A 57671-nucleotide genomic window follows, 5' to 3' on the forward strand; every position below is an offset into this window, starting at 1 on the left:
ATTACATCAAGCATCGCAGTCTGTTTTTGGACATCAGCATCGTTTTTAAAACACTGAGCACCATTATCTTCTTCAGGGGGCAATAACTATTTAGGAAGTACCAGGAACAGGTAGAGATAGCGATACCCCAATGCCAGAAATAGGGGAATTAATGAAAGCGCAAATTCCTGCACGCCGGTTAGCCAATGGATGATCATCAATACTCCCATCAAAAGTAAGAACGCGATGTATCTACGACACCAGCGAGGTGGTTGCATCTTGGTAAGCGGCCAGAGGGCGATCAGGGACAATGGAGAGGCCCAAAGCAGATTGTAGTTGTTGGCTGTGGTAGAATGTTCGGTGGCAAACCACAACAGCATCAATATGACCCCAACAATGCCAGTGAGTCCCATGATCGATATATCCAGCCATCGACTACGGCGTCCATTGGAGGTGTCCTTCCAAGTCACCCATATGATCAACCCCCCAATCAGAATGAAGAGCAACAACGGACTCAGTAAAAAGTTAGCACCGTCCTCAACAGGTTCATTCTCGAAAAGCATCCTGGAGGCACCGGCCAAGGGAACTTCTCGTCCATCCACAGTCATTTGGGCACCTGCCACGGCTTGTGAAACATATTCGGGCAGAAATTGATACTCCCAGGCAGTGGCTACTCTATCTGTTACTGCACCTATACCCAGGTCCATTCCCATACTACCCCAGGTATTCCAATGTACATTTTGCTGAATCAATTGCCGGAATGTAAGACCATCCGAAGCATAGGACTCATCGATGGTCACCAAGCTTTCTCGGCCTTTAAAGATCACATCCCGCGGTTTGGTAGCGCAGTTGTCGTAAAAGAAGTCATAGCGATACCGGGAATTCTCAGGTTTGATGTTCTCCCTCAGGAAATCCATCATTTTCGATTTCTCCTCAGGTGAGAGCAGAAGTACCTGTTCCTTAACCCATCTATTCTCTCCCTTGTAAAAGTTTAGAAAGGACTCAAAGTAGTTGGTGGTCACCTTGTACATCATTTGCCCTTGGGCGAACTTCAGGTAAAAGTTAGGAGTGTCAAAATCGTAGCTGCCGTAATTGAATACGATGTCCAGATCGCCATCTTGTAAACGGATGCCTGTATGGCCAAATTTGTCATACAGATTCTTTCCAGGCCCAACAGTGATCAGGGAGATCTTGGGGTCTGCAAAATTAACCTCCTTCTGGGCGTGTACTCCTGCACTGAAGAGGATGAGGAATGTACTAAGGAGTAGTGTAAGTTGTTGTCTCATCGGAAAATACTCCAGTCCAAGGTAAGCGAAAATACATTGGAGTACAAGGCAGCGCTTTGATCGCCGATATCCGTAAGGGCATAGTCTATGGCAATTCCTTTGTACTTAAAACCAACCCCGATATTGGGTTGAAATCCAACGGAATCACTGCCATCTAATTGGGTGATATTTTGGAAGTTCCCGACCCCTCCTCGTACAAATATCATGTCGATATAACCAAATTCCAAACCTACGGCAGGGGTAATACTTGCGAAAGAGCTGGAAATAATATCGTTGGTCTCTGCAAATCGAAAGTTCAGATCAACCTCCGCAAGCAGGGCAAAGTCGTAGTGGAAAACCCACTTCTTACCCATCCCCAATTGAAGCTTAGGGATAGTTATCTCTGTGGTTTCCGGTAATTCTTGGTTTTGACCGGGTACAGCATTCTGGATAGTGGCAAATTCATCCTCGTCTATGGTCCAGGCATTGAAGGTGGTCGTGATGTCCCTGACCATGACCCCGAACATCCAGTCATTACCCGTTCTATATTGAAGCCCTGCATCCAGTCCGAATCCCCACGAGGAGGCAAAGTCCCCTATGATCCGTCTGATCACTTTTGCATTCACACCCAGATCCAATCCTTCCAAAGGTAGCCGACGCGCATAGGAGAAGGTGATTCCATAATCTGCAGTGGAAAAGAGACTGATGCGGTTATAATCGATATTACCCTGCTCGTCGATCAACTGGGTCGTATTCAGTATATCGTCTACACCGAATCGGATCACGGACAAGGCTATGGCAGACTGATCGTCCAATGGCATGGCAAATGCACCGTAATCATAATTGGCAATGTTGGCAAAATAGGAGGCGTGCATCAAGGCGAGTTGATTGTCCTCTAGATTGACCAAACCGGCTGGGTTCCAATAGCCAGAATTCACATTAGATGAAGAGGCAATCACGGCATTGGCCATACCAAATGCAGCAGCATCCACCCCGATATTCATGAATTCGTTGGAATACTTACGGGTGGTCTGGGCATGAAGGAGGGCAGAAAACAGCAGTAATGCCAGGAATAACCTCTTTTTCAAGCTTAGAATTTTGTGCAAATATCTGACTATTTTACAGAATACTAAACTTTAAAATTGGCTACATATTGTGCCGAAAGCGATCCGGAATCTTTGATTACCTTTATCTCTTACAACCCTTTCTATGGTCAAACAACTTCCTAACCTGATCACCACCCTGAATTTATTGTGCGGATGTCTGGGTGCTATCTTTGCCGTTTCCGGAGATCTTGTTGCGGCAGCCATCTTTGTTTTCCTCGGTATCTTTTTTGATTTCTTTGACGGCTTGGCCGCCCGATTGCTGAATGCACAGTCTGATGTAGGGCGTGAATTCGACTCCCTGGCAGACGTTATTACCTCTGGCCTTGTGCCGGGGTTGGTTATGGTGCAGTTGTTTCAGATCGGCTTGTTTGGTGAGATGAGATCCTTCCTCGACCTCGTTTCCAATCAGCCCTGGAAGACCTATTGGATGGATTATTTGCCATTTGTTGGTCTTATCGTGACGGTGGGTGCAGCCTATCGCCTGGCCAAATTCAATGTAGATACCCGGCAGACTACCGGCTTTATAGGTTTACCAACACCTGCAAATGCCTTGCTTATTTTGAGCATGCCGCTGATCTTCGAATTTCAATACAGCCCGGAGGTAGAGAATTGGGTCTTCAATCCTTATTTTTTGGCAGGATTGACGGTTTTCTCGGCATTTATCATGAACGCTGAAGTCCCCATCTTCGCCCTGAAATTCAAGAGTTGGGATTGGGCGAGCAATAAGGTTCGTTATATATTCTTGATTATTGCTGTAATTGCTTTGATCGCCTTGAAGTTCCTGGCGATACCCTTACTGATACTGCTCTATATCCTGATCTCGCTCTTCTGGAGAGATTAGAATTCCAGTTTCTTCTTTCTGAGCTCGAAGTTCTGTCCCAGGTATACCTTGCGGACCATTTCATTGGCGGCTAGTTCTTCTGGCTGACCGTGCTCCAATATACTTCCTTCGAACATCAGGTATGTACGATCTGTAATAGCCAAGGTCTCCTGGACATTGTGGTCTGTGATAAGTATCCCGATATTCTTGTTCTTGAGTTGGGCAACAATTCGCTGGATATCCTCTACGGCTATGGGGTCTACTCCAGCAAAAGGTTCGTCCAGCAGAATGAAATTAGGACTGGTAGCCAAGGCACGAGCGATCTCCGTTCGTCGTCTCTCACCACCGCTGAGCAGATCTCCGCGATTCTTTCGGATATGTCCAAGCCCGAACTCTTCTATCAGGGCTTCCATGCGCATGTTTTGCTCCTTTTTGGAGAGCTTGGTGAGCTGAAGTACACTGAGAATATTGTCCTCTATACTGAGTTTACGGAAGACCGAGGCTTCCTGGGCTAGGTATCCGATCCCATTTTGTGCCCGCTTGTACATGGGAAATTTGGTGATCTCGGTATCGTTTAGAAAAATCTGACCACCATTGGGTTTGATCAGCCCAACGATCATATAAAAGGAAGTGGTTTTACCGGCGCCATTTGGTCCCAAGAGTCCAACGATCTCTCCTGGGTTCACCTCCAGGGAGATACCTTTAACCACCTTACGCCCTTTATAGGACTTCATCAGATTTTCTGCCCGTAACTGCATAATAGAATCCTCTATACAAATGTAATCGAAACAAAAATACGAAGCGGTTTTTTAACCATGAATAACACTTTTGTCGCATCTTAGTCAGATCAATTATATTAGACCAGTCGATCTACTGATGAAGCTCAAGCACGCAATAGTAATTCATGGCCCAGGACGGAGTGGAACTACGATGTTAGACAACATCCTTTCCATTCACCAGGACTTCTATTGGATTTCCAGTTACCTCAATAAATATCCAAAATGCACGGAACTTTCGATTCTTAATCGACTGACAAGAATCGGATTTTTGGAAAGAAATTTGAGAAAGAACCGCTATTTCCCGAAGCCGAATGAGGCCTATGACTTCTGGCGATCCAAATTTTCAAATTTCAACGCCGGAGAACAGGTGCTTGTGGATCCGGAGGAGGTCGAGAGGTGCATAAAGTGTCTCAAAGAAATACAAACATTTGCTTCAGGGGATAGGTTCATCACCAAATTCACAGGAGCATCTCGAGCGAACTTCATTGATAGTCTCTTTGAGGACCCTATAGTACTATGGATCGATAGAGAACCAAAGGCGATTATCATGTCCTATTTTAAGCAGAATTGGCATTATCGCAATGAGTCGACTGAACGGAATAAAAAGACCGTAATAGAACTGATCGATGAGTATTCAAAACATCTGGAGGATGTCCTGGATCGTAGAGAACATCTGACAAAATTTAGACTGAAACAACTTTATTACGAAGACATGGTCTCGAATCCTGATGTGTTCTTTAAGGATTTATGTCTTGAACTTAATTTGTCTTTCGACGAGCGCTTCGAGAGACGCGTCCGGAATTGGGTCATCCGAAAGAACACAAATACGCAGTATAAGTCGCTGCTAACGAAATCTGAACAGGCATATCTTCATGAACGTTCAATACCTATAGCCAAAAGAATGGGATATATCTAGACTACTCCTGTTCCTCAAGCGCTTCCCAGTATTCATAGGCTCTACGCAAATGAGGAATGACTATGGTACCACCAATCAGCAGACTCACGCTCATGGCTTCTACAACCTCCTCTTTGGTTATTCCCAGTTTGTAACAAGTTTCAAGATGATAACGGACACAGTCATCACAGCGCAATACCAGGCTATTGCCTAGCCCAAGAATTTCCTTGGTCTTTTTGGACAGGGCGCCTTCTGTAAACGCATTGGTGTCCAGGTTAAAGATCCGCTTGACGATCTTATTGTTATCGGCCAGGATCTTATCGTTCATCTTGGCCCTGTAGGCGTTAAATTCCTCTACTGCATTGCTCATTTCTTGGCAGCTTTTCGTTCTTGTCTTTTAATTACACGACGGGAGATCAATATGCTGATCTCATATAAAATGATCACCGGGATGGCCACAATTATCTGACTGGCAATATCCGGCGGGGTGATGATGGCAGATAGTATAAGTACCCCTACCAACGCAAATTTCCTGTATTTTTTGAGGATCTCCGGGGTAACGATCCCGATCTTGGTCAGGAAGTAGATCACAATCGGCAATTCGAAGATCAGACCACTGGAGAGTGCACAAGCCCGGACGAGACCGATATAACTGCTCAGGTCAAAATCGTTGAACACCTGGTCGCTAACCTGGTAACTTCCCAGGAAGTTCATGGAAAGCGGTGTAACCACATAATAGCCGAATAAGACACCTAAAAAGAATAATAAGGAGGCCACCAGGATAAAACCCCTGGCCGTTTTTCGTTCATTCTGATGCAGCCCGGGACTCACAAACTTCCAGAACTCGTAAAGCACATAAGGAAATGCCAGGATAAATCCAGCAGTTATGGAAGTCCAGATATGTGCAGAGAATTGCCCGGCCATGGTACGGCTCTGTACCCGAAAGGGTAATTCATTGAAGCAGAAACTATCCAAGCCTAGCATTTGAGCCGATTTACAAAGCAATCGATAGGTTGGAAAGTCGGCCTTTTTAGGACCGAATAGGATCACATCGAAGATGAACTCCTTAAACATAAAGGCAATAGTGGCCAGGATGACTACGGCCAGGGTAGATCGGATCAAATGCCAGCGCAATTCTTCAAGGTGGTCCAGAAAGGACATTTCCTTTTCCTGGTTCTGTGCAGAATCTGTCATAGGCTGTTATATAATTCCCTCTTTTGTGAGGTTGTGAATGTGGACAACCCCCATATACTTGCCGTTCTCCTGGGCCAGAACCTGTGTAATCCCGTGCTGGTCCATCAATTCCATTGCTTTGACTGCCATGGCGTCATTGTCGATCAGTTTTGGATCCTTGGTCATGATATCCCTGGCGGTAACCCCGTTCATATTGTCTACACTGACCAACATCCGCCTAAGGTCTCCATCGGTAATGATCCCAATGATCTTATCATCTTCGATCACAGCGGTTACTCCGAGCATCTTTTCCGAGATCTCTACGATCACCTCCTTAACGTTTGCATCCGGACTGACCATCGGTTTCTCGTTTAGGGCGGTCAGGTCACTTACGCGCATATAGAGTTGCTTGCCTAAGGATCCTCCAGGATGAAAACGGGCAAAATCCTTGCTGGAGAATCCCCTCATTTCTAACAGGCTCATGGCCAGGGCATCTCCGATGACCAATTGAGCCGTCGTACTGGTAGTTGGAGCCAAGTTATTGGGACAGGCTTCTTTTTCCACATAGGCATTAAGCACATAATCTGCTTGTTTGCCAAGGAAGGATTCCCTGTTGGAAGTAATCGCGATCAATTTGTTGCCTCTGGTCTTGATCAGGGGAACTAAAACTTTGATCTCCGGGGTATTCCCACTTTTGGAAATACAGATCACCACATCGTTCTCCTGAATGGTTCCCAGATCGCCGTGAATGGCATCTGCTGCATGCATGAAAATAGCCGGTGTACCAGTCGAGTTAAGGGTAGCTACTATCTTGGTTGCTATGTTCGCACTCTTGCCGATTCCGGTGATGATCACCCGCCCCTCGGATTTCAGGATGAATTGAGTGGCCAGGGCAAACTCCTCGTCCACCAATTGGGCCAGGTTCTGAATGGCATTGCTCTCTAACAGAATGGTTTCCCTGGCAACTCGGATGATTTGTTCTTTTGCGTTTGACATTTAGCCTGTTTAAGGTTTGAATCTCTTGGGGAAATTAGTATATTTAGTTAACGAAGGGTAGTTCTTCCCAATTTCTTCCCTTCTCGTAACTAAAGGACCAACTTTCAAATTAGATACCGGGAAGCTGTTAAGGTTGCAAAATTACAATTGTTCGCAACGTTAACCAACTAATAGAACCGGTGAGCAGGAACTTATAATGTGAGTAAAGTAGTGGCGCATACGGATCTTAATCAGTCGCTCAAAAAATACTTTGGCTTTGACACCTTTAAGGGATTACAGGAAGAAGTGATTGAGAGTGTGATCGCGGGGCACAATACCTTTGTGATCATGCCAACAGGCGGAGGCAAGTCCCTTTGTTATCAATTACCGGCCTTGCTTAAGGAGGGAACAGCCATCGTGGTGTCTCCTTTGATTGCCCTGATGAAAAACCAGGTAGACGCCCTTAGAGCGATTTCCTCAGAGGAGGGAATCGCTCATGTGCTCAATTCCTCTCTGAATAAAACAGAGGTCAGGCGGGTAAAGGACGACATTACCAATGGTGTAACCAAATTACTCTATGTCGCCCCAGAATCCCTAACCAAGGAAGAGTATATCAATTTCCTGAATTCGGTCACCATTTCTTTTGTGGCGATCGATGAGGCTCACTGTATCAGTGAATGGGGGCACGACTTCAGACCAGAATACCGCAATCTAAAGACCATAATTCGGAGGATAGGGGATAACATTCCCATTGTTGGGCTTACAGCTACCGCCACGCCCAAAGTACAAGAAGACATTCTCAAAAATTTGGGGATCCAGGATGCCAATACATTCAAGGCTTCCTTTAACAGGCCGAATCTTTATTATGAGATACGCCCAAAGACCATACAGGTGGATGCCGATATTACTCGTTTTGTCAAACAACACGAAGGCAAGAGCGGGATCATTTATTGTTTGAGTCGCAAGCGGGTTGAAGAACTCGCCCAAACCCTACAGGTAAATGGGATAAAGGCAATTCCCTATCATGCCGGGCTGGATGCCAAGACACGCGTAAAACATCAGGATATGTTCCTAATGGAAGATGCCGATGTGGTGGTTGCCACCATTGCATTTGGTATGGGTATCGATAAACCGGATGTCCGTTTTGTGATCCACAATGATATGCCCAAGAGCATAGAGAGTTATTACCAGGAGACGGGCCGCGCAGGACGTGATGGAGGAGAAGGGCATTGTCTGGCATTCTACAGTTATAAGGATATCGAGAAGTTGGAGAAGTTTATGAGCGGAAAACCAGTGGCCGAACAGGAGATCGGACATGCCCTCCTGCAAGAGGTCGTTGCTTTTGCAGAGACCTCCATCTCCCGTCGTAAATTCATTCTGCATTATTTCGGGGAAGAGTTTGACAATGAGACAGGAGAAGGGGGAGATATGGACGACAATATGCGTCACCCTAAAAAGAAGCATGAAGCGCAGCCGGATGCCGAGATGCTGCTGGGCGTTGTTCAAAAGACCAAGGAGAAGTACAAGGCCAAAGAGATCGTCAACGTATTGGTTGGCAATGTCAACGCCATGATCAAGTCTCACCGTACGGACGAACAAGCGTTTTTCGGAGTCGGTAAGGATAAAACGGCAGAACATTGGATGGCCTTGTTGCGCCAATTGCTGGTGGCCAATTTCATCCGGAAGGATATTGAAACCTATGGTGTGATCAAGCTCACCGAATACGGCTTGCATTACATTGATCATCCCGTATCGTTCATGATGACCGAGGATCACTCTTATAAGCAGGCCAATGACGATACCATCTTGACCGTCCAAAAGGGTAGTGGTGGCTCGGCGGACGATCAGCTGTTTAAGATGCTTAAAAGTGAAAGAAAACGGGTCGCGGACAAGTTGAGTCTTCCGCCTTTTGTGATCTTCCAGGATCCTTCATTGGAAGATATGTCACTTAAATACCCCATCACCTTGGCCGAGTTGTCCAATGTCCATGGAGTGGGAGAGGGTAAGGCCAAGAAATACGGCAGTAGTTTCCTGGAGCTGATAAAAAAGTATGTCGATGAGCATGATATCCAGCGCCCGGATGATTTCGTTGTAAAATCCACAGGCTCCAATAGTGCACTAAAGCTATACATTATTCAGAGTGTGGACCGCAAACTTCCCTTGGATGATATCGCCGGGGCCAAAGGCCTGGAAATGGTCGATTTTATCAAGGAGATGGAGGCGATCGTTTATAGCGGTACTAAGCTGAATATCGATTATTGGATTGATGAGGTTTTGGACGAGGACCAGCAGGAAGAGATCCATGAGTACTTCCTGGAGGCAGAAACAGACAAGATAGATGAGGCCATGGAAGAGTTCGACGGGGACTACGATGATGAAGAACTTCGCCTTTACCGCATCAAATTCATTAGCGAACTAGCTAACTAATTATTCTCACTTTTCCATTTGCATGATACTTATTCCGTAGGGTAATCGTACCTTTGCGGCAAAATTTATAACAGACGATGAAAGACGGTATTTACGCCAAGATAAGCACTGAAAAAGGAGGAATTCTGATCGAGCTTACCTACGACCGAACTCCAGGTACAGTAGGCAATTTTGTCGCCCTGGCAGAGGGACAATTGGAAAATGGAGCCAAGCCTCAGGGGACTCCCTATTACGATGGGTTGAAATTTCACCGGGTCATTCCCAACTTCATGATACAAGGAGGAGACCCTCAAGGCAGTGGTGCAGGTGGACCTGGATACAATTTCGATGACGAATTTCATCCAGATCTCAGACACGATGCTCCCGGGTACTATCTATGGCCAATGCGGGACCAGGTACCAATGGAAGTCAATTTTTCATTACCCATGTGGAGACTCCTTGGTTGGACGATAAGCACACAGTTTTTGGAAACGTAGTCGAAGGGCAGGATGTGGTCGATGCAATAGAGCAAGGTGATACTATGCAAAAGGTCGAGATCTTGCGTGTTGGTGCAGCAGCCGAAGCCTGGAATGCAGTAGAGAGTTTCCGGGTCTTTGATGGAGCTAAAGCGGCAAGGGAAGAAGCGGCACGTAAAGCCCAGGAGGAACTTTTAACCTCTATTTCAGAAGGGTTCGAACAGACGTCTTCCGGATTGCGGTACCAGATCATCCAGCATGGAGATGGTGAAAAACCAAATGCGGGCCAAGTAGTCGATGTGCACTACAAGGGTATGTTCCCTGATGGTCGAGAATTCGATAACTCCTACAAAAGAGGTAATCCGATCTCTTTCCCGGTAGGAATGGGCAATGTGATCCCCGGTTGGGATGAAGGGATTCAACTACTGAAAGTTGGAGATAAAGCTCGAATGGTTATCCCTTCGGATCTGGCCTATGGAAGTCGCGGTGCTGGTGGTGTTATCCCACCGGATGCCGTTCTCGTTTTTGATGTCGAATTGGTAGGTGTCAAATAAACCGATATAAAGCCTTTGAAAAACGCCCGAATTGCTCGGGCGTTTTTTATTATTTTCGTGTCATGGACTTAGAACAACTACGCTACCCGATCGGCAAATTTACTGCTCCACAAGAAGTTACCGATAGGCAACTGGATGATGCTATCAACATCTTGGAGATATTTCCTGCTCAACTTAAGGAGTTAACGGGCAACTTAGGGCCAGAGACCCTGGACACCCCTTACAGGCCAGAAGGATGGACCATTCGTCAGGTGATCCACCATATAGCCGATAGCCATCACAACAGCTACATTCGTTTTAAATGGGCGCTTTCTGAAGAGAATCCTGTGATCAAGGCCTATGATGAAAAAGCCTGGGCAGAGATAGGAGATTACCAGATCTCACCGGTTTCCTGGTCCATTAAACACATACAAATTGTGCATCATAAGTTGGTTTACTTGCTCAGGATGCTCAAGGATGAACAGTGGGCAAGGACCTTCCGCCATCCGGAGACTGATGAAGAATCCGATCTAAAGGAGAATGCTCTGCGCTATGCTTGGCACAGCATGCATCACTACACGCATATCAAAAAGGCATTGGAGCGGATGAGAGCCTGATTCAGTCCTTTTTCCATTTGATACCACAACCCATGCTAGGTCGTTGATCCTTACGCTGGGGTTGATTGTTCATGATATTGTCTAAGGCCTCTCTGACATCACGTCCTGTTACCTGAATGCGGTTGCCTGGCCTGGAAGCATCCAACTGCCCCCTGTATACCAATCTTAATTCGGCGTCGAAGACATAAAAATCCGGAGTACAGGCTGCGTCATAAGCTTGAGCGATCTCCTGGCTTGCATCGTATAGGTAGGGAAAGGAATAATTTTCTTCTTCCGCAACTATAGCCATTTTTTCGGGGCTGTCCTGTGGGTAGTTCTTTACATCGTTACTGCTGATACCCACAAACCCAAATCCGGTCACACGGTAGTCGTTTGCCAGCCGGACGATCTCCTCGTTCACGTGTTTCACATAAGGGCAGTGATTACAGATGAACATGACCACCGTTCCTTTTTCTCCCTGGACATCGCTCAGCGAATTGGATTCTCCGGTTACAACATTGGGTAAGTTAAAGTTCGGTGCCTTGGTACCCAAGGCCAACATATTTGAAGGTGTTAAAGCCATTTTTTATCAAATTAGTCGATGACTAACCTCCTAAAGTTACAGCATTTTCCCAATCAAACCTCAGCATCTACTGTATCCGTTACCACATAATAGCGCGGATCGTCGATGGAGCGTTCGATCAGGCTGTCCAAGCCGGGTTCGGCCTTTAAAAGAAGATGGATGCAATCTGGACTTAAATGCGTCAGCCTGAGCTCTTTCCCAGCTTGTTTGTATCGGTTTACCAACCCTTTGATCGCCTCTATCCCGGAATGATCAGCGATACGGGATTCCATGAAGTCGATCTCTACTTGAGCAGGGTCGCTCTTCAGATCAAATTTACTATTGAATGTTTGTACAGATCCAAAAAAGAGCGGTCCCCAGATCTCGTAGACTTTGGTGCCGTCCTCCTTGAGACGTTTACGGGCGCGGATCATCAAGGCGTTCTTCCAGGCAAATACCAAGGCAGAGACAATAACACCAGCAATTACAGCAACGGCCAGGTCCTTCCAAACTGTGATGGCAGATACAAGCACCAGCACAAATGCATCGGAAAGTGGGATCTTCCTGATGACCCGAAAGCTACTCCAGGCAAAGGTCCCGATTACCACCATGAACATGACTCCAACAAGTGCTGCAATTGGTATTTGTTCGATCAGGCCAGATCCGAAAAGAATGAACGACAACAGGGCCAGGGCGGCGACAATCCCCGATAATCGGCCTCTACCGCCAGAGCTTACATTGATAATGGATTGACCGATCATGGCACAACCACCCATACCTCCAAAGAGCCCGTTCAATACATTAGCGGCACCCTGGGCAGCACATTCGCGGTTACCGCTCCCTCTGGTCTGAGTCATTTCGTCGATCAGGTTCAGGGTCATAAGTGATTCGATCAGTCCAACGGCTGCCAATACGAATGCAGTGGATAGGATGAGGTCCCAATTACCTTCCAGAGTGTACAGCACATCAAATATCCCAGATTGAAAGCTGGGAAGTCCTCCTTTAAGCCCTTCACCACCTCCTTCTCGGATAAAGGATCCAACTGTAGAAACATCCAGGTTCCCCAGGATAACAAGTGCAGCCACAACAACTATGGCCGTAAGTGCCGCAGGTATTTTTTTAGTGAGCTTGGGTAGGAAGAACATAATACCCATGGTCAGGGCCACCAAGGCGATCATCTTCCAAAGTTCGGCACCGCTTAACCACTGACTTTCACCGTCCACCACCGTAGTGAACATACCCAATTGGGAGAGAAAGATCACAATAGCTAATCCATTGACAAATCCCATCATCACCGGATGGGGAATTAACCTCACGAACTTACCTAGGCGCAGCACTCCGGCCAGAACTTGAATCCCTCCAACGAAAAGCAGGGTGATGAACAACCATTGCAGTCCCAGGTTTTGGACAGGTTCTGCCAGGCTTGCGCCAAATTCATTGCCTTGCTGTATTAAATGGACCATGACCACGGCCATGGCTCCTGTAGCTCCGGAGATCATACCCGGACGCCCACCGGCAATAGCAGTGACTATACCCATCATAAAGGCCCCATAGAGGCCTACCAATGGGTCCACGCCAGCCACAAATGCGAAGGCTACTGCCTCCGGAACAAGGGCCAGGGCCACCGTTAGTCCTGATAGAATATCGTCCTTGGGGTTGAATGTGAAATTGCGCAGCAATAATTGTTTCATGGCTTTACGTAAAGGGCCGCAAAGCTACGGTTTCTGATGTTAAAAAATCAAGGTGGCCGCACTAAATACGCACGAAATCGTTGTAATTATTCATCAAGTTCCTCAGGTTCTTTTCTTGTAAGAGGATTGAGATCATCCAGGAAGGGTATATCGATCCCGATGATGAACTGCCAGCGCGTATTGATCAGGGAGGCCCCATTGGTGCTTGATGTCGTGATATACTCTAAAGGGAGGGGCTCTGGTGACCTGAAATTGGCAGATGCCTGTGCAAAATTGGCTCCGAGGATCAGATTGGCCCAGTTAAAGATCAACTCGACCCCACCACCTACGTGGTAGTAATCTTGTCTGAAGTTAATGTCCTCCTCCGTCTGATCGATCAGATCAAAAATATTGGGGTTATCCTTGTAGGCGGAGAAATCTGTGGAAAAACTTCCATATCCCTTTAATCGTTCGCTGATAAAGAACTCCACGCCAACCGCAAAATTGACTATTGACCGTAACTCTTCATTTAGGTTGAAACTGAGTTCATCCAATTGCTCGTTACTCTCGTCCCGGTCAAAACTAGGGATATTAATACGCCGGTAGTTTCCTGTACCGCTATACCACTCCAGATTGGCGCTTATGGTAGTCCTACCAATTGGTATTCCAGCTCCTACCGCAATGGACAGAGGTACTCTTCGATTTGAATCCAGATCGTTGAAGCCCACTTTTGTCAGAAAATCGAGATCTGAGCCTGAACCGGCCAAGACCTCCTCGTAACTGAATTTTCCTTTGTTATAAACCGCGAGGTAAGGAAGACTGACAGTCAATCCCAAATCCATCTTGTCAAGTTTCCAGGCTAAGGCCAGTTTAGCAAATACCCCATATGATTTCTGTGTAAAGCTGATTAGCTGATTATAGGCGATTACCCCCTCTTCTGTATCGATAGAAACTCTGCGGTTATTGGAAGAATTAAGCCTATAGGTAGATCCGAAAAGGCTGGCACCCACACTGAAGGTCGAATCGATGGGCATAGCCCAACTAAGACCAAACCATTCCTCTTTCAAGTTGTTGCCTAAGGAGGTAACGCTGTTAATTTCTTCAGGGCCTGGCACGATATCAATAATATCTTCCTCCCGCAACCCACTGTCGAAAGATAGATTGTAATTGGATCTAGACTTGGTAATGAAGGAGTAGGCAAACTGATGTTTTTCCCATTTCTTGATCTTAAATGCCCCCACCAACATGCTCGGAATACCTCCAAATTGAGATGATTTGAGCTCTTCTTCGTCATCAAAAGCATCCCTGATCTTAATGAGGTTCCATTGATAGGCCTTGGCGTTAATAGAGAAAATAGGGTTGTCTACCTGGGCCAGGCGAGCCGGATTGTAATATGCGAGTTCCAGATCCTCTACACTTCCGGTCACCGATCCGCTTAGCAAAATGGATCGGCTACCGTAGTTCTCGAACTTATAGTTGCCTTCCTGCGCACTAAGCACGACGAAGCTGATTAATGATAATGCTATGAGGAGGTTCTTGAAATTCATCACCAGGAGAAAGGTGTGAATGCAAGTCCCCATTCTATCCAGTCCGCCGCAGCACCATTGCGGGTTTTCAAACCGATCTGAGCGGCTAGCCAATCATTGAAATGATACCTAAGGGCAGGTCGAAGGTATACCGGTTCCTTGCCACGATCGTCCGTGAGATATGTTCCGACTTGAAGGCGGACCGCCATCCTCCAAAGCATAAAATCATAGCCCACATGAACTGCAACCATCGAAAGTGCGCTGTTATCATCGGGAAAACTGGCTTGGAGGCTGGCATCATAAAAGTAGTCAACTCCTCCGGTGACGGCGTGCATATTGTTGAACTGGTGGCGGTAGTCGATCACCCCGGAAAAGGTAACGTAGCGGGTATTTGTCCCCGCGTCTTCATCGTTTTGAACCGTTCCGATAGCCGCAAGAACATCGATGAAGTTCTTGCTCACTCGCTGTGGTTTGGCAGAAACCGAACGTTTATAACGAGCCTGTAACAGTTCATCGGTATAGGGATCTTTGTTAATCCTGTGTTGATCTGCATTGTAATGATATCTCATCCCCAATACGAGACCAAACATATTGAGACCCCAGTTAGGTGTAAAAGTCCTTCCATTACTAAAGTGGGCAAAATCCAGTCCGTAGATCAGATCGGCTTCCCGGGTCAACCGGTAAGCAAACTCGAAGCTCATATCAAAATAGACGGCCATGTTGGCTCCTATCGCGTCATTAAGAGGGTTATTCACCGGATCAAAGGGTTCCAGGTTATACGTCAGTCCAAAGGCAGTATTGATGGAGAATGTATTGCGGTAACCTGGTCCGTCAATCGGGAAGTTGATCCAACCATAGACGGCATTCGGATTGCCAAAGACTTGAGGGTCGCCTACCCAACCTGAGTAAATACCCACACCGTAGGAAGGGTATCCATAACGAGCTCCCCATCCTTCTGGATCACTAAATTGCCAACCATATCGGACTTCTACCGATCCGTAGCCACTGTCCAGCTTGTCATCCAGACCTTCACCGGAATACAGGTGTACACCAGTATGTCCCCTAACTTCTATAAGGCGAAAACGCCCGTAATTGGGGGTGTTCCTGACATCTGAAAAATTGATTGTTGATTCCTGAGCAAGTATTGCTAAGGAAGCAAATAAAAAGAAAGGAAGAGGAATTATCGCCTTAAGGCAAGAATTGAGCGTCATTAGTTGAATTTCTACAACTAATGTATCAAATAATTTCGCAGCCGGCTACGACTTTAGATCCTAATTAAGCCTGTAGCTGTTCGATCTTGGCAAGTACCTCTTGAGCTTCGGCATATTTCTTATCACTCTCGGCCCTATTTACCGTAGATAAACGATGCCAATCGGCCATTAATTTTTCGTATTTCTTCTGCAGTTTCTCGGTTGGAGAAGTACGTTTGAATAGTCCCATTGCAATTTTTTGTTGCAAGCTAATCAAGCCCAGCCTAGAAATGCGTTAAGGAAATTAGAAAATCAGCTGGCCGGGCAAATTATTGAATGATCAGTTTACGGATCAATTTACTACCACTTCGCTGGTCGATGATCTGCATCAAGTAAAATCCTGTGCTGATCCCGTTCATTTCCACAAAGGCTTTTTGTCCGCTCCAGGCTGGAATTTGCAAGTTGATCTCGCTTCCAAGAGTATTGAAAAGTCTAAAACCATAGTCTCTGTGAGGGAGGCCATTGATCGTCAGTCGATCTCCAATTTTCATCGGATTAGGACCAATGCGGATCGTAGGTTGCTGATTGTCCTCCAAGCCAAGGGTAGAGGCCATTTCAAGGGCATCTCTGGCATTCAAACGACCATGGCCATAGAAGTTATCAAAGCCTGGAGTATCCCCGGAATCTCCAACTTGATCCTCTGAAGTTGCCTGCAGGATAAGGTTGATTTGGTCTACAGTTAGTTCCGGACGAATGGATAGCATCAGGGAGATCACACCAGCCACATGGGGTGATGCCTGGGAAGTTCCGCCCCAATAGGTATTGTAATTGGTGTTGGAAGTGTGACTTAGTCCATAAATGTAGTTGCCTGGAGCTACCAGATCGATCTGTGGCCCAAAATTACTACCACTGTTTGAGTCCCAGAAAAAGGGGGCTGTGCGCCCATCATCAGGATCTGTGGACCCCACAGCTATAGAATTCGCATAACGTGCCGGATATTGGATCACGGAGTTCTGGTTACCTGTAGACACTGCAATTGGCACGTTGTTGGCGTAGCAATAATCTATGGCTTGTTCTAAGGCCGATGAGGGTGAATTCCCTCCAATGGACATATTGATCACGTCAGCACCATTGTCTACCACATAGAAGATCCCGTCTATCATCCAGGAATAAAAGCCAGAATTATCTTCGTCTAAAACCTTACAGATCATGATCTGTGAATTCCAGTTTACACCGGCATAGCCAAGGCCGTTATTTCCGGTCATACCCATGATGCTTGTCACATTGGTCCCGTGACCATGATCATCTACAGGGTCATTGTCCTCATAGGCAAAGTCATAACCGATCAGATCATCCACATAGCCGTTATTGTCAGAGTCAGTGCCGTCTGAAGTCTCATTCGGATTTTGCCAGACCCTGTCTGCCAATTCAGGGTGATTATAGCGCAGTCCGGAATCCATGACCGCCATGATTAGGTCAGGATCACCGGTAGATAGGTCCCAAGCTTCGTCCATATCAATATCCGCATCCGAAGTAGAGGGACTAAGAGGGAAGGTGCCGTCATTAAAAAGCCCCCATTGTCTGTTGTAAAACAAAGGGTCATTGGGAGTAGTTGCTGCAACACCTGTTCCAGACATTTTGTGATCCGGTTCTACAAAAAGGAATAAGTCAGTATCAGATAAAAGCTCCATAACCTGGGTACGCCCAAGCTGAGTATTATCGTATTTCAGTAAATAGGTATTGTTCAATTGCCGGTTACCGATAACCTTGGATCTGGTCAGGCCAATGGTCTGACTGATGGTTGCCAGTTCTGAGCTCTGAAAGGCCGTCTCTGCATTTTGAGGGACTCGATCCGCTTTAAATTGAACGATCAACCTGCGTTCATCAGGATTTGTCTGGGCCTTTGAAGCAGTACCGATGCTGAATATAAAAAAAAGGAGTAGTAATTTTTTCATTGCGATCTTTTTACATCTCCTTAATTTACTACAAATATTATACCTAAAGTGAGGCGGCTATCCAGTTGGCGATTTTTTCTTCCAGTAAAGCAAGTGGAACGGACCCGGTTTCCAGAACTTGATTATGGAATTCACGAATATCGAATGCATCTCCCAATTGAGCCTCGGCCTCTTGTCTCAACCGGAGAATGGTAAGCTGTCCTATTTTATAACTCAGAGCCTGGCCCGGATTAGCCATATAGCGCTCGATCTCTGCAGTGATTGAGGCCTCGGATTCCGCTTCATTGTTCAAGGAGTATTCTATTGCTTCTTCCCGACTCCAGCCTTTGTAGTGCAGGCCTGTATCTACCACCAATCGGATGGCACGGTGCATCTCGGCCCCCAACATTCCAAAGTACTGATAGGGGTCAGTTAGCAGGCCTAGTTCTTTTCCAAGTGACTCGGCATATAGTGCCCATCCTTCTCCGTAACCACTGTAAAAAAGGTTCTTCCTGAAGTCTGGAAGATCGTCGTTTTCCTGTGTCAGGGCCACTTGATAGTGGTGACCTGGGATAGCTTCGTGAAGGAAAAGGGATTCGTCACCGTGAATGTTGTAAGCCGTTACATCTGGGATAGGTACATAGAAAATTCCCGGACGTCCATCCTTTAAGGAACCCGGGTTGTATTCTGCACTGGCCGAGCGCTCCCGGAATGCTTCCGTCCGCCTTACCTCGAAGGAAGTCTTTGGTTTTTTATCGAAGAGGACTTCGATCTGGGGTTTCATTTTTTCATGAATTGCATTAAAATGATCTATAACCTGCTGAGGGTCGGTATATGGCATGAGCTCTGGCTTGGAACGTACATGGTCAAAAAATGATCTCAGGTCTCCCTCAAATCCGACTTCGGCCATAACTTTTTCCATTTCTCCACGGATGCGTGCTACCTCACTCAAACCTAAATCGTGGATTTCTGCTGCAGTCATCTCTGTTGTGGTGTATAACTTGATCTGGTGAGCGTAATACGCATCACCTTCGGGTATTCCTTGTATACCGGAACTTTCGCGAGCACTTTCAGAATAGGGGCCCTCCATAAATTCTGCTAATTGCAGGTAACTAGGTTTCAGCCGCTCTTCGATCAATTCGGAATAGGCCGTTGTTAGGCGCTCTTTGTCTTCGGCACTAAAATCAGAAGGCAAATTGGCGACAGGACCGTAAAACAGGTGATCTTCTAATTCAGGATCTGACATGGCCCTGAGCTGAGGTACCACTTTGACTACCAAAGAAGCAGGCAGTACATAGCCATTACCCATTCCTGCCTCCATATTTTCTCGGGCCGAATTTAGCCAGGCAATGAAGCCATCGGTCCTTTTGATCCAGTTCTCATAGTCCTGTACGGTCTTAAAGGGTTGGGCGCTGGCACCACTGCCCAATTGTCCCATCATCAAATGGGGAGACCACATCTGGTCTATGGGCATATATCGCGGTTTGTCATAGTTGAATCCCTCCAAATTAATATCACACTCCCATAACAGAACGGCTTTGCTCATTTGTTGGCTGCTGCTGAGCAGGCTATCCGGGAACTCGACCACCTGGGCCTTATAGCGGTTGTAATGGGCAACCATACTGTCTTGAACAGTCGGATCCAGATAATTAGGGAAGAGGTCATTATACCGGCTATCTCCCATAAAGGTGGCAAAGAGTGGGTTCAGTTTCTTGCCATCTTCGGCATAATTCACGAGCATCTGGTCAAATTCTCCGCTCCAATCGCGCTGCGGAGCATCTTTTTTACAAGAGTACATTAGGGTGATTAAGGCCATTAAGGCTAAGGACTTTTTCATTTTTAGTTGGTTTTATTAAAGGAAAAGGTGTATCGAGATGGTTGGTCATCTTCCATTCCACCGATGGTTCTTTCAAAGCGGTCAGTAAAAAGGGTATAGGTAACTCGACTTGGGTTGGTATACATATCGTTAAAGAAAACGACTTTTTTGTGGTCAAAAAAGGTAGCTTGAAATATGCGCGGATCCGAATCTTCGATCAAGCGGATCAATACCAATTGGTCTCCGATTAGCTCTATTTTATTTTGTGCCTTGTAAGTCACTTCTCCATTCTCAGAATACTCCGCTGTTTGTCTGAGATTTCCATCTGCGTCTACCCACCAATGTTCGTCCAGCCATCCATCCCAGGCCTTACTGCGCCATTTACCGGGAAGCGTTTCTTTTAATTTGATGAACATTTCTTCCAAGGGGGAGCCGCTCACTTTGTGGAATTCAGTTTCTAAATAAACAGCTTTCCATTCTTTGCCGTCCCATTGCCCTACTTTATATCCATAGGTTTTGTCATCCACATATTTCCATTCGTCTGTCAAAGACAGACTGCTGTAATCGTAATGATAGCGCAGTGTTTTACCATCTTGGGTCATTTTACCTTGGGTTAGTCCTCCAAACACATCGAATTCCCAAAAGAGTAGACTACCACTTGCAGAATCCCATCGTCGTATACCCAGATTTCGCTCTCCTCGCCGAGTTTGCTCTTTATTGACAAATCCCATGGATTGGGCCACGATCAATTCCCCTTCCAGATCCTGTCTAAAGAAGACTTCCTGATAGAATGGAGATCCATCTCCCCAATGCCCTTCCGCTTTCCATGTATGACCTATTAAGGGTTCAAAAGCCTCATTTAGCTGCTGTTGTGCAAACAAAGATGAACAACACATAAGAGCGAGAAATATTGATCTGAAGAACGGATAGGTCATATTAGGTTGAAGGTATGAAAATTTGGCTGAAGGAATCAGTCCGGTTCATAGATCAAACGCACAAACATACTGAGGCCTTCATTTTCCTGTTCTACAGGAATACCCGTAACTATTCCCGCCATCCAATGATCGTCAATGGTCACCCGCATCTGAGGTCGCATGGTCATATCGAAATCACCATCTTCAAAGGACTTATTGAATTCTATCCCAATGAAGTTATTGGTGCCTGATATCATATAATCCAGGTTGGTATTGATCTGCCAATCTATTTCGGACATTCCTGTTCCGAAAAGCCGTTCAATGACCGGACCGGCATAGATCAGCGTATGAAAATTATCGCCCCATCGTTTGGCGGCCACGGCGAACGGATTGAAGACATTACCCTTGTAGAGGTCTTCCTTGCCATATTGCTTAAACGACGTGAACTCAAATTCGTGTAAATAGCCAATGGCGAAGGAAAATTTAGCCTTTTTAGAGACCACCAGGGTGTACTGCCCGGCTAATTGTAGACTGTTCAATTTGTTTTCCGGTTGAACAACGCCTTCTTCATTAACTGTGAAAAATGAGAAGGGAAATTCGATCTCCAGCCCTAGACGATCGATGATAGCGAACTCGTATTCGATCAAAGCTTCGATCTCATTGTAACCATCTCGGTCCAAAACACCGAAGCCTAGATTCCATTCCTGTTCGCCCTTCCGGGCTCCCAGGTCCCTGATCAGATCGATGTACAGGGGTTCTGCATGCAGGACCTTGTCGGGTTCTTCAGAGTCCTCGACCTTCTCGATCAGTGCATCGTCAAAGCGTTCGTTCTCTAGTTTTCTCTCTTCACGGCTCTGCTCCTCCTGCCCGTATGCCCGTTGTATGCACCCGATGATCACGAGGAACAGTAACGAGAAAGATAGAAATGGTCTCATCTACATTTGATCTCCAAAGAAGATGGCATTCATCAGCAATTTGTTGGTTCCGTACCAGAAGGCGCGAAAGTTGGTGTTATCGGTAAAATAAACCACCTTACCTCTACCCATTCCTCGTGTCTTGAATGGCACAGTGCCGGACAATTGATCCAGGTTCTCCTCGGATATATATCCGCTGAGTAAAGGACTATCAGTATACCGGATTGGATTGTTATAGGAGTTCTTGTCAGCCTCCACAAATAAGGTAGTGTTGCGAAACATAGCCAATTCTTTGTTCTTGTAGCCAAAAGCGATAGGATGTGACCTGTCGATCCGGGTGTCAAAGATGGCGCCGCCAATGACCTGTGCTCCGAAGTAGTCACCTCGCTGTTCAAAACTGATGGTCGAGGTAGAATCTTCCCTGGATTTAAAATTCATTTTCAATAGCTCATTTCGGTCCAACCATCTTCCGGCGCTTCTGTAGGCGATCAACGTACCTCCTTTCTCGACCCAGGCTTTCAGTTTTTCGGCCACAGCCTTATCCGGCCCTCCTCCCCAGGAAGCGGGCAGAATGATGTCTGTATACCTGCTCAGGTCCATACGGCCCAGGTTTCGGGTGTCCAGTTTGGTGATATGCATTTGGTAACGGGTATCGAACAAATGCCAGATCTCTCCGGCATCATAGGGGTTGATGCCATCTCCGATAATGATGGCCACAGAAGCCTTATCGATTGCCCGGAAGTTGTTACTACCCAGGTCGATCCCAACGGTCAGGCCGGTATTCACCGCTTTGATATCCACATGTGCTTCGCGGGAGACCTTTTGAAGGAATTCGCCCAGTTCTCCTGCCGAAAGTTTCTGATTCTGTACGGGGATCATAACGGTGCCGTAATCGTAATCGACCCCACCCAAGCTGAACTGCTTCATACCCACCTTGGCACGAAGTCCTTTCTGAAGGATTATATTCAGTGCTTTGGGGGTATAATACTCGTGCCACTCCATCAGGTAGGCATAATTGGACGTGCTGGGGGCCGAGGCATCCCTCATTTGAAGGTCGGTCACTTCGCTTCCAGCTCTGCTTATCGAAGTTTCCGCATAGTCCAGGTTAAAGGCCAGCGGAAAGGTCCAGGCACTGATGTCGTAGAACAGGCTGTCCGTAAAACTGGTGCGCTTCTCGAACATGGCATTCACCAGACGTGTTTGTCTCTGGTTCTTAGGGATCACGTAGGCGTATCCTTTCTTGTAGTTCTTGCCATTCTGACTAAAATCAGATGCCAGTTCATGGAATTTGATCTTGTGTCTGCTCAGGATCTCGGCCAGGTGATAGGTCTTGGCCGCATCCTTTTCATCTCCAAAGACAATGGCTCCGCCTTTTGATCCTTCCCGGCGAGCATCATTGTAGAAATCACGCTGATAATCCAGCATTTCCTGACGCATGGAAATTGCCGCCTCTAAGGTTGATAGGGCCGCCGTAAACTGATTGCGTATGGTAAAGGGAAAGGTCAGGATTCCGTTATCACTCTCCTGGGCGTGGCCCCTTGAAGAGGCCTGTTCGAACAAGATTCCTACCGCCCCGTTGATGTCCGGAAAGGTCGATCCCTTACCGTAGTAGAAATCGTCAAAACTTTCTTCGGTATAGTAGAAGCTTCCAAGTTTGTCGAAGGCCTTTACGTGGAATTTTGCAATGGCTCCGGTCAGATCCTGGTTCTTCTGTGGTGTTAAAGGGTGGGTCCGCGATGGAATCCCTGGTTGGAAGAAAAAGCTGGCGTTGGTCCCCATCTCGTGATGGTCGGTGAGGATGTTGGGATACCAATTGTGAAAGGTATTGATCCTTGCGCGGCTTTCAGGGAGCTGAACGGGCATCCAGTCCCTGTTCATATCAAACCAATAGTGATTGGTTCTACCACCGGGCCAGACTTCACTGTATTCTCTGTCATTTGGATCCGGGTTGACATTCTGGCTTTTGTGGATGTTGGCCCAATAAGCAAAGCGTTGCAGTCCATCCGGATTGAAGGAAGGATCGAACAAAATCACCATATCATTTAAAAGTTGGTCGATCTTTGGCCCTTGCGCAGCTGCCAGGTAGTAAGCCGCCGCCAAGGAAGCATTGGCTCCACTGGGTTCATTACCGTGTATGGAAAAACCTTGATAGACTACGATCGGCATCTCGGCGGTGTTCATGGATGCCGAACCTTCCTCGACCAGGCTAACATGATCCCGTCGAATCTGATCGATCCGGCCGTGGTTGGCCGGTGATGTAATTGTCAGCAGTAATATCGGTCGCCCTTCAAAGGTGGCTCCTCTGTTCTCAATTGTGATCCGATCACTGGCTTCGGCCAGGGTGTACATGTACTGAGCTAGTTTGTCGTGGGTGATATGCCAATCTCCCACCTCGTGTCCCACCACACTTTTAGGGGTAGGAATTGCGGGGTTGTAACTGACATCTTCTGGGAGGTAGTAGTCCAGATCCACCTGGTAGTCTTGGGAATATCCCAGGTTCATGGTCATAAGAATAACCAGTAAGAATAAAACTCTCTTCATTTATGCTTGTTTATTGTTGTGAAATGGTTGGTCAATTTTAGAAATTGACCGAGGTTAAAGATAAAAAAAACCGCTTCTTGAGTGGGAAGCGGTTTGATGCAGATAGGTTAATCTTTTCTAAATATCGTCAAATTCTATGTCGGTAAAACTGGATGAATCGGTCTGGCCATTTTCCTGTGGATCCATCTGACCGTTCTTCTTATAATCCTTTTGATGACGTTCCGAGATAACCTCTTCACCTTTGGCATCTAATACGTAGTTGATCATCTCTTCGAGGGTATCCCTAAACTCTCCAAAATCCTCTTTGTACAGGAAGATCTTGTGTTTTTTGTAGTGGAAGGACCCATCGTCGTTCGTGAATTTTTTACTCTCTGTGATTGTCAGATAATAATCACCTGCTTTGGTTTCTCGAACATCAAAAAAATAGGTCCGGCGGCCGGCTCTCATCACTTTCGAGAAGATTTCTTCCCGCTCAATCGTATTGTGGTCGCTCATAATGTCTGAAATTATTTGGTTGAGCCAAAAATCTAAAAAAAATGTTAACCAGCCAAAGTCTGGCTTACATTTCTTTTTCGGACAACTGTTTGTGGTATAACTCCTTGTAATAACCGTCCTTTCCGATCAATTCGGTATGCGTGCCTTCCTGCACTACCTGGCCTTTCTCCAGTACGATGATCTTGTCCGCGCTTTTCGCAGAGGAAACGCGGTGACTCACAATTATGGTGGTCTTATCCGTTCCTATACGCTGTAGATTTCTGAGGATCTCTTCCTCGGTTTCTGTGTCCACTGCAGAGAGGCAGTCGTCCAATAGCAGAATCTGAGGGTCGTGCACTATGGCCCTCGCAATAGAGACCCGCTGTTTCTGACCTCCACTCAGAGTGATACCCCGCTCTCCCAGAACAGTATTGTACCCTTCCTTAAAGCCAACGATGTTCTTGTGCACACTGGCATCCTTGGCCGCCTGCTCGATCTCTTGATCTGAGGCATCTTCCTTTCCAAACCGAATATTGTCTTTGATGCTCTCGCTAAATAAGTATGCATCCTGTGGCACATAACCGACAGCCTTTCTCAAACTATTTAAGTGAATGTCTTTCACGGGTTTGTGATCCACCTGGTAATTGCCGGAATCAATATCGTAAAGCCGTCCGATCAATTCCAGTATGGTAGACTTTCCAGATCCGGTATGGCCCACTATGGCTAGGGTTTCTCCGGGTTGAACCTTAAATGATACATTCTTCAAAGCCTGAATGCCGGTATCCGGATAGCGGAAGCTGACATTATTAAATTCAAGTACCCCCCTTATATCAGATTGACTACTGGCATGATTGACTATCTCTGGCTCCTCCTTCAGGAATTCGTTGATCCGTTTCTGAGATGCTTCGGCTTGCTGGATAATGGAGGAGACCCAGCCGACTATGGCCACCGGCCAAGTGAGCATATTGACGTAGATCAAAAATTCTACGATGGTGCCAAAATCGATGAGTCCGTCTATGTATTGCTTTCCACCAATATGGACCACTAAGAGGTTACTCGCCCCGATCAGCAGTATCATGAGTGGGAAAAACAAGGCCTGTACCTTGGCAAGGTCGATGTTCTTCTGTTTACTGGTATCTGCCAATTCGTTAAAGTTGGTCAGGGTTCTGGGTTCTATCCCATAAGCCTTGATCACCGAGATTCCGCTGAAACTTTCCTGACTAAAGGTGGTCAGCTTAGACAAGTACTCCTGCACGATGGTGGATCGCTTGTGGATGGCCAGACTCAATCTGTAGATGCAAATGGATAATACAGGTAAAGGAAGTACAGCATATAAAGTGAGGCTAGGTGCGGTGTAGAACATATAACTGAGAGCAACCACAAAAAGTGTTAGGGTAGTGGTACTATACATCAAGGCCGGCCCAACATACATCCTGACCTTGGATACATCCTCGGAGATCCGATTCATGAGGTCACCTGTCCGGTTGCGCTTGTAAAAACTGAGGGATAAGCGCTCGTAATGACGGAATACTTCATTCTTCATGTCGTATTCAAAGAATCGGGATACCACGATAATGGTCTGGCGCATGAGGAAGGTAAAGAAGCCAGATGCCAAGGCGGCCCCAAGCAGCATCAAGATGTTGTACTGAAGCCTGGATTTTAACATATCACGGCTGATCTCATCATTTAGATACATGACCATGGCATCGGTGGAATCGCCAATCTTAGCCGGCACCACGATTCTGAAAACCGTAGCTATCATAGTGATAAGAAGGCCTAAGAGCAATCGGCCCCGGTATTTGTAAAAATATTTGTTGAGGTAACGTAATTCCTTCAAGAGAGAGACCTGAATTTATTAACAAATTTTCCTTTTAACATCGTATCCATTGTGAAATCCTTACATTTCGTCTAGTTTTGTACTACCTTTTTGAGGATTTAACAATTTGATACTATGTTGACGGAAGTAGTTAGTTCCAATGATCTAAAGAAAGTTGCACCAGTTTTTGGGCAACTCTCCTTTGACGACCACGAACAGGTGGTTTTTTGTCATGACAAAGATACCGATTTAAAGGCAATCATCGGTATTCACAATACGGTCCTTGGGCCGGCTTTAGGTGGAACCCGAATGTGGGCATACAATAGCGAATGGGAAGCTCTCAATGATGTTTTGAGACTCTCTCGCGGTATGACCTTTAAGTCTGCGATCACCGGCTTGAACTTAGGTGGTGGTAAGGCTGTGATCATCGGTGATGCGGCTACTCAGAAAACTCCGGAGCTCATGTTGCGATTCGGCGAGTTCGTTCACTCGCTTGGTGGGCGCTATATCACTGCAGAAGATGTAGGGATGGCCACAGCAGACATGGACCTGGTCCGGTCTGTCACTCCTTACGTCACAGGGATTTCCCAGGAATTGGGTGGCGCTGGTAACCCATCACCCATTACAGCTTATGGCGTTTTTATGGGTATGAAGGCCGCAGCCAAATATGCCTATGGTTCGGATGTATTGGAGGATAAGATAGTTTACGTAGAAGGTGTTGGGAATGTCGGTGAGTCTCTGGTGGAGCATCTCAGTAATGAAGGAGCCAAAGTATTTATCAGCGATATCAGCCAGGACCGCTTGGAGCAAGTCCGGGATAAGTATAGTGCTACTATCTACGAGGGAGATAACCTGTATACTGAGGATATGGATATCTATGCGCCATGTGCCTTGGGAGCTACAGTGAATGACAGTACTATCGGTCAACTTAAGGCCAAAGTGATTGCCGGAGCCGCGAATAACCAATTAGCGGTAGAGGAGAAGCACGGTAGGGAATTGATGGAGCGTGGAATAATCTACGCCCCGGACTTCTTGATCAATGCCGGAGGGATTATCAATGTATATGCCGAGCTAGAGAACTATGGTCGTCAGGAGATCATCCGCAAGACCGAGAATATCTATCATACCACTTTAGAGATCCTGACCAAAGCTGAAAGCCAGGGCATGACCGCTCAGGCCGCTGCCATGGAGATAGCCAGAGATCGAATAGCGGCTCGAAAAAATAGTTGATACAACGACAAAAGAAAGTATCTTTGCAGCGCACTGAGCAGAACTCGGTGCGCTGTTTTTTTTAACTAAGTTCTTCGTACAAAATGCTCACACGCAGGCACATCAGGGTAAAGGTCCTTCAATCGCTTTACGCTATGCACCAGTCTGATCGACCAGATCTGGAAAAACAGGAGAAATTCCTAGTCTACAGTATGGAACAGATGCAGCAGCTTCAAGTGCTGCTCCTACAGATGTTGGTCGAGCTCAGAAACCAAGCAGAGTCCTACCTGGAAAAGTCTAAAGCCAAACACCTGGCCACACAGGAGGAGAAAAATCCCAGTCGGGCTTTTGTCGATAATCAGTTGTTAACGGTTCTAGGGGAGTCCGAGGCCTTGGCCGATTATCTCAAGAAACACAAGCTGAACTATTGGAAGCAGGATGACGAATATGTGGCCATTCTCTTTAAGAATCTCCGAAAGACCGATTGGTATCGCGACTATCTTCTGGAGGACGAACACAACTTCAAACAAGATCGGGAGTTTGTCGTACGGGTATACAAGCAGATCGTAGCCGTGGATGACAAGCTATACGATTATTTAGAAGACAAGCGCTTGACCTGGTTGGACGATTACCCCCTGGTAAACACCTCCCTTGTCAGGGCATTGGGCAAAATGAATGCTCAAAACATAGACGAACTGGTTGTTCCGGCTCAGTACAAGAGTGAAGATGACAAAGAATTCGCGTTGAGCCTGTTGCGCAAGACCATTTTAAACGATGATAAGCTAACCGGGATCATTGATGGAAAGACGCCCAATTGGGACAAAGAGCGTATCGCCGAGATCGATATGCTCATTCTTAAAATGGGGATAGCGGAGTTCCTGTATTTTCCATCCATACCAGTGAGAGCTACTATCAATGAATATCTGGAGATCGCCAAGGAGTACTCCACACCTAAAAGCAGCTTGTTTGTGAACGGTATTTTAGACAAGCTTGTCAAGGATTTTACAGCGGATGGAAGCTTGAACAAAATTGGGCGGGGCCTTCAATAATCCTAAAAAAATACCTACATTAGCCACGCTTTAAACCAAAATTTTGACCCTATGAAAAAATCGATTTTAATGCTGGCGATAGCTTCAGTTTTCGCTTTTACATCTTGTAAAGAGAACGCTGCAGATAAAGTCAATGAAGAAAATGTAGCAGCAGCTGCCGATCGTGATGCGGATGCCGGGAAATTTCCTGTAATGACCTTTGCCGAGACCGAATTTGATTTTGGTGAGATCGCCCAAGGAACTAATGTAGAGCACGTTTTTAAATTTGAGAACACCGGGGAAGCTCCTTTGGTGATCGTTGATGCTAAGAGTAGCTGTGGCTGTACTGTGCCAGAGTATACCAAGGACCCTGTAGCTCCAGGAGAGACTGGTGAGATGTTGGTTAAGTTCAATGGTAGCGGTAAGAACCAAGTAAGTAAAACAGTTACCATTACTGCCAACACCCAGGCGGGAAAAGAGACCATCAAGATCAAGGCTTTTGTTCAGCCTAAGGATGGAGCAGCCGGAGCACCTGTACAAACTCAGTAATTCGGTTATCGCCTGATTTATGGAACAACTACAGAGTTTTGCACCGCTTATTCTGATGTTTCTAGTGGTGTATCTGTTCATGATACGCCCACAAATGAAACGCTCCAAACAGGAAAAGCAATTTGCGGCCGACCTCAAAAAGGGAGACCGGGTTGTAACGAAGAGCGGGATGCATGGAAAAATTCTGAACCTCAATGACGATGGTACCTGTATTATCGAATCGGGGGCCGGTAAGATGAAATTCGAGCGATCTGCCATCTCGATGGAGATGAGCAAAAAGCTCAACGAACCGGAGAAGAAATAAAAAAAGGCCTTCAAGTTGAAGGCCTTTTTTATGACCTGTATTTCCCTGAAGCGGTTATTTCCGCTATCCTTACAATTACCTCGACAGCCTTGACCATGCTTTCCAATGGCACATATTCATAAGGTCCATGGAAGTTATGCCCGCCCGCAAATATATTGGGGCAGGGAAGTCCCATATAGCTTAGCTGTGAACCATCCGTTCCACCTCGTATCGGTTTGATCAGAGGTTGGATACCAGCATCCAACATGGCCTTCTCCGCTATCTCCACGACATGCATCAACGGTTCTACCTTCTCCCGCATGTTGTAATACTGATCCTTGATCTCAACATGAATCCTGGGTAGATCCAAGCGGCTGTTGATCTCCTCGGCCAAAGCCTTAAGCCTTGATTTTCGAATTTCGAACTTCTGTTTGTCGTGATCCCGTATGATGTATTCGAGCTTTGTTTCATCTACTCCTCCAGACATAGCATAAAGATGGAAAAAACCTTCTCTACCCTCCGTATTTTGAGGAGTTTCCGATTCCGGTAAACTGGCGATAAAATTTTGCGCGATAAGCATACTGTTCACCATTTTTCCTTTGGCATAGCCTGGGTGAACGATCTTCCCGGCGATGGTGACCACAGCTCCGGCCGCATTGAAGTTCTCGTATTCCAATTCGCCAATCTGACTTCCGTCCATGGTATAGGCCCAATCTGCCCCAAATGCTTCCACGTCAAAGTGATGCGCTCCCCTGCCGATCTCCTCATCCGGTGTAAACCCAACTTTTATTGTTCCGTGCTCGATCTCCGGATGCTGGATCAAATATTCCATTGCCGAGATGATCTCACAAATACCGGCCTTATCATCGGCACCCAATAAAGTGGTACCATCTGTGGTGATTAAGGTCTGACCCTTATATATGAGCAGATCTTCAAAATCTTCAGGAGAAAGGACCTTACCGCTCTGACCTAACTGTATTGTGCTACCGTCATAGTTCTCAACCAGTTGAGGATTCACATTGGCGCCCGTAAAATCTGGAGTGGTGTCAAAATGAGAGATGAAACCGATAGTTGGGATGTCTCGGTCGCAGTTCGAGGGTAAGGTGGCCATCACATAAGCGCGCTGGTCAATGGTCACATCTTTCATACCTATTCGCTCCAGTTCTAGGGCCAATTCTCTGGCCAGGTCCCATTGTTTTTCCGTACTTGGCGTACTATCACTAGCTGGATCGCTCTCGGTGTCTATCTGCACATATTTCAGGAAGCGATCTAATAGCTTTTGCTGTTCAATTTGCATGCTTTTCTCTTAGTTTAAGAAAGGCCAAAAGGCGTAGAAGCGAAGGTAAAAAAGATCATGAAATATTAAGCCTGTATAGCCGTTGGATTTATTTTCTTCTTGCTTTTGTTTTCTTTGTATTTTATTTAAATTAGCGCTCAAACGAAACAAAACGAAACTATGGATAAGTTGATCAGCGATCTGGATCTTGGGATCATTGGCTTGTATTTTGTGCTCATTCTCGGTATCGGTTTTTGGGTAGCCAGAAGGACCAAATCCGGAGATGATCTCTTCCTTGGTGGAAGGACGCTCACCTGGGGTGTGATCGGTCTGTCACTCTTCGCAAGTAACATATCCAGTACAACCATAATCGGGCTTACGGGTGCAGCTTATTCTAGTGGGATCGTTCAGTCGGTCTATGAATGGATATCCGGTCTGCCACTGATCATCGCAGCTCTGATCTTTGTTCCGCTCTATCTAAATTCACGGATAACGACTATTCCAGAATTCCTTGCCAAGCGCTTCGATCGCAGATCGCAGGTGTTCTTTTCTGTAGTAACAATTTTTACAAGTATCATAGTCGAAACGGCGGGTGGACTCTACGCAGGTGCCATCGTACTGAAGACCTTCTTTCCGGACATCGTTATTTGGCAAACGACCATCGTTCTGGCGCTAGTAGCCGGTCTTTATACGGCTATGGGTGGATTAAAGGCTGTGGTTTATACCGACACCTTACAGGCTATCATTCTAATCGTTGGAAGCAGCATTCTGACATACATCATGTTTAGCAAATTGAACTTCTCCATTAGTGATATGATCGCTGCTGCGCCCGAAGGTCATTTTTCCATCATCCGTCCAATAGATGACGAAACTCTTCCGTGGCCAGGTTTGTTCCTTGGGGTGCCACTGTTAGGTTTCTGGTACTGGTCCACCAACCAGTATATAGTCCAAAGGGTGCTTGGGGCCAAGAATGTCCGTCATGCCAGATGGGGTGTTATACTTGGAGGGTTCCTAAAACTGATCCCTCTCTTTATCATGGTGATCCCAGGTGCAATGGCAATCAGCATCTATACAGATATTGAGAAGTCCGATATGGTTTACCCAACCATGGTCCTTGAAGCACTGCCGGTTGGTTTGATCGGCTTAGTACTTGCCGGTTTGATTTCGGCCATCATGTCTAGTGTAGATTCCACACTGAATTCGTCTTCCACACTTATTGTAATCGATTTTATAAAACCCAGGAAGCCGGACATCACTCAGAAAAAGATAGCCTATTATGGTCGGGTCTCAACGCTTGTTTTGATGGTCATTGCCGCTTTATGGGCCCCCATGATCGAGAACTTTGGAGGACTTTGGTCCTACCTGCAGCAGATGTACACCATCTTTGTTCCGCCCATAGTTGTATTGTTCCTTGTCGGTATCTTTTACAAACGAGGAAATGGCCATGGAGCCTATCAGACCTTGATCTGGGGTACTGCCTTGGGAATACTTCTATTTGCTCTCGGACAAATTGGATTGTGGCCTATTCATTTCACTATTAATGCGGGTATAGTCGTCCTGGTGTCCGCCATACTGTTTGTGTTCTTTAGTAATCGGGCAGCTGCACCTTCTGAGGAGGTGATCAGGAACTATACCTATCAGCCTGGACTGATCGATCAGGACAACCAAGGATTAGCCTGGTATCAGAACTACAAACTGTGGGCATTTATCTTATTTTTGGCCATCGTTGCCATATTTTTCTTGTTGATCTGATCTGGTGGCGATAAACTAGTATCATCTATCCTATAAAATCGATCTATGTCTCAGGCTCGAACTTGGTGGAAGGAAGGAATTGTCTACCAGATCTACCCACGCTCATTTAACGATTCCAATGACGACGGCATTGGTGACCTTCAAGGAATTATCCAGAAGCTGGATTACATCGCCTCCTTAGGTGTGACTATTATTTGGCTTTGCCCGGTCTATCCATCGCCCAATGATGACAACGGCTACGATATAAGCGATTATCGCGGTATCATGCCTGAGTTTGGGACCATGGAAAAATTCGATCAACTGTTGGAAGGGATTCACAAAAGGGGGATGAGATTGGTCATGGACCTGGTGGCCAATCATTCATCTGATGAGCATCATTGGTTCAAAGAAGCACAAAGTTCAAAAGACAATCCTTACCGGGATTATTATTTCTGGAAGCCGGGAAAGATGAATGGACCACCTAATGACTGGCCATCTTTTTTTGGTGGGAACGCTTGGGAATACGACGAACTTTCAGATGAATATTATCTACACCTGTTCACTCGGAAACAACCTGATCTGAATTGGGAAAATCCCCAGGTCCGAAAGGAAATTCAAGAGGTAATAAGATATTGGTTTGAGAAGGGGGTTGACGGTTTCAGGATGGACGTGATCTCTGTTATCTCAAAAGACCTGGACTTCCCCGATGCCAAGACAGACGACTTTGGTTCCATTATCAATAATAATTACGCCAATGGATCCCGAATCCACGAATTCCTGCAGGAGATGAACAGGGAGGTATTGTCCAAATACGATATCATGACGGTGGGTGAGGGGCCTGGAATCAGTCTGGATAACGCTTTGGATTATGTGGGTGCTGATCGGGAAGAGCTCAATATGGTATTTCATTTTGACCATATGTTCATGGACTGTGGTCCCGGAGGTAAGTACGATCCTGTCCCTGTCGATTTTCAGCGCTTTAAGGAGATCTTTTCAGACTGGGATTCCCTGCTTTCCGATGGAGGCTGGGGTAGTATATTTTTAGGCAACCATGATTTCTCAAGATTGGTGTCCAAATTTGGTAATGATTCTGCCTATTGGCAGGAGTCTGCCAAACTTTTTGCAGCCTTGTTGTTAAGCTTAAGAGGAACGGTCTATATCTATCAGGGCGACGAGATCGGAATGACCAATGTGGCCTTTTCCAGTATCGATGAATACAATGATGTTGAAACCCTGGGGAACTGGAAAGAAGCGGAAGAGCGGGGAGAGGATATGGATCAATTCATGCATCTTGTACACCTGCAAAGCCGCGATAATGCCAGAACACCTATGCAATGGTCAGATAAGTCCAATGCCGGTTTCACTCAAGGGAAACCATGGTTGGGAGTGAATCCTAATTATGTTGATATCAATGTTGATCTGCAGGAAACTGATCCAGGATCTGTATTACACTTTTATAGGAGGATGATTGCCTTTCGGAAAGAAAATCCTGTCTTGGTGTATGGTAACTATCAACAGCTTGATCGGGGTCACTCCACCATTTATGCCTACAGGAGATGGGACGACCTGTCTGATTTTCTGGTAGTACACAATTGTTCAGACCAAAGTCTGGTTTGGGATTTGGAAGATTGGAATGCACGGGATTTTCAACTCGAGCTGTCAAATGTAGAGGGAGCAACGAATGATCTGCATTTTCAGCCCTGGCAGAGTAAGATCTTCCGAAAGTTCTAGTGGTTTAGGTGGTTGGGGATTGGCCGTTCTCATTTGAGAATAATTACCTAATTTGATCGGATCAAACTTCCTCTAGATGAAAGATAAACTTTGGTTATGGTCTGTTACCGCCGCTCTGGCGGGTTTTTTATTTGGCTTCGATACGGTGGTGATCTCGGGTGCAGACCAGCGGTTGCAAGAACTTTGGGACTCTTCCGATGCTTTTCACGGTACAGTGGTAATGGCTATGGCATTGTGGGGAACGGTTATCGGTGCAATTTTTGGGAGCTTCCCAACCAATAAATGGGGTAGGAAAAAGACCTTATTGGCCATAGGGATACTCTACACCGTTTCAGCTCTGGGGAGTGCGTTTGCTAACGATCCGTTTACTTTCGCTTTCTTTCGTTTTATAGGCGGCTTGGGTGTAGGTGCATCTACCATAGCTGCCCCGGCTTATATCACAGAAATATCACCTGCCGACAAACGTGGAAGATTGGTTGCTCTGTATCAATTCAACATCGTTCTGGGTATTCTGATCGCATTTATTTCTAATTTCCTTTTAAGTGGCATGGGCGGAAATTCGTGGCGATGGATGCTTGGGGTCGAAGCCATCCCCGCGCTGATCTACACCCTACTCGTTCTTACAATACCGAAGAGTCCTCGTTGGTTATTGACCAAAGGAAAGGAAGAAGAAGCCCTGAAAGTTATGAAGCTGGTTTATCCCGATCGGAACTTCGAGGAATTCGTGGAGGAAGTTTCCGGGGACAGGCACCAGGAGCGAAGCAAGGAAAGCATATTTATGCGCAAGTACAGATTTCCCTTAATATTGGCTTTTTTGATCGCGGCCTTCAATCAATTCTCCGGGATCAACGCCTTCTTGTATTACGCACCAAGGATATTCGAAGAGGCTGGTTTAGGTGAAAGTACCGCCTTGCTCAGCAGTATTGGTATAGGCGTTACTAATTTGGTCTTCACCTTGTTGGGTATGTTCCTGATAGATCGATTAGGTCGAAAGAAACTGATGTACATGGGATCGGTGGGCTACATCATTTCCTTATCGCTGGTATCGGCCGCGTTCTTTCTGAATTGGGAGGGTTTAGCGGTGCCCATCTTTCTCTTTTTGTTCATAGCTTCCCATGCCATTGGTCAAGGTGCAGTGATCTGGGTGTTTCTGTCTGAGATCTTTCCCAATCATCTGCGGGCCCATGGACAAGCATTTGGATGTTCGACTCACTGGGTGCTCGCGGCTTTAATACCTTCTTTTGTGCCTCTGCTTTTTTCTAGTATAGGTGCGGGTGTTGTCTTTATGATCTTCGCAATTCTCATGGTTTTACAGCTATTATTTGTCGCCTTTATGATGCCCGAAACAAAAGGAGTTCCCTTAGAAGAGCTCAGTAAGAAACTCATTCGATCGGAGAACTAGTGAAGCCTCAGAGTCGTATATTTTGCTTTGGTGAGGTGTTGTGGGATGTATTTCCTGACAACAGCAGAATAGGTGGTGCTCCTCTGAATGTAGCCACTAAACTGGCAACTTTTGGTCATCAGGTCTTCATGGTAAGTGCCGTTGGCCGCGATAAAGAGGGAGATGAGATCCTGGAGTTTCTGGAAGAGCGCAATGTAATCTCCAAATTCGTTAAAACTCACCCTGAACTTTCAACAGGTAAGGTACTCGTCCAGCTGGATGAGGAAGGAAAAGCGAGTTATCAGATCGTTCATCCGGTTGCCTGGGATGATATTACAGTAAATAAGATCGACATGGAGGAAATGGGCCATATTGATTTGCTGGTATTCGGCTCTCTGGCCTGTAGGGATAAGCGTTCACGGAGAGGTTTGCAGTTACTTATGGAGCAGGCAGAGTTCAAGGTGTTGGACATTAATCTTCGGGCTCCACATTACCAGTATGAGTTGTTGATCGATATGATGCAGAAGGCGGACTTTGTGAAATTCAATGACGAAGAAATAATCGAAATAAGCAGAGAGTTGGGGCGGACCGGCGACTTTGAAAACCTGGCCAGGGAGTTAGCCAGACAGTTTCAAATTGATGCGGTCTGTGTTACCCTAGGGGAGGACGGAGCAATATTGCTTTATCAAGGAAAGTACTTCCACCATCCTGGGTTCAAAGTACAGGTCAGAGATACGGTTGGGGCGGGAGATTCTTTCCTGGCCACCATACTCAATGAATTGTTGTCAGGTAATGATCCAAAATCGGCCCTCACTAAAGCCTGTGCAATGGGTGCGATGGTGGCGTCAAAAGACGGTGCAAATCCCGAGATTTTATCCACGGAACTGTTTAACTTTTTGCAAGATGCTGATATTTAGTCTATAGCAGCCAATTTCTATTATTGTTTTAGTTAGATTTAGGAAAATTCTTGTTAAATTAACAGATCTTACTTCATTTGGGCTTTGAAAATGGTTGTTTATCGAGACCTAAGTCATTCTCATATCCCTAAAAACAGGGGTTTACGAAAACGTTTTCGTTCAGAATTTCGTTCTTTTTAGAGGTCTTTTTTTATAATTCCAAAAAAAAATCAATCTTAGTAAATTATTAAGAAATCCTTTATATTTGGTTGCCTGCGCACTTTGTCTATATTAAGGTAGGAAAACTCAAAAAACACCAATTGTTTTCAAGGATTGAAAGACAACGATTGAACATTAATTAAAATTAACTTAAACCAAAATCTGTATGAAAAACAAACTACTAATGAAACTATTGTTTGTCCCCGTCCTGTTGTTATTCGGCGGTGCTGCATTAGCGCAGACTACCGTTACCGGTAACGTTTCGGATAATCTAGGACCTGTCCCAGGGGTGAACATTATAGTTAAGGGAACTTCCAATGGGGCGCAATCGGATTTTGATGGTAACTATTCACTGGACAATGTAGCTTCTGATGCGACGCTGGTATTTAGTTATATCGGTTATGCCACCCAGGAGGTTGCGGTCAACGGACAGTCAACCATTAACGTGACATTACAGGATGACGTGCAGGCGTTGAATGAGGTAGTAGTTATCGGTTATGGTACAACTACAGTGAAAGATGCGACCGGTGCGGTTGCTTCTGTAACCGCAGAAGATTTCAACAAAGGGGTCATTCTATCGGCAGAACAGCTGATCCAAGGTAAAACAGCTGGGGTACAGGTTTCCCAGTCTACTGGTGAGCCTGGTGCAGGAATCGATATCCGTATTCGTGGTGCTAACTCTGTACGATCTAACAACAATCCACTTTTCGTAGTTGATGGTGTACCATTATCTGGTGAAGCGACCCAAGCGGAGAGTAGTGATGTCGGAGCAGGTTCGGCCGGAGCAAAGAATCCACTGAGCTTCTTGAACCCGAACGATATAGAAAGTATTTCTATTTTGAAGGATGCCTCTGCAACAGCGATCTACGGATCTCGTGGTGCCAATGGAGTTGTTCTAATTACAACAAAATCAGGACGTGGAGCTCAAGGTGGAAGATGGGATATTTCTTCCTCCATATCTAGAGCTAAAGTGCGTAAGACTTTTGATTTACTTTCGGCATCAGAGTACTTAGCCCAAACCGACCGTTTTGGTTTTGATGTTGCCTCTCGTAATTTCCGAAATAGTACTGATTGGCAAGATTTCATTTATCGTACAGCTGTCTCTACTGATCAGAACATTGGTTACTCCAACAACTATGGAGATGGAAATGTTCGTGCTTCTTTTAACTACGGAAAGATCCTGGGGGTTGTAGAGAATACAGCTCTTGAGCGTATTACAGGACGACTGAACGCAAATCATAAGTTCATCGATGACCGCCTCAGATTATCATTTCAAGGAACAGCTTCCCGTGTTAATGATGATGGAACTGCTATCGGTCCTAGTGCCGGTTTCCGAGGAGATTTGATAGGTTCTGCGTATTCAGCAAATCCAACCTGGCCGACTAATGCAGATTTCGCAAACTCAGGTGGTTTGTTGAGTCCAGCAACAGCTTTGGCTTATTCTGAAAGCAGGACTAATACAAACCGTTTCCTGTTGAATTTCTCTGCTGAATTTGATATTATTCCAGAGTTGACCGCTAAGGTTAATTTAGGATATGATTACTCGGATTCACAAAGATCTAATGTTGCTTCAGCGAATGCGCGTAACTTTGGAAGAGGTGCTTTTGGTAATGGGGTAGGAGCTATAGGTCAACTAGAAACTCAAAACCAACTTCTAGAAGCAACACTTCGTTACAACAAGCAGTTTGGAAATGTTAATCTTGATGTTATAGGAGGTTACTCTTGGCAAGATTTTAACAGAAACGGATACAATGCGCAAGCATGGGGATTCAATACAGAAGACATGCGTCAAATGGTCCGTGACATGGAGTCAACCATAGACGTACTTGAGGGTCGTATTTCTGGAGAATACCAGCAATACGGTTACGCTCCTAATATCTCTGATGGAATTTTCATCAACAGATTGGGTCTGGATAACCGCGACGAAGCTGGAAATCCACAACCTGTCACTGACTTCATCAGAAATAACAGTGGATTACAGGTAAGATCATTGGTTAATGATTATTTTGACAATACCGACGAACTGCGCTCTTATTTCGGGCGTGTAAACGTTGATATTTCAGACAAATATTTGTTTACTGCTACAGTAAGGGCTGATGCCTCATCACGTTTTGGTGAGGATAACCAAACTGGTGTATTCCCGTCTGGTGCCTTTGCCTGGAAGATGCATAACGAAGATTTTATCGGAGATTCCGTCTCTACGCTTAAACTTCGTTTGGGAGTGGGGGTAACAGGTAACCAAGAAGGTCTAGGATATGGAAATCAATTCCGTCGTCAACGCTTTAGCGGTGTTGGAATATCAGATGGAGGTGACGTAAATATTCCAGGAATTTCCGATGTTGCATTTGCTAATCCTGATTTGAAGTGGGAAGAGACAATTCAGTATGCTGGAGGTATCGACTTTGGGTTCAACAATGATCGTTTTTACGGTAGTGTAGACGTTTACTACAAAGAAACGAATGACTTACTTTTCCGAGTATTATCCGCTCAACCAGCGGCTCAGCCATTTGTATTCTTGAACTTACCCGATTCTAAGGTAGTTAACCAAGGTATTGAGTTCAGTTTAGGAGCAGATATCGTTGACTCAGGCGATTGGTACTGGGGAGTTAATTTCAACATTGCCTACAACGAGAACGAGATCACTGATCTGCAGGGGGAATTTGACGCTGGTACCATCCGTGGTCAGGGTCTGTCTCTAGCCTTCGCTCAGAAGTTGAAAGCAGGCCAGCCATTGTTCTCTTACTTTTTGCGTGATTTCCAAGGATTCGATCCAACAACTGGTCAGCCTATCCAGACTGACGTTCAGGATTTCGTTGGTAAGAGTGCCTTACCTGATATTAACACAGGTCTTTCTACCACAGCTTCCTACAAGAATTGGACGCTGTCTGCATACTTTGCCGGACAATTTGGGCATTACATTTATAACAACACGGCTAACGCCTTCTTTACTGCCGGTGCATTCCGTTCCGGACGTAACGTGCCACTTGACGTGTTGAACGCTGGAGAGTCTTTCGACGCTGCTGCAGATGTATCTACTCGCTTCCTGGAAAGCGGAGACTTTGTTCGTCTACAAAACGTTACCCTTTCATATGATATTCCACTTGCGGAAGATTCAGTATTCGAGCGTGTTGGCGTTTCACTAACCAGTCAGAACTTGTTCGTAATCACGGATTACTCCGGGTTAGATCCAGAAGTTAGCTCTGCACCTGCGGGTGGAGACTTACTGAATGGTCTACCAGTATTCGGTATCGACTATGGAGCTTATCCAAGACCGACAACGTTCACCCTTGGTTTAAATGCTAATTTCTAAAAAAATGATTATGAAGAGAATTAATTTAACACACGTAAAAGCTGTCTTTGCGATTGCTATTATGAGCTTGTTCGTCGTCTCTTGTGATATCGAGATCGAAGAAACAGACTCGATATTTCCAGAAGAGACTAGTGGAGATTTTGGTGGAGTAGCTGCTGTTGGAGCCTCCGTGCAAGATTTGTACAATAGTGTATACGGACAATTAGGGGACCAGGCAAATTTCTTTGCCTTGAACGAGGTCTCTACAGATGAGACTTTAGTTCCAACCCGTGGAACTGACTGGGGAGATAATGGAATTTGGCGAACGCTTCACGCGCACACCTGGAGTCCAACTCACCAATTTGTTTTGAACACATGGAACAACTTAAACCAAAATGTATTCCGTGCAACGCAGGTAATTGACCCGGCGAGTACGATAATAGGTGAAGGTGAAACTCGTTCCTTGGAAGAGTTAAAGGCTGAGGCCCGTTTCCTGCGTGCTTTCAGTATGTATTTCGTACTGGATTTGTGGGGTGTAGCTCCTTTCCGTGGAGTGAACGACGGTGCTGATGTTAACCCTCAGGTATTCACGGCTCAGGAAGCCTATGCGTTCATCGCAGAGGATCTTAATGCTGCTATTGCAGGACTTCCATCGCGAGGACCAAGTGGTGATAACAATCGTGCTTCTAAAGCGACAGCACGTTTCCTATTAGCCAAATTATTCTTGAACGCTGAGCGTTATGGTGCTTCGCCAGCCTATGCAGATGTAATTACACTATGTAACCAGATCGCTGATGATGGTTATAGTCTGCAGTCTGGATATTTCGATATCTTTAAGGAAGATGTAGATACAGAGACCATCTGGTATGCAAATACCTCTGTTGGTAACCGTATCTGGAACGGTATGCACTACAACATCGTTGCTCCTGATAATACAGGAGGAGGATGGAATGGGTTTACCACTCTTGCAGAGTTCTATGATAGCTTCGGTGGAGCTCCAGATTCTAACTACGTTGGAGACGCCGATGATGAGCGTCGTGGATGGGTTCCAGATGCAGGTAATGCAGACGAGACCAACCTGGGTATCGGTTATGGATTCCTAGTAGGTCAAATGTATGATGTAAACGGTGCTCCTTTGAAAGATCGTCCTGGAGATCCATTGGTATTCACAAGAGATCTACCAGGTCTGAGTGGAAACAATGAGCGTACGGGTATTCGTATCATCAAGTATCACCCTGTAAATGGATCGTTCGCAAACCACGAGATCGTATTCCGTTATGCTGACGTGCACCTGATGAAAGCTGAGGCCATGCTGAGAAGTGGTGGAAATGCTACTGCTATGGTGAATGAGCTGCGAACAATTCGTCTGGCTCAGCCTCTTGGAAGTGTTAGCGAAGCTGATCTGTTAGCTGAGCGTGGACGTGAGCTATACTACGAGTTCTGGAGACGTAACGATATGCTGCGTTTTGGTCAGTATACTCGTGCTTGGGAATTCAAGGATGAAGCATCTATAGGAGACGAGACGAAGCGTCTGTATCCTATTCCAATTAATGCCTTGCTTTCTAACCCGAACTTGGTTCAGAACCCAGGATACTAATATTGTTCTATATTTTTTTACAGGTCGCCTGCTTTTGGGCGACCTGTTTTTTTTTGTAGCTTCCCCAAATTCCGATTAAGCTGATTTTCCCACCACATGCCTTACTTGGATCAGATGTATTTTAGCACAAAATTCTTAAATGGCTGCTTGTTGTGCTACTTGCCAGCCTTGTTGTGCATTGGCGTATTAACCGGTTGTGCGGATGAAAAGCCGGAAGACACACTTTTTGTGAATAGAAATGCCAATGAGACCGGATTGGATTTCGTCAATCAACTTACTACTACGCCAGAACTAAACATTTTAAACTATATCTACTTCTATAATGGTGCGGGAGTTGCAACAGCGGACTTTGACCGGGACGGAAAGTTAGATCTATATTTTACCTCCAATCAGGAAGAGGACCGTATTTACAAGAATCTGGGAGAGCTTAAATTTGAGGATAAGACCGATGTTTCCAGAATAGACAATAGTGGGAACTGGACCAACGGGGTTAGTATTGTCGATATAAACCAGGATGGCTGGCCGGATATCTACATTAGTAAGCTCGGGGATTATAAACATATCCAGGGTCATAATCTTTTGTACATCAACCAAGGTTCAGAAAGTGGAGGTTGGCCTGAGTTTGTAGAAATGTCGGCTGAATATGGACTGGACTTCAAAGGTTTCTCTACACAATCTGCATTCTTTGATTACGATCTGGATGGCGATCTTGATCTATTCTTGATGAATCATTCGGTCAATCCAAATCAGAATTATGGCAGGGGAGATCAACGTTCCCAGCCGGACCCCTTATCGGGCGATAAGCTCTTTGAGAACAAGGATGGATATTTTGTAGATGTTAGTGCCGACAGTGGCATTTTTGAGAGTCGATTTGGTTATGGGCTGGGTATCTCTATCTCCGACTTCGACCAGAATGGCTACCCTGACGTTTATATAGGGAACGATTTTTTTGAGAACGATTATCTCTATTTAAACCAGGGAGACAAGACCTTCAAAGAGGTAATCCACCTGGAAGAAGGTCAAATAGGACATACCTCCCATTTTTCCATGGGGAACGATACCGGGGATTTAGACAATGATGGGGACATGGACATCGTATCCGTTGATATGTTGCCTGAGGATCTTCTAACCTATAAATCTTCAGGTACGGAGTTCAGTTACCAGATTTATCGCAATTATCTGAAGAACGGCTATGCGCCTCAGTATATGCAGAATACACTGCAGATCAATTTAGGGGACGCCCGTTTTAGCGAGAGTGCCTATCTATCCGGACTTTCGGCAACGGAGTGGTCCTGGAGCCCCCTGATCGCCGATTTCGATCTGGATGGAAATCAAGATATCTATGTGACCAACGGCATTCTGGGTGCAACCAATGATATGGATTTCATCAACTTCATTGCGAACGAAAATATTCAGCGGGCCCTGAGTAAAGGAGTGACGGAACGAGATCTGGAGTTTATTAGCAAAATACCGGTCAAACACACAGCCAATTACTTCTTTAATAATGAAGGTGACCTGACCTTCGAAAACACATCAGAGGCTTGGATAGGAGATGAACCTAGTTTTTCCAATGGAGCCATTCGAGCAGACCTGGACAATGACGGGGACCTCGATATAGTGATCAACAATGTGAATGAGACTGCTCAGATCTTGGAAAATCGTACCAACTCCATGTTCCCGGATCGGCAGAGTATCCGGGTGGAATTGCAAGGGGACATCCTCAACAGAGCAGGTATAGGCACCAAAGTTGTTGTTTATACCGAAGATCAGATACTAACTCGCGAAAATTATCCCAGCCGGGGCTATTTAAGTAGTCAACCGTCCGTACTTTCTTTTGGTCTTGGACGGCGAACGATCGATTCATTACGGGTGACCTGGCCGGACGGGAAGTCCCAACTGATTACTGACCCCATTATGGCACCGGAGCTTGTACTGGCTTATTCGGAAGCCGATTCAGTGCAAATTCCAATGGTCAGGAAAAATAGTCCATTGACAAATACAGATGGTCTTTTCTTTGCTGTTCATCAGGATAATCCGAGTTTGGAATTTAACCGCGATCCGCTTATCCCTTATGCGCTTTCCAACGAAGGTCCAACGGTTTCTGTTTCGGATGTGGATGGCGATTCTTTGGAAGATGTTTTTATCGGCGGGGCTAAAGGAAGTCCTGCCCAATTATGGAAGCAACTTGAAAGTGGTGAATTCGAATTAACCCAAACTGATCTTTTTATCGAGGATCGCTTGGCCGAGGATGTTGATCAAGCGTTTTTGGACGTCGATTCGGATGGCGACCCGGATTTGGTTGTGCTTGCTGGGGGAAATGAATTTACCAGTGGCGTTAACATCCAACCACGACTCTACCGAAACGAAAACGGGACTCTTCAAAAAGACAGCCTTCAGTTTGACGGAATTCAATTGAACGGATCAGTAGTCCGGCCCGCGGATATCGATGCAGATGGGGACATGGATCTGCTGTTCGCAGCAGATGTTATTCCTTTACAATTCGGCTCAGATCCTCGGCATTTTATTATGATCAATGATGGGCAAGGTAATTTTGATGATCAGACAGAGCGCATTGCTCCTGGTTTGTTGTCGTCAGGAAGTATCACTGACGCCCACTGGACCGATCTGGATGGGGATGGAGATCTTGACCTGATCACCCTCGGACTGTGGTCAGCTATTCAGGTTTGGACCAATGAGAATGGTCAATTGCGATCAGAACCTATTCCCGGTCTGGAAAATACCCACGGCTGGTGGCAAAGCCTCGCCGTATCAGATCTAAACGAGGATGGTTTACTTGATATCATTGCTGGTAATTGGGGGCTAAACTCCCGGTTACAGGCATCTGTTAATCAGCCGGTTAGTCTTTACTCTACAGATTTTGACCAAAATGGTAACACTGAACCCATAGTGACCTATTATTATCAAGGAGTAGAGACCGTTCTGCCTTCAAAGGACGAATTGGTGAAGCAATTGCCACAGATAAATAAGAATTACCTGTCCTATGCTGATTTCGCAGCGGCTTCTGTTCAGGAGCTGTTTGGGTCTGCCGCCCTGAAAAGTGCCAAACGGAAAGAGGTATTTCAACTTGCCAGTACTGTGTACATCAATGGAGGTGATGGATCTTTCGAAGGCCTGGAATTACCATTTACCGCTCAATTATCATCAGTCTATGACATCTGGGTGGAAGACCTGAATAAAGACGGGTTTCAAGACTTGTTTTTGGTAGGCAATAACTTTGAAATTAGTACCCAATTAAGTAGATTAGACGCCTCGCATGGCGTGCTGCTGATTAACGATAGAACGGGCCATTTCCAGGAAACCACCAACCCACTTTACGATGTCCCGGGTCCCGGCCGTTCGATCGCTAAGCTAAGCGTCGGCGATCAGGAATATTTGGTTATTGCTCGCAATGATCAGCCCTTGTTATTTCTAAAAAAGTAAACGACCCACAAATGAATTCATTTCGAATTAGCCTGCTACTGATTACCTTCTTCGTTCTAACTGCATGCCAGCAAGAGGAAGCTAAGCAAGAAGAACAGGCAGTTGATCCACTCTTTACAGAACTCGATCCGGCAGATTCTGGCATGGCGTTTATCAATACCGTCGAGAACCAAAAGGATTTCAACATTTTCAAGTATCGAAACTTCTATAATGGCGGAGGAGTAGCTATAGGAGATATTAACAATGACGGTCTTCCCGATATCTACATGACTGCCAACATGGGGAAGAATAAACTGTTTCTGAACAAAGGGGATTTCAAATTCGAAGATATATCCGCATCAGCTGGTATAGAAGGAAACAAACCTTGGTCTACCGGGGTCGCCATGGTCGATATCAACGCAGATGGCCTATTGGACATATACGTCAGCAATGCCGGGAACATGGAGGGCGATAATCACAACAATGACCTCTACATCAACAATGGTGATCTCACCTTTACGGAACAGGCAGAAGCCTACAACCTGGCCGAGACTGGATTTACCACGCATGCGACTTTCTTCGATTACGATAAAGACGGAGATCTAGACGCTTATATCCTGAACAATAGCAATATCCCGGTGAGTAGCCTGGGTTATGCAGAACAGCGGAATGTTCGGGCCCAGGATTGGAATGTTCCCAAGATGTTCCGCGGTGTTGGAGATATGTTGTTGCGTAACGATGGAGGAGTGTTTACCGAGGTTAGTGAGGAAGCAGGTATCTATGGAAGTTTGATCGGTTTTGGTCTTGGTGTTATGATCAGTGATGTGAATAATGACCTGTATCCGGACATCTATGTATCCAACGACTTCTACGAAAGGGATTATCTATACATCAACAACCAGGATGGGACCTTTACCGAGGATATCAAGAATTGGACCTCTCGGCTTTGCCTCTCGGCAATGGGGATCGATATGGCGGACATCAACAATGATGGGAATGCGGACATCTTCATCACCGATATGTTGCCTGATGGAGACCAGCGAGTAAAATCCGTGATGGAATTTGAGGGATACAATGTTTTTAAGTTGAAGCAGAGTAAAGACTTCTATCAGCAATACATACAGAATACCCTTCAACTGAACAATGGGAATGGCAGTTATTCTGAGATCGCATACTTCTCTGGTGTATCAGCCACAGATTGGAGTTGGTCCGGATTGATGTTCGACATGGACAATGACGGCTACAGGGACATCTTTGTGACCAACGGTGTCAATCATGATCTGACGGATCTTGACTTCGTGGATTTCTTTGCCAACGAGATCATTCAGGAAATGGCCTTGACCGGTAAGAAAGAAGCCATTGACTCCATTATAGCCAAAATGCCCATTGTGCCGGTACCCAATTATGCCTACCACAACAATAAAGACCTGACCTTCACCAACCGAGCTGTGGAATGGGGGCTGGGAGAGCCTGGCTTATCCAATGGTGCGGCCTACGGGGATCTGGACAATGATGGAGATCTCGATCTGGTAGTCAATAATGTAAACATGCAGGCCTCACTCTACAGAAACAATAGCCTGGAGAACCTGGATAATCACTACCTAAGAATCCAACTAAAGGGAAAGGAGGCCAATACCTTTGCTATTGGCTCTACAATTAAGGCATATGCCAATGGGCAGGTCTACATGCAGGAATTGATACCATCCAGAGGGTTTCAGTCGTCCATGGATTATACTGTCAGCTTGGGGCTGGGCCAGGCTACACAAGTAGATTCCCTAAGAGTGATCTGGCCTGACGACAAAACCACTGTACTTGGAGCTATTCCCGTAGATCAGACAGTGAATCTAAATTGGGCTGACGCCAATGAAGCATACAGTCCTGCAGAGAATAAGGCTAAGCCCCTTATGAGGGAGATGCCCAATGATTTACTGGTCAAGCATGAAGAGAATAACTACAGTGATTTCGACTTTGAAGGACTTATTGCCAAAATGCTTTCCCAAGAGGGACCGTGTATGGCTGTTGGAGATCTGAACGGAGACGGAAATGAGGATGTATTCATCGGTGGTGCCAACGGTCAAGCCGGGAGTTTGAATTTCCATAGCGGAAACGGAAGTCTAAGACCTGTTTCCAGTCAGACCTTGGAAGATGACAAACAATTTGAAGACACTGCTGCCGCAATATTTGATGCCGATAAGGACGGAGATATGGACCTGGTTGTAGGCTCTGGTGGTAACCAAGTAGACCAGGACAGTGGAGAGACACTCAGATTGTACCTGAACGACGGACAGGGAAATCTGACCAAGGCACCTTTGGTACTACCTCCTAATATTCGAAATGTCAGTGCCATAGCTGTCCATGATTTGGACGGAGATGGAGATCAGGATATTTTCGTTGCGGCCAGAAGCATTATCGGGATCTATGGCGTGGATCCGGAACATCTATACCTGGAAAATCTTGGGGATGGCCAATTTATCAATAAAAGCAGTGAGGTCATCCAGGCAACCCGCGACAGCGGGATGCTAACCGACGCCACCTGGTCCGATCTCGATGGAGATGGTCAGTCCGAATTGATTACGGTAACCGATTGGGGAAGCCCGCGGGTTTACAAGGTACAGAATGGAAAGTTGGAGAAAATGACTAGCGGATTGGATTCCTATGAAGGATGGTGGGGTGTTGTGAAAGCAGTCGACATTGACCAAGATGGCGACCAAGATCTGTTGTTAGGGAACGAAGGAAAGAATATCCATTACCAGCCATCGGAAGAGAACATCATCAAGATATGGGTGAGCGATTTCGACAACAATGGAACCATCGAACAGATCATGACTCAGACTATTGATGGACGGGATATGCCCCTACATCAGAAGAAAGAGATCGTTGCACAATTGGTCTCTTTGAAAAAACAAAATCTAAAGGCTTCGGAATACGCCAGACGTTCAATACAAGAACTATTTCCACCGGAGGTCTTGAATAGAGCTAGGGTGAGATCTGTCAATACATCTGCCAGTATGCTAGCGGTGAACGATGGAAACGGAAATTTCGATGTGCGAGAGCTACCTACCATGGCGCAGCTGAGTTGTGTTTGCGGAATCAGTTGCACTGATGTGAACAATGACGGGCATCTAGATATCGTCATGGGTGGTAATAACTACGAGTTTAAACCTCAGTATTCCCGCTTGGATTCCAACTATGGCAGTGTTTTGCTGAACGATGGTTCACTTAACTTCGACTGGCAGAATTATACCGAAAGCGGATTCTATGTACGCAATGAGATCAAGCATATCGAACCATTTTCAGATAACACAGGAAAGACCTTCCTCTTGGTAGCCATTAATGACGAAAGGCCGAAAGTCTTCGCTTTGAATGAATAAGTACCTATTTCTGCTTCTTTTTTGTTGCTGCTTGCTGTCCTGTAAGGAGCAAGAACAAGAATATCCTATGGTGAACCTGCCTTCCTCCAGGACAGGTATCGATTTTACCAACCAACTTCAGGAATCTGATTCTCTCAATATCCTGGACTACCTGTACTTCTATAATGGAGGTGGAGTAGGTGTTGGAGATTTTGATAAAGATGGCTTGCCTGATATATATCTAAGCGCCAATCAGGGATCCAATAAACTATTCCACAATCAGGGCGACCTTCGTTTTGAGGATGTTACCCAGCAAGCTGGTGTGGCCGGAAACAGCAGTTGGAACACCGGTGTAACCGTTGCCGACATCAACAACGATGGCTGGTTGGATATTCTGGTATCTGCCGTAGTAGGAATTAATGATTTTACCGGTCATCACGAGCTATTCATAAACAATGGAGACCTGACTTTCAGTGAACGCTCAGCCGATTATGGTCTGGATCTCCAGGTTTATGGAACCATGGTAGCCTCCCTGGATTACGACCTGGATGGTGACCTGGATCTTTATTTTCTGAATCACGCCGTTCACACCCAGGAATCATTTGGACGTTCACAGATCCGTACAAAGCGAGATCCTAAAACAGGAGATCGCCTGATGCGGAACGACGGAGACCGATTTACAGATGTCAGTGAGGAAGCCGGTATCTATGGAGGTCCCAATGGCTATGGACTGGGAGTGGCTGTTTCGGATTTTAATCAGGATGGATTTCCAGATCTCTATATCGGTAATGATTTTCACGAAGACGACTATTATTACCTGAACAATGGAGATGGAACCTTTAAAGAGGCATTGAAGGATCATTTTGGACACAGCAGCCGATTTTCCATGGGCAACGATGTTGCAGATATCAATAACGACGGCCGGCCTGATCTGATCTCCCTGGATATGCTACCTCCACAAGAGCCTGTGGTGAAGGCTTCTGAGGGCGATGACGCCTTTCAAACCCTACTTCTACGAACCCAGCAATACGGGTACAATTATCAATTTTCCCGGAACATGCTTTTTCTGCAGCAGCCGGACTCCAGTTATGCCGAGGTAGCCTTGCAAGCCGGGGTAGCAGCCACGGATTGGAGTTGGAGTGCCTTGTTTGCAGACCTGGACCAGGATGGATGGCAAGATCTTTTTATCTCTAATGGTATTCCCCGACGCCCTAATGACCTTGATTTTATTCGGTTTCTTTCCAATGAGCAGATACAGGAACAAGTAAATAGTTCCCGATTAGTGGATCAGCAGGCACTGGACCTGATGCCGGCAGGAATGGTGTCCAATTATATCTACCGGGGCCGTAAAGGTCTTGGATTTGATGATGTTTCCTCTGTATGGACCACGAATAAAAAAGGAGTTTCTGGTGCTACCGCCTTGGCTGACCTGGATGGGGATGGCGACCTGGATCTGGTGATCAATAATTTGAACGAAGAAACCAGTCTGATCGAGAATCAGCACAATGCGGGTCATTACTTAAAGGTCGGTTTTCAACTGGAAAATGGGAATCACTTCGGATATGGCGCACGGGTAATAGCTTTTGTGGACAATGAGGTTCTTTATCGAGAACTCAACCCCCACCGTGGATTCCAGGCCACTTCTGAGGCTGTTGTCCATTTTGGACTGGGTACGAAAGAACGATTGGATTCCTTAACTGTTGTATTTCCGAATGGTCAGTCTAAAACCTGGCGCGATCAGCAGGTTGATACTACCTTGATCGTCCGTACTTCTGATGCCGGAAAACGCTTGTCTGGAGCTGAAAAAAGCGGAACGGCTTTTCAATTGGTCGATGGTAACTTGGGAGTGGATTATGTTCATACCGCTCAGCCTTATTTTGATTTTACTCGCCAGAAACTCATTCCGTATGGAGTTTCGGATAGGGGCCAAAAGGCATTTGGTCCGATCTCAATGGAGATGGACGTGCCTCTCTTTTTATCGGTGGATCAAAAAAGAATCTCCCGGTTCAATATGATCAGACTGGGGATTCACTGGTTAAACTGACCGGATTGTTTGATGATTTTCCGGCTTCCATCGATGGCTCCTGGATAATTGCCGATCTGGACGGTGAGACCGGACAGGAGTTGCTCATACCGACCATGGGTGGGGACATGGCCTCAAGTTTGACCGAATTGGAGAACCGATACTATACGTATAAGGATGGTCAGCTGGTGCCATTGGGCCTGGAGTTGCCTCAGGAAAACACCCAGTTGATTCGGCCGGCTGATTACGACCGGGATGGAGATTTGGATCTCTTTATTGGAAATTACGTGGTCACTAATCAATTTGGTAAACCTACAGACTCCCGTTTGCTGATCAACCAGGAAGGGAAATTCCAGCAAGTAGAAGTACCAGGACTAGCTCAATTGGGCATGATTACTGATGCCGTTTGGGACGACTTTGACCAGGATGGTTATCAGGATTTGATCGTAGTTGGAGAATGGATGGAGCCAAGGTTCTTTAAGAATACTGAAGGTCAGCTAGCAGAGGTCGAACTGTTGCAACAGCGATTATCGGGATTGTGGCAAATGATCATCCCTTTTGATATAGACGCTGATGGTGACACTGACTATGTACTGGGCAATTGGGGGGAGAACTCCAAGTTCAGGGCTTCAAATGAATACCCCATGCGGATGTACGTATCGGATTTTGACGATAACGGTGCTTTGGAAAGTGTGGTGTCTACAGAAGTGGATGGCTACTATTATCCCTTGTTAGGCTTGGATGAGCTTGCTGGTCAGATGGTGTTCCTCAGGAAAAAATTTACCAGCTATGCCGATTTTGCGGGATTGCCTTTGGACCAGGTATTTGATGATGACCTTCTCCAGAAAGCATCACTGTTGGAAGTTAATATCCTTTCTTCCGGTTTCTTGCGTAATAACGATGGGGAGTTTAATTTTGAAAAGTTTAATGAAAATCTGCAAATAGCACCCGTTCGGTCAGGGTTGAAGGCGGATTTTGATAAAGATGGGGCACCCGAATTGCTGCTTGCCGGTAATTTTGTCGATCTGATTCCTTTTCACGGGAGATTAGATTCATTTGGCGGCGCCTTGATCCATTCGGACAAACAAATCGATCTGGGGGCCGACCTCGGATTGAACCTAACCAATCAAGTGGTCTCTGACCTCGAATTAATAGAATTGAACCAAGAGTCATACCTGCTAGTCCTAATTTACGATGGGCCAGCGCGGGTATATCGAATTAAATGAGATTGAATGATGCGATTGATTTTCCCACTACTGGCTGTCTTACTTTTGGCGGCCTGTTCCAAAAGTGAACCTATAGACATACAAGCTGCGGATTACCAGGCGTCGGTTGAAAAGGTCACCCAGATCATGGTACACGATATCTTTTCCCCTCCTGTAGCCAGTCGGGTCTATGTGTATCCTAATGTAGCTGCTTATGAGATCATTAGTCAGCAAAATCCTGAATATCGGTCGTTGGCAGGGCAGGTTAATGGCTTGTATCCACTGCCAAAAATAGATACTACCGGGGTCAATTTTCGTGTAGCTGCACTGATGGCTCATATGGATGTGAGTAAAAAATTGATCTTCTCCGAAGAGATGATGAATACATACCAGGACAGTCTGTACGCAGTATGGCAGAACCAAAATGCCCTGGAATTCGAAACTTCCAAGGCCTATGCTGCAAAAGTGGTCGATCATATTTTACAGTGGATGGATCAGGATTTCTATAAAGAAACCCGGACCATGCCAAAATTTACCGTAGACACGGACGCTCCGGATCGATGGCAACCCACACCGCCATCCTATATGGACGGTATAGAACCACATTGGAACCGCATTCGCCCTATGATACTGGACTCACCGGAACAATTTAAGCCAGTTCCTCCTCCCGCTTTCTCCTTGGAAGAGGGGACGGATTTTTATAAAGAATTACAAGAGGTTTACGATGTCTCGGTCGATATCACTAGTAAAGGAGATGAGTCTGAGGAGATCGAAATTGCCCAGTTCTGGGATTGTAATCCCTATGTGTCCGTGACCCGGGGACATTTAATGTTTGCTACAAAAAAGATCACTCCTGGTGCTCATTGGATAGGCATCACCAAAATTGCTTGTAAACAATCGGATGCAGATTTTGATAAGACCGTTTATGCCTATACCAAGAGTTCCATCGGTATATTTGATGCCTTTATCAGCTGTTGGGATGAGAAATACCGTTCCAATCTGATCAGACCGGAAACCTTGATCAATCAGCACATTGATGACAGCTGGAAGCCTATTTTGCAGACACCACCCTTTCCTGAATACGTCAGTGGCCATTCTGTGGTTTCTGGTTCGGCTGCTACGGTTCTTACAGAAATATTTGGCGATGATTTCTCTTTCCTGGACGATACAGAGTTGCCATATGGATTACCTGTGCGGAGCTTTACTTCCTTTAATCAGGCGGCACAGGAAGCTGCTGTTAGCAGATTGTACGGTGGTATTCACTATCGGGCTGCCATAGATAATGGTTTGACGCAAGGTATTGACGTGGGACAGTGGGTGAACACCAACCTACAGATGAAGAACTAATTCATGAAGCGACTGCTTGGGTTATTGGTCGTTCTCCTGCTTGGCTGGGGAAGCTGGTATTTTCTGATCAGAGATTATCAGTACAGTATTCAATACAAGTCTCGATTTCCAAGTGGGGTCTACTATGACCACCTTCAGCAGTGGACTACTGTGTTACCCGATAATGTCGATTCTGTCACCACCCTCATTAAGGTTCCCTATGTTGGGATGCTTCAGAAAGTTCAAGTTGGTGATCAAGAAACTCGGATCAATTGGGAAATAGAATCGCTTACCGATTCAACATGTCGAATTTACGCTCGCTTTGATCGTCCAGGCAATGATCTGTCACATCGGTTAAGCGTGTTGTTTGGACAAAGCGATCTGCCGGATCAAGGACTTGCGATCACCAAGCACGTTGGTAATACCCTTGTTGCCAAGGCCAAAGGATTCAGGCTTGGTGCAATTGGCGATACGATCATCCCAAAAAAGTTCGCTGCCTATATTACCGTACAATCCAGTGTGCGTACCAAGGCCCGGGACATGATCTATAGTATTGGAGATATCATGGGGTATATCAAGGAAAATGATATCCAATTGGATGGCGATCCTTTTTTACAGATAACTTCTTGGGACAGGAATACGGATAGGATCACTTTTGATTTCAATTTTCCCATCGTCAAGCGAGATAACTTGCCGGATAACCCCTTGGTCCGATTCAAAGAAATACCTGAATTTGAGGCCTTGAACGCCCCGTTCTTCGGTAACTACCGTATCGCAGATATAAGCTGGTATCAGTTACTCGCTTATGCGCAGTTGAACAATATCTCCATCCAGGAGTTGCCTATAGAGATCTACAGGAATGATCCTCATCTCGGTGGTGACGAACGGAATTGGCGAGCAGATGTGCTCATTCCACGGCAGTAAGCCTTCCGCCTATATTGGGTAGTATCTCTCCTATCTTATTTTGTTGAAATTGGCTTATATTGAAGCTTGATCAGCTGGCGGGCGTCTTCCTGCCTTTTCGCGTATATAACCAACCTATCATGTTTAAAAAACCTAAGTTATCGTTCTGGCAGATCTGGAACATGAATTTTGGATTCTTTGGGATCCAATTCAGTTTTGGACTGCAACAGAGCAATATGAGTGCTATATATAAGTATCTGGGTGCCGAAGAAAGTGAACTACCCTTACTCTGGCTAGCCGGACCTGTTACCGGTCTTATCGTTCAGCCCATCATCGGAGCGATCTCCGATGGAACCTGGTCTCCCAAATGGGGTAGGCGTAAACCCTTTTTCCTGATTGGTGCTTTGGTGGCCAGCTTTGCTTTATTACTTATGCCGTATTCAAGTTCCCTCTGGATGGCGGCTTCCCTGCTTTGGATACTGGATGCGGGTAACAATATTGCCATGGAGCCATATCGGGCGTTCATTTCCGATAAACTCAATAAAAAGCAACTTTCCTTGGGATTCCTCATGCAGAGTTTCTTTACAGGTTTTGGGATCACCTTGGCCAATTTTACTCCTGCGATCCTTGTCTCTTTAGGGCTTTTTGCCTTGACAGACAAGATGGATAATGGGATACCGGTCTTTACCTATTGGGCCTTTGGAATCGGTGCATTTGCCTCTATTAGTACTGTCCTTTATTCGGTTCTCACCACCAAAGAGTATCCGCCCACAGAAGAAGAATTGGCCAAGTTGCAGGAAGAGAAGTCCAAGGGCAATGTGTTGAGTAGGACTTGGCACGAGATCAGCGAGGCCTTTAAGGAAATGCCACTGACCATGAAGCAACTCATTCCCGTAAAGTTCTTTAGCTGGTTTGGAATGTTCGCCTACTGGATGTTCATCACCTCCACCTTGGGTATTACTCAATACGGAATTGCCGCCGATGCCATTAACGATGAGGCTACCCTGCAATCAACGGAATATGCAGAAGCAGTGGTTTTGACCGGTCAGGTGAACGGAACCTATAACATTATTTGTTTCCTGATCGCTTTTGCGCTGGTGCCACTGGCCAGGAAACTTGGTGCCAAAGGATTGCACAGTCTCGCTTTGGCCATAGGCGGAATCGCTATCTTATGTATTCCAATCCTAAGTCATTCCAATATCTTATTCGAAATACCTAATCCGTTTGGCGATGGTTCAATAGCGGTGACCCAATTGTATTTGTTCTCTTTCGGACTCGGTATAACCTGGGCGTCCATGATGTCTATGCCCTATCAACTGTTGGCCAGTTCTGTCCCTAAAGCGAAAACAGGGGTCTATATGGGGATCTTCAATATGTTCATCGTAATTCCGATGATCATCCAGATCTTCACCACTCAGTTCTTCTTATATGATCTACTAGGGAGTAATCCGGTAAACATGATACGTCTTACCGGAGTCTTTTTGGTCATTGCGGCCGTTTTTACGCTTTTTATCAAAACAAATTCAACCAATTCCACAATCGAAGAATCCGAATAGTATGAAAAATTTCGGTATTAAACTCTCCATCTTTGTCAACTATTTTGTGTTTGCCATACTGCTAAACAGTGTGGGGATCGTCATTGCCCAGTCCATAGAGGTATACAATGTAGGTGAGACCGAAGCCTCACTACTGGAGGCATTTAAGGACCTGCCTATAGCCATAGTTTCCTTTTTTGTGGCTTCATTTCTGCCGCGATTTGGGTATAAACGGGCCATGCTGGTTGCATTGATCATCGTCTTTTTAGGTTGCCTGGGCATGTATTTTGGCAACTCCTTCAGTTCTGCCAAGATCCTTTTCCTGACCATAGGAGTGAGTTTCGCCCTGATCAAGTTATCGGTCTATACCCTCATTGGGGTGATCACGGAGACTCCAAGGGAGCATTCGGCTTTGATGAGTTCGATAGAGGGCTTTTTTATGGTCGGAATTGCCAGTGCCTATTTTATTTTCCCGGCTTTTTTCAGCGATACTGATCCGTACTCCTGGCTGGGGGTTTATCCCGTGCTTTGCGCACTGATCGGGATTTCTTTTTTACTCTTATTGTTTTCAAAATTGGATGTCCCTGTAGAGACCTCGGGTAACAATGTTAAGGAGGACATTAAGAACTCCATTGGTCTACTAGTGATGCCTTTGGTTGTTGTCTTTGTGTTTGCCGCCTTTTTCTTCGTCATGGTAGAACAAGGGATCATGACCTGGTTACCGCGTTTTAACCAGAAGATATTTTCCTTCTCCAGCACCCTTAGCGTAAACATGGCAGCCATTTTGGCTATATCCCTGGCCCTTGGACGATTTATCGCCGGTTGGGCCTCCAAACGGATCGCCTGGGAACGGATCATTATCAGTTGCTCGCTCATCGCAATTGGGATCCTACTGGCCGTACTACCTCAACTGAATGTCGAGAGTGACGCCGTAGTCATTGATCGGCTTAGTGACGTGCCTACTCTTGGCTTTGTCCTTCCGTTGATCGGACTTTTTATAGCGCCCATCTATCCACTGCTCAATTCTACCGTGTTGAGTCATTTGCCGCGTAGCCTCCATTCTCCCATGTCTGGTTTGATCATTATTTCCTCTGCCCTTGGGGGTACTTTGGGCTCTAGGATAGTAGGTACGCTGTTTGAGCACATCGGAGGGGTGAACGCATTTTATTTCCTGATCATCCCTATTGTTTTGCTCATCATCTCCGTACTTATCATCAAACGTCTAATTTCCAAAGAGGCATGAGACTTCAAATAGAAGATACCCTGGCCAGATTACTGCAACAGGAAGATACCGATGGGGACAAAAAGATCACCGTAGAGGACCAAGGTCCTAGGAAGTTTGTGGTCCGATCAACTTCGGGGAATGAACGAACGTTGGAAGGAACTTACCACTTGTCCAATCTATTACAGGAATTGGTAATTGCCCGCAATAGAGGACAGGTGGAAATGGATCTGGATTGGAACAGGATCGACGAACCACCTGCAGACAGGATTAATAGGATGATACGGGATTACTACTGGCCGGGATTGACCAGGACCATGGATGAAAGCGGGCTGGGTAATTTGATCCTGGACACCAAGAATGACTCGCTGGTTTCGGACCGTTTAAGGGTGTATGTGCCTTTTGAAGATGAAAAGGCCCTGAACTATTACAAGGGGCTGACGGATCGCTTCCCGATCGATGTTATTCAACTACCCCAGGAGATCAGCCCGGAATATGTCCGCTCCATCAATTCGGAGCCTGGAATTCTTAGCTTGGCATTGGTTGAAAGTGAAGAGGAAATTAGCGGTGTTCCATTTGTGGTTCCCGGAGGTCGTTTCAACGAGATGTACGGCTGGGACAGTTATTTCGAATCCATAGGCTTGAATTTGGACGGAAGGGTAGACCTTACGCGTGCTATGGCCGATAATTTCCAATATCAAATAGAGCATTACGGGAAGATATTGAATGCCAATCGTTCGTATTATCTGACCAGGACACAACCGCCATTTTACAGTAGTCAGATCAAGGAGGTGTATGAGCAAACCAAGGATAAATCCTGGTTGAGAAACCATCTTATCACTGCAATTAAAGAGTACGAGACGGTTTGGATGATTCCGGGTAAACGGCTTACGGATATTGGCTTGAATCGGTTTCTGGCGGAGGGTTTGGGAATTACTCCTGAGGCGGAAGAAGGTCATTATGATGTCGTGTTACGGCCATATGCAAAAGGTGCTGGAATGAATCTGGAAACCTTTATTCAGGCTTATTCATCAGGAGCTTTGGTCAATCCTCAATTGGACCGGTATTTTGTGCACGATCGCACCGTCCGGGAATCTGGCCACGATACCTCCTACCGCATTGAAGGTCGATGTGCCGA

General features: G+C 45.9%; 43 protein-coding genes and 1 pseudogene (2 of these 44 cut by a window edge). 25 read left to right on the forward strand and 19 right to left on the reverse strand.

The genetic code is table 11. The features are described 5' to 3' along the window. Positions 1-86, forward strand: partial view of a sugar transferase gene (locus BST85_RS02485; protein ID WP_104811818.1) — the 3' portion only. 1303 nt of this gene lie to the left of the window's left edge; 86 of the gene's 1389 nt are visible here — the last part of the coding sequence; its start codon lies beyond the left edge, outside the window; the stop codon is at positions 84-86. On the opposite strand, the gene BST85_RS02490 is transcribed toward BST85_RS02485, so the two are convergent. After that, positions 87-1265, reverse strand: coding sequence for a lipoprotein N-acyltransferase Lnb domain-containing protein (locus BST85_RS02490; RefSeq protein ID WP_104811819.1), 1179 nt, complete (start codon positions 1263-1265; stop codon positions 87-89). After that, the gene (locus BST85_RS02495; RefSeq protein WP_104811820.1) at positions 1262-2332 is read right to left on the reverse strand and encodes a putative type IX sorting system protein PorV2; all 1071 of its coding nucleotides are present in this window, start codon (positions 2330-2332) and stop codon (positions 1262-1264) included. Before BST85_RS02495 ends, BST85_RS02490 begins: the two co-directional genes overlap by 4 nt. Before the next feature lie 121 nt (positions 2333-2453). Here BST85_RS02495 and BST85_RS02500 point away from each other — a divergent pair, with 121 nt between their 5' ends. Then, the gene (locus BST85_RS02500) at positions 2454-3191 is read left to right on the forward strand and encodes a CDP-alcohol phosphatidyltransferase family protein (RefSeq protein ID WP_104811821.1); all 738 of its coding nucleotides are present in this window, start codon (positions 2454-2456) and stop codon (positions 3189-3191) included. On the opposite strand, the gene lptB is transcribed toward BST85_RS02500, so the two are convergent. After that, positions 3188-3928, reverse strand: a complete 741-nt coding sequence (gene lptB / locus BST85_RS02505; protein ID WP_104811822.1) for an LPS export ABC transporter ATP-binding protein — start codon at positions 3926-3928, stop codon at positions 3188-3190. The two genes, BST85_RS02500 and lptB, sit on opposite strands and share 4 nt — an antisense overlap. A gap of 118 nt (positions 3929-4046) precedes the next feature. On the opposite strand from lptB, the gene BST85_RS02510 reads away from it, so the two are divergent. After that, entirely contained in the window at positions 4047-4865 is an 819-nt protein-coding gene (locus BST85_RS02510) for a sulfotransferase (protein WP_146090627.1), read from the forward strand. A 1-nt stretch (position 4866) separates the two neighbouring features. Here BST85_RS02510 and BST85_RS02515 read toward each other — a convergent pair whose 3' ends face one another. The 3 genes from BST85_RS02515 to BST85_RS02525 are packed head-to-tail and all read right to left on the reverse strand — an operon-like array spanning position 4867 to position 7013. Continuing rightward, entirely contained in the window at positions 4867-5214 is a 348-nt protein-coding gene (locus BST85_RS02515; RefSeq protein ID WP_104811824.1) for a carboxymuconolactone decarboxylase family protein, read from the reverse strand. Further along, the gene (gene tatC / locus BST85_RS02520) at positions 5211-6038 is read right to left on the reverse strand and encodes a twin-arginine translocase subunit TatC (RefSeq protein ID WP_245917616.1); all 828 of its coding nucleotides are present in this window, start codon (positions 6036-6038) and stop codon (positions 5211-5213) included. The genes BST85_RS02515 and tatC overlap by 4 nt, the downstream gene beginning before the upstream one ends. A gap of 6 nt (positions 6039-6044) precedes the next feature. Beyond that, the gene (locus BST85_RS02525; RefSeq protein WP_104811825.1) at positions 6045-7013 is read right to left on the reverse strand and encodes a KpsF/GutQ family sugar-phosphate isomerase; all 969 of its coding nucleotides are present in this window, start codon (positions 7011-7013) and stop codon (positions 6045-6047) included. A gap of 198 nt (positions 7014-7211) precedes the next feature. Here BST85_RS02525 and recQ point away from each other — a divergent pair, with 198 nt between their 5' ends. The 3 genes and pseudogenes from recQ (at position 7212) to BST85_RS02540 (ending at position 11024) form a co-directional block, all read left to right on the forward strand. Next, on the forward strand, positions 7212-9419 hold the full coding sequence (recQ, locus tag BST85_RS02530; RefSeq protein ID WP_245917617.1) for a DNA helicase RecQ: 2208 nt from the start codon (positions 7212-7214) through the stop codon (positions 9417-9419). Between the two features lie 77 nt (positions 9420-9496). Continuing rightward, positions 9497-10428 (forward strand): annotated as a pseudogene (locus BST85_RS02535) (peptidylprolyl isomerase). A 62-nt stretch (positions 10429-10490) separates the two neighbouring features. Further along, positions 10491-11024, forward strand: a complete 534-nt coding sequence (locus BST85_RS02540) for a YfiT family bacillithiol transferase (RefSeq protein WP_104811826.1) — start codon at positions 10491-10493, stop codon at positions 11022-11024. Position 11025: 1 nt separating this feature from the next. Here the strand turns inward: BST85_RS02540 and BST85_RS02545 are convergent, their stop codons facing one another. The 12 genes from BST85_RS02545 to BST85_RS02600 form a co-directional block, all read right to left on the reverse strand. Next, the gene (locus BST85_RS02545; RefSeq protein ID WP_104811827.1) at positions 11026-11586 is read right to left on the reverse strand and encodes a thioredoxin family protein; all 561 of its coding nucleotides are present in this window, start codon (positions 11584-11586) and stop codon (positions 11026-11028) included. A gap of 53 nt (positions 11587-11639) precedes the next feature. Beyond that, positions 11640-13256, reverse strand: coding sequence for a SulP family inorganic anion transporter (locus BST85_RS02550; protein ID WP_104811828.1), 1617 nt, complete (start codon positions 13254-13256; stop codon positions 11640-11642). Positions 13257-13342: 86 nt separating this feature from the next. Beyond that, complete coding sequence (locus BST85_RS02555) at positions 13343-14734, reverse strand: hypothetical protein (RefSeq protein WP_146090628.1); 1392 nt, start codon at positions 14732-14734, stop codon at positions 13343-13345. Positions 14735-14781: 47 nt separating this feature from the next. Further along, positions 14782-15972, reverse strand: coding sequence for an acyloxyacyl hydrolase (locus BST85_RS02560; protein ID WP_104811830.1), 1191 nt, complete (start codon positions 15970-15972; stop codon positions 14782-14784). 64 nt (positions 15973-16036) lie between these two features. After that, positions 16037-16201 (reverse strand): Lacal_2735 family protein, encoded by a 165-nt coding sequence (locus tag BST85_RS02565; protein WP_104811831.1) that lies wholly within the window; start codon positions 16199-16201, stop codon positions 16037-16039. Positions 16202-16280: 79 nt separating this feature from the next. Further along, positions 16281-17906, reverse strand: a complete 1626-nt coding sequence (locus BST85_RS02570) for a S8 family peptidase (protein ID WP_104811832.1) — start codon at positions 17904-17906, stop codon at positions 16281-16283. Between the two features lie 43 nt (positions 17907-17949). Next, a complete protein-coding gene (locus BST85_RS02575) occupies positions 17950-19722 on the reverse strand; it encodes a DUF885 domain-containing protein (protein ID WP_104811833.1) in 1773 nt (590 codons plus the stop codon). A gap of 2 nt (positions 19723-19724) precedes the next feature. Beyond that, the gene (locus BST85_RS02580) at positions 19725-20582 is read right to left on the reverse strand and encodes a hypothetical protein (RefSeq protein WP_104811834.1); all 858 of its coding nucleotides are present in this window, start codon (positions 20580-20582) and stop codon (positions 19725-19727) included. 89 nt (positions 20583-20671) lie between these two features. Continuing rightward, positions 20672-21550, reverse strand: coding sequence for an HAEPLYID family protein (locus BST85_RS02585; protein ID WP_245917618.1), 879 nt, complete (start codon positions 21548-21550; stop codon positions 20672-20674). Continuing rightward, complete coding sequence (locus tag BST85_RS02590) at positions 21551-24070, reverse strand: M14 family metallopeptidase (protein ID WP_104811835.1); 2520 nt, start codon at positions 24068-24070, stop codon at positions 21551-21553. Between the two features lie 117 nt (positions 24071-24187). Continuing rightward, positions 24188-24565, reverse strand: coding sequence for a PUR family DNA/RNA-binding protein (locus BST85_RS02595; RefSeq protein WP_104811836.1), 378 nt, complete (start codon positions 24563-24565; stop codon positions 24188-24190). Between the two features lie 64 nt (positions 24566-24629). Then, positions 24630-26381 (reverse strand): ABC transporter ATP-binding protein, encoded by a 1752-nt coding sequence (locus tag BST85_RS02600; protein ID WP_104811837.1) that lies wholly within the window; start codon positions 26379-26381, stop codon positions 24630-24632. A gap of 114 nt (positions 26382-26495) precedes the next feature. Here BST85_RS02600 and BST85_RS02605 point away from each other — a divergent pair, with 114 nt between their 5' ends. The 4 genes from BST85_RS02605 to yajC all read left to right on the forward strand — a co-directional run bounded on the left by BST85_RS02605 (position 26496) and on the right by yajC (position 29450). Further along, on the forward strand, positions 26496-27590 hold the full coding sequence (locus BST85_RS02605) for a Glu/Leu/Phe/Val dehydrogenase dimerization domain-containing protein (protein ID WP_104811838.1): 1095 nt from the start codon (positions 26496-26498) through the stop codon (positions 27588-27590). Positions 27591-27673: 83 nt separating this feature from the next. Further along, positions 27674-28618, forward strand: coding sequence for a transcription antitermination factor NusB (gene nusB, locus BST85_RS02610; RefSeq protein ID WP_104811839.1), 945 nt, complete (start codon positions 27674-27676; stop codon positions 28616-28618). Between the two features lie 51 nt (positions 28619-28669). Then, complete coding sequence (locus tag BST85_RS02615) at positions 28670-29146, forward strand: DUF1573 domain-containing protein (RefSeq protein WP_104811840.1); 477 nt, start codon at positions 28670-28672, stop codon at positions 29144-29146. A gap of 19 nt (positions 29147-29165) precedes the next feature. After that, positions 29166-29450, forward strand: coding sequence for a preprotein translocase subunit YajC (gene yajC, locus BST85_RS02620; RefSeq protein ID WP_104811841.1), 285 nt, complete (start codon positions 29166-29168; stop codon positions 29448-29450). Positions 29451-29478: 28 nt separating this feature from the next. Here the strand turns inward: yajC and pepT are convergent, their stop codons facing one another. Then, positions 29479-30726 (reverse strand): peptidase T, encoded by a 1248-nt coding sequence (gene pepT, locus BST85_RS02625; RefSeq protein WP_104811842.1) that lies wholly within the window; start codon positions 30724-30726, stop codon positions 29479-29481. A gap of 159 nt (positions 30727-30885) precedes the next feature. Between pepT and BST85_RS02630 the strand changes: the two genes are divergently transcribed. From BST85_RS02630 to BST85_RS02695, 15 genes are all read left to right on the forward strand, one after another. Next, on the forward strand, positions 30886-32457 hold the full coding sequence (locus BST85_RS02630; protein WP_104811843.1) for a sodium:solute symporter: 1572 nt from the start codon (positions 30886-30888) through the stop codon (positions 32455-32457). Between the two features lie 45 nt (positions 32458-32502). Continuing rightward, positions 32503-34167 (forward strand): glycoside hydrolase family 13 protein, encoded by a 1665-nt coding sequence (locus tag BST85_RS02635; protein WP_104811844.1) that lies wholly within the window; start codon positions 32503-32505, stop codon positions 34165-34167. 76 nt (positions 34168-34243) lie between these two features. After that, positions 34244-35569 (forward strand): sugar porter family MFS transporter, encoded by a 1326-nt coding sequence (locus tag BST85_RS02640; protein WP_104811845.1) that lies wholly within the window; start codon positions 34244-34246, stop codon positions 35567-35569. Beyond that, positions 35569-36465, forward strand: a complete 897-nt coding sequence (locus tag BST85_RS02645) for a carbohydrate kinase family protein (protein ID WP_181039940.1) — start codon at positions 35569-35571, stop codon at positions 36463-36465. Before BST85_RS02640 ends, BST85_RS02645 begins: the two co-directional genes overlap by 1 nt. Before the next feature lie 364 nt (positions 36466-36829). Beyond that, complete coding sequence (locus tag BST85_RS02650) at positions 36830-39973, forward strand: SusC/RagA family TonB-linked outer membrane protein (RefSeq protein WP_104811847.1); 3144 nt, start codon at positions 36830-36832, stop codon at positions 39971-39973. A 10-nt stretch (positions 39974-39983) separates the two neighbouring features. Then, complete coding sequence (locus BST85_RS02655; protein WP_245917619.1) at positions 39984-41549, forward strand: RagB/SusD family nutrient uptake outer membrane protein; 1566 nt, start codon at positions 39984-39986, stop codon at positions 41547-41549. A gap of 114 nt (positions 41550-41663) precedes the next feature. Continuing rightward, positions 41664-44990 (forward strand): VCBS repeat-containing protein, encoded by a 3327-nt coding sequence (locus BST85_RS02660; RefSeq protein WP_104813875.1) that lies wholly within the window; start codon positions 41664-41666, stop codon positions 44988-44990. 11 nt (positions 44991-45001) lie between these two features. Beyond that, positions 45002-48340, forward strand: a complete 3339-nt coding sequence (locus tag BST85_RS02665; RefSeq protein ID WP_104811849.1) for a VCBS repeat-containing protein — start codon at positions 45002-45004, stop codon at positions 48338-48340. Continuing rightward, a complete protein-coding gene (locus tag BST85_RS14645) occupies positions 48333-50363 on the forward strand; it encodes a CRTAC1 family protein (RefSeq protein ID WP_342750378.1) in 2031 nt (676 codons plus the stop codon). The genes BST85_RS02665 and BST85_RS14645 overlap by 8 nt, the downstream gene beginning before the upstream one ends. A 5-nt stretch (positions 50364-50368) precedes the next feature. Next, on the forward strand, positions 50369-51568 hold the full coding sequence (locus BST85_RS14650; RefSeq protein WP_342750380.1) for an FG-GAP repeat domain-containing protein: 1200 nt from the start codon (positions 50369-50371) through the stop codon (positions 51566-51568). A 6-nt stretch (positions 51569-51574) separates the two neighbouring features. Further along, on the forward strand, positions 51575-52894 hold the full coding sequence (locus tag BST85_RS02675; protein WP_104811850.1) for a vanadium-dependent haloperoxidase: 1320 nt from the start codon (positions 51575-51577) through the stop codon (positions 52892-52894). 3 nt (positions 52895-52897) lie between these two features. Further along, on the forward strand, positions 52898-53797 hold the full coding sequence (locus tag BST85_RS02680) for a GyrI-like domain-containing protein (protein WP_104811851.1): 900 nt from the start codon (positions 52898-52900) through the stop codon (positions 53795-53797). 119 nt (positions 53798-53916) lie between these two features. Continuing rightward, a complete protein-coding gene (locus BST85_RS02685) occupies positions 53917-55332 on the forward strand; it encodes an MFS transporter (RefSeq protein ID WP_104813876.1) in 1416 nt (471 codons plus the stop codon). A 1-nt stretch (position 55333) separates the two neighbouring features. Next, positions 55334-56554: an MFS transporter gene (locus BST85_RS02690; protein WP_104811852.1), complete on the forward strand. Its 1221-nt coding sequence runs from the start codon at positions 55334-55336 to the stop codon at positions 56552-56554. Beyond that, positions 56551-57671, forward strand: partial view of a trehalase family glycosidase gene (locus BST85_RS02695; protein ID WP_104811853.1) — the 5' portion only. 739 nt of this gene lie beyond the right edge of the window; the window shows 1121 of its 1860 coding nt (coding positions 1-1121); its start codon is at positions 56551-56553; the stop codon falls past the right edge of the window. The genes BST85_RS02690 and BST85_RS02695 overlap by 4 nt, the downstream gene beginning before the upstream one ends.

Origin of the sequence: Aureitalea marina, from assembly GCF_002943755.1 — a bacterium.
Taxonomy (GTDB): domain Bacteria; phylum Bacteroidota; class Bacteroidia; order Flavobacteriales; family Flavobacteriaceae; genus Aureitalea; species Aureitalea marina.

Excerpts from the sequence above, each read along its gene's own strand:
- BST85_RS02490 (WP_104811819.1), bottom strand. The coding sequence starts at position 1,265 with ATGAGACAACAACTTACACTACTCCTTAGTACATTCCTCATCCTCTTC.
- BST85_RS02500 (WP_104811821.1), top strand. The coding sequence starts at position 2,454 with ATGGTCAAACAACTTCCTAACCTGATCACCACCCTGAATTTATTGTGC.
- lptB (WP_104811822.1), bottom strand. The coding sequence starts at position 3,928 with ATGCAGTTACGGGCAGAAAATCTGATGAAGTCCTATAAAGGGCGTAAG.
- BST85_RS02510 (WP_146090627.1), top strand. The coding sequence starts at position 4,047 with ATGAAGCTCAAGCACGCAATAGTAATTCATGGCCCAGGACGGAGTGGA.
- BST85_RS02515 (WP_104811824.1), bottom strand. The coding sequence starts at position 5,214 with ATGAGCAATGCAGTAGAGGAATTTAACGCCTACAGGGCCAAGATGAAC.
- tatC (WP_245917616.1), bottom strand. The coding sequence starts at position 6,038 with ATGACAGATTCTGCACAGAACCAGGAAAAGGAAATGTCCTTTCTGGAC.
- BST85_RS02525 (WP_104811825.1), bottom strand. The coding sequence starts at position 7,013 with ATGTCAAACGCAAAAGAACAAATCATCCGAGTTGCCAGGGAAACCATT.
- BST85_RS02540 (WP_104811826.1), top strand. The coding sequence starts at position 10,491 with ATGGACTTAGAACAACTACGCTACCCGATCGGCAAATTTACTGCTCCA.
- BST85_RS02545 (WP_104811827.1), bottom strand. The coding sequence starts at position 11,586 with ATGGCTTTAACACCTTCAAATATGTTGGCCTTGGGTACCAAGGCACCG.
- BST85_RS02550 (WP_104811828.1), bottom strand. The coding sequence starts at position 13,256 with ATGAAACAATTATTGCTGCGCAATTTCACATTCAACCCCAAGGACGAT.
- BST85_RS02560 (WP_104811830.1), bottom strand. The coding sequence starts at position 15,972 with ATGACGCTCAATTCTTGCCTTAAGGCGATAATTCCTCTTCCTTTCTTT.
- BST85_RS02565 (WP_104811831.1), bottom strand. The coding sequence starts at position 16,201 with ATGGGACTATTCAAACGTACTTCTCCAACCGAGAAACTGCAGAAGAAA.
- BST85_RS02570 (WP_104811832.1), bottom strand. The coding sequence starts at position 17,906 with ATGAAAAAATTACTACTCCTTTTTTTTATATTCAGCATCGGTACTGCT.
- BST85_RS02575 (WP_104811833.1), bottom strand. The coding sequence starts at position 19,722 with ATGAAAAAGTCCTTAGCCTTAATGGCCTTAATCACCCTAATGTACTCT.
- BST85_RS02585 (WP_245917618.1), bottom strand. The coding sequence starts at position 21,550 with ATGAGACCATTTCTATCTTTCTCGTTACTGTTCCTCGTGATCATCGGG.
- BST85_RS02590 (WP_104811835.1), bottom strand. The coding sequence starts at position 24,070 with ATGAAGAGAGTTTTATTCTTACTGGTTATTCTTATGACCATGAACCTG.
- BST85_RS02595 (WP_104811836.1), bottom strand. The coding sequence starts at position 24,565 with ATGAGCGACCACAATACGATTGAGCGGGAAGAAATCTTCTCGAAAGTG.
- BST85_RS02605 (WP_104811838.1), top strand. The coding sequence starts at position 26,496 with ATGTTGACGGAAGTAGTTAGTTCCAATGATCTAAAGAAAGTTGCACCA.
- nusB (WP_104811839.1), top strand. The coding sequence starts at position 27,674 with ATGCTCACACGCAGGCACATCAGGGTAAAGGTCCTTCAATCGCTTTAC.
- BST85_RS02615 (WP_104811840.1), top strand. The coding sequence starts at position 28,670 with ATGAAAAAATCGATTTTAATGCTGGCGATAGCTTCAGTTTTCGCTTTT.
- yajC (WP_104811841.1), top strand. The coding sequence starts at position 29,166 with ATGGAACAACTACAGAGTTTTGCACCGCTTATTCTGATGTTTCTAGTG.
- pepT (WP_104811842.1), bottom strand. The coding sequence starts at position 30,726 with ATGCAAATTGAACAGCAAAAGCTATTAGATCGCTTCCTGAAATATGTG.
- BST85_RS02630 (WP_104811843.1), top strand. The coding sequence starts at position 30,886 with ATGGATAAGTTGATCAGCGATCTGGATCTTGGGATCATTGGCTTGTAT.
- BST85_RS02635 (WP_104811844.1), top strand. The coding sequence starts at position 32,503 with ATGTCTCAGGCTCGAACTTGGTGGAAGGAAGGAATTGTCTACCAGATC.
- BST85_RS02640 (WP_104811845.1), top strand. The coding sequence starts at position 34,244 with ATGAAAGATAAACTTTGGTTATGGTCTGTTACCGCCGCTCTGGCGGGT.
- BST85_RS02650 (WP_104811847.1), top strand. The coding sequence starts at position 36,830 with ATGAAAAACAAACTACTAATGAAACTATTGTTTGTCCCCGTCCTGTTG.
- BST85_RS02655 (WP_245917619.1), top strand. The coding sequence starts at position 39,984 with ATGAAGAGAATTAATTTAACACACGTAAAAGCTGTCTTTGCGATTGCT.
- BST85_RS02660 (WP_104813875.1), top strand. The coding sequence starts at position 41,664 with ATGTATTTTAGCACAAAATTCTTAAATGGCTGCTTGTTGTGCTACTTG.
- BST85_RS02665 (WP_104811849.1), top strand. The coding sequence starts at position 45,002 with ATGAATTCATTTCGAATTAGCCTGCTACTGATTACCTTCTTCGTTCTA.
- BST85_RS14645 (WP_342750378.1), top strand. The coding sequence starts at position 48,333 with ATGAATAAGTACCTATTTCTGCTTCTTTTTTGTTGCTGCTTGCTGTCC.
- BST85_RS02675 (WP_104811850.1), top strand. The coding sequence starts at position 51,575 with ATGATGCGATTGATTTTCCCACTACTGGCTGTCTTACTTTTGGCGGCC.
- BST85_RS02680 (WP_104811851.1), top strand. The coding sequence starts at position 52,898 with ATGAAGCGACTGCTTGGGTTATTGGTCGTTCTCCTGCTTGGCTGGGGA.
- BST85_RS02685 (WP_104813876.1), top strand. The coding sequence starts at position 53,917 with ATGTTTAAAAAACCTAAGTTATCGTTCTGGCAGATCTGGAACATGAAT.
- BST85_RS02690 (WP_104811852.1), top strand. The coding sequence starts at position 55,334 with ATGAAAAATTTCGGTATTAAACTCTCCATCTTTGTCAACTATTTTGTG.